This window comes from Vulcaniibacterium tengchongense (assembly GCF_003814555.1).
Taxonomy (GTDB): domain Bacteria; phylum Pseudomonadota; class Gammaproteobacteria; order Xanthomonadales; family Xanthomonadaceae; genus Vulcaniibacterium; species Vulcaniibacterium tengchongense.
This window is the reverse complement of record NZ_RKQN01000002.1, coordinates 503,530-557,161: the sequence shown is the minus strand read 5'-3', so window position 1 is coordinate 557,161 and position 53,632 is coordinate 503,530. Positions and strand designations below refer to the sequence as shown.

Here is a 53,632-nt window from a genome sequence, read left to right as displayed (position 1 = left end):
CGTCGGCGACGCGCGGCGCATAGACGCGGGTGCCGCCCTCGCGCCGCGCCACCCGCAGCAGGCCGCGGTAGTGCATGCCGTCGAGCAGTTGCGTACTCGCGTTGGACGAGCCGCCGAACCAGTTGGTGGCCTTGCCGTGGCCGAAGTGGGCGTCCACCTCGCGCGGATGCGCCTCGCCGCGCTCGGCGACGAAGGCCAGCACCGCACGCGCCCGCTTCCATTGCGCCTTCGACCACGCGATCCGCGGCGTGCGCGGATGCATCAGCCGGTGCAGCGGCCGCGGCACGAAGCCGTAGTTGACGAAGAAGTCCTCCTCCAGCGGCAGCCGCGGATAGCGGCGTTCCAGGTCGCCCGCGCGATAGCCGGCCACGCGGTGGCGCAGGGTCAGGTCCTGCGCCCGCGCCGGCGCGCGGATCGGATCGGCCTGGACGAAGCCGAGGCGCTCGACGGCGCGCGGCAGCGTGGTGGGCTTGAACAGCGAGCGCGCGACGGCGTAGCGGCGCAGGTGGTCGAGGGCGAGGGGCATCGCCCCATGATGGCGGGCAGGCGCGCCGATCCGCCAGCGCCGGGCGGCCGCATCGCCGCGCCGCGCGCACGCACCGCGCCCGTGGGCCGGCGCCGGGCGTTCCGCTTGCGGCGCGGCGACGGCGCGCGCATGCACGCTTCCCTGACCTCCGGGTCACGCCCGCATGACGCCTTGCGCGGCAAGCTGCGCGTTCGACAGCACGAGGAGAACGGCAATGCGCATCCTGAGGACCGTGGCCGTGGCCGCCATCGGCTATGCCGCCTATCGCGCCTGGCAGCGGCGCCCGGGCGCTCCGCGCAGGCCGTCGGCACCCCTCGACGAAGGCGAGACCACCTCGCCGCATGGCGACCCGGTGCTGGCCGGCGAGCCCCGGGCGAGCATCGGCCTCGCTTCCCAGGCGGCGGGCCAGGCCAGCCACGGCATCGGCAGCGGCGACACCCCCAATCCCGGCCGGGCGCAGGACGGCCTCTGAGGCGTCCGTCCGCCGGCGCAGGGGCAAGGCGCCGCGCCGCCGGCATGCACCGCCCTCTGCCCTTGCCGCGGGAGCACCCCGCACGGGCCGGAGCCGCCGTCCCGCCCGATCCGCGACCGGCGCGAGCCAGCCCGGGGGCGCCTTCCTGGCGCCGCCGACGAGGCGTCGGCGACCTCAACGACAAGGTCCCGGACGCCACCGACGCGGTCACGAACGTCATCTTTGAGGTCATCGACGTCATCGTTGAGGTTCCGGACGTCGCCGTTGCGGCGGTCGACGTCATCGGCGAGGCGCCAGGCCTCGTCGCTGCCGTGGGCGACGCCTTCCATGAGGCCGCCGGCCCCTTCGCCGAGGTCGGCTTCGCTTCCACCGAGATCCGCGACGTCAACGGCGAGGTGAGCGGCCTGGCCGCCGCCGGCCGCGCCGGGTCGTTGCGGTCCGACGCGCGGCGCGGCCGCGGCTCAGTGGTGCAGCAGGATGTCGGCGATGATGCCCGTCGCCACCGCGATCAGCAGGTACTTGCCGTCGTCGGTGCGGATCCAGCGGTGGCCCGGCGGCGGCGGGGCGAGATGATGGTGGTGGTAGTCGACGACGTACTTCGGCTCCAGGTAGACCACGGGCACCTTTTCGCCGCGCTTCCAGTCCTTGTGGCCCGAGTGCCAGCCCTTGTGGTGGCCCGGCGGGTGGCCGCCGTGCGGCGGGCCCTTGGCGAGAGCGGCGGACGAGGCCAGCAGCAGGCCGGCAAGCGAGACGGCGCACAACAGACGTTTCATGGTTTCCCCCTCGGGAGTGGCGCGATGCCGAGGCATGTTACGTCGGCGCCGCCGGCGCGCCAGCGGGAAACCATGACGGCGGTCGCCGTTCCCGCGCACCGCGCATCCGCGCGACGGTTCCGGTTCACGGAAACCGTCCCGGCGGACGGCGTGCGTCGCGGCGCGCCGGTCAGTGCAGGCGGTGCCCGCCGGGCTCGTCGCGGCGCAGCACGGAGTCCTGCCCGGCCTGCTTGGCCGCGTGGCCTTGCTTGGACGCCGCCTTGGGCGGGCGGCGGTTCTCCAGGTCCTTGCGTGCGCGCTTGGCGCCTTCCTTGTGCTGCGCATTCAGTTTCTGCTTGTCCGGGCGCATCGGGTGCCTCTGCGGGGTGGGTGGGTCAATGGCGCTTGTCGCTGCCGCTGCGGTGGTCGTCGCGACCCTCGGGCCGGGTCGGCGCCTCGCGCTCGGGCGCGCTCTTGCGCTGGGTCGGCCCGTTCTTGCCGGCGCGCAGCGCGTGGCTGCGGTCGGTCGTCTCGTCGTGGCCGCTGGGTGGCGTGGTGCGGCCGGATTCGACCCGGTCGCGCGCGTGCTTGTTGGTGCCCATTTGCTGCTCCACTGCGTTGCCGAGTCCATGCACGCTACGCGCCTGCGCGTTAGCCGCGGCGCAGGAAACCGTGAGGCCGCGCTAACACGGTTCATGCGCGTGAACGGACGCGTCCCGCAGCGGTTTCGCGATGCAGCAATTGACGGCGGCCTCACCGCGCGCGGCGCAGTCTGCGCCCGCCGGGGAGAACGCAGCAATGCGCAGTCGAGGAGCACAGCAATGAAACGCAGCACCACTTTCCGCACCACCACGATCGCCGCGGCGCTGTTCGCGCTGGCCGGCACCGCCTGGGCCGGCGACAAGGGCGACAAGCTCAAGAGCATGGACAGCAACGGCGACGGCTCCGTGTCCGCGACCGAACATGCGGCCGCGGCGCAGGCCAAGTTCGGGCAGATGGACGCCAACGGCGACGGCAACCTCACCGCCGCGGAACTGGACGCGCGCAAGGACCGCGACGACAAGGGCGGCATGAGCGCGGCGCAGAAGCTCGCCGAGCTCGACGGCAACGGCGACGGCACCCTGACCGCGTCCGAGTACGACGCCGGCATGCAGCGCAAGTTCGCGCAGATGGACGGCAACGGCGACGGCAGCCTGTCGCAGCAGGAGCTGGCCGCCGCCCATGCGATGAAGGGCAAGCAACGCAGCGCGCAGCAGGACGACCGCTGAGCGATCACGCCGGCCGCAGGCCCGGGGCCCGCGGCTGGACGCCCTTCCTCCCGCCGGACACGAACGCGATGAACACCCGAGACGACGACATCCCCCGCGACCTGGTGCGCCCGCCCGAGCCGGGCGGCGAGATCAGCGGCCAGCACCACGGCCTGCGCCGGCCCGGCGACGAGCAGCGGCTGGACCAGGCCTTGCGCGAAGCCGACCTGGAAGACCGCGGCGAGTCGGTCGAGGACCGGTTGCGCGACCGGCGCAGCAGCGGCGTGCCGGCCGAGGACGGCGGCGAGGACGCCGCCGCCGAGTGAGGCGCGGGACCGCCCGGGCGCTCGCCCGAGCGCGCCTCGCCGGAACCGCCTGCGACGTCAAAACGCCGAAGCGGCGCACGGGCCCAGTCCGCGCGCCGCTCCGGCGCTCTCCCTGACGAGGAGGGCGCCAGTGTCGCGCGCGCGTCGCAGGCGCCGAGACTCAGGCGCCGACGCGGCGCCGTTCGGCGTCCATGTCGCGCACCGGCCGCACTTCGATGCAGCCGGTGCGCGCCCAGGGGAACTGCGCGGCGATGCGCGCGGCCTCTTCGATGCTGCCGGCTTCGATCAGGTTGAAGCCGGCCAGCACTTCCTTGGTCTCCGCGAACGGCCCATCGACCACGGTGGTGCGGCCGTTGCGGATGCGCACGGCCTTCGCGCTCGCCGGCGCCTCGAGCTGCTGCGAGGCCAGCAGCCTGCCTTCGCCGCGCATCTCGTCGGCATGGGCCAGGCAGGCGCGCATCATCGTGTCGTATTCGCCCTCGGGCAGGGCCTCGAGCAGGGATTCGTCGGTGTAGACCAGGAGCAGGAACTGCATGGCGGCCTCCGCGGGAACGGTGCGCCGCCGTTCGCTGCGCGCGAACGGCGGACGGGCCGCCTATTAGGCCGCAACGCCGGCGGCGCTTCCAGCGCGGCTGGATTGCCCCGTCGGCGGGACGATCCTTCCCCGCGGGCACGGCTTATCGCTCCCGGGAGGCGCCCTTACCCTGGGTTCCCGCCCAAGGAGACGACAACATGCTGGCGAACCTCCGCCGTTTCCTGCGCCGCCTCGCCCGACAGCTGGAAGGACGCTGGCGCGATTGCGACGCGTCCGGCCGCAGCATCGGCGAGCTCGGCTGAGCGCCGGGCCCGTGTCCGTTACGATGCGCGCTCCCGATCCCGCGACCCTCCGCCGCATGCAGCCGATCATCTCCATCCGCGGCCTGACCAAGACCTACGCCTCCGGCTTCCAGGCGCTCAAGGGCATCGACCTGGACATCCGCCGCGGCGAGATCTTCGCCCTGCTCGGGCCCAACGGCGCCGGCAAGACCACGCTGATCAGCATCGTCTGCGGCATCGTCAACCCCAGCGCCGGCACCGTGCTCGCCGACGGCCACGACATCGTGCGCGACTACCGCGCCGCGCGCGGCCTGATCGGCCTGGTGCCGCAGGAGCTGTCCACCGACGCGTTCGAAAGCGTGTGGGCGACGGTGCGCTTCTCGCGCGGGCTGTTCGGCAAGCCGCCCGACCCGGCGCACCTGGAACGGGTGCTGCGCGACCTGTCGTTGTGGGAGAAGAGGGACGCCAAGATCATGACGCTCTCCGGCGGCATGAAGCGGCGCGTGCTGATCGCCAAGGCGCTGGCCCACGAGCCGTCGATCCTGTTCCTCGACGAGCCCACCGCGGGCGTGGACGTCGAGCTGCGCCACGACATGTGGCAGATGGTGCGGCGCCTGCGCGAGAGCGGCACCACCATCATCCTGACCACCCACTACATCGAGGAAGCCGAGGAGATGGCCGACCGGGTCGGCGTGATCAACAAGGGCGAGCTGGTCGTGGTCGAGGACAAGGCGACGCTGATGCGCAAGCTCGGCAAGAAGCAGCTGACCCTGCACCTGCAGGCGCCGCTGCAGCGCCTGCCCGAGGGCCTGGCCGGCTACCCGCTGGAGCTGAGCGAGGACGGCCAGTCGCTGACCTACACCTTCGACGTGCAGGCCGAGGACACCGGCATCGGCGCGCTGCTGCGCCGGCTCAACGAGCACGGCGTGGACTTCAAGGACCTGCATTCCAGCGAGAGCTCGCTGGAGGACATCTTCGTCAGCCTGGTCCGCGGCGGCCGCACGGAGGCGCGCGCATGAACCTGCATGCCGTCGGCGCCATCTACCGCTTCGAGATGGCCCGCACCTTCCGCACCCTGATGGAGAGCATCGTCTCGCCGGTGCTGTCCACCTCGCTGTACTTCATCGTGTTCGGCGCGGCGATCGGCGCGCGCATGGGCGAGGTGGACGGAGTCAGCTACGGCGCCTTCATCATCCCCGGCCTGGTCATGCTGTCGCTGCTGAGCGAGAGCATCTCGAACGCATCCTTCGGCATCTACCTGCCGAAGTGGTCGGGCACGATCTACGAGCTGCTGTCGGCGCCGGTCTCGACGCTGGAGATCGTGGTCGGCTACGTCGGCGCGGCGGCCACCAAGTCGCTGATGCTGGGCACGCTGATCCTGCTCACCGCGCGCTTCTTCGTCGACTACGAGATCGCGCACCCGGGCTGGATGCTGGCGTTCCTGGTGCTGACCGCGCTGACGTTCTGCCTGTTCGGCTTCATCATCGGCCTGTGGGCGGACAGCTTCCAGCGCCTGCAGCTGATCCCGCTGATGATCGTGACCCCGCTGACCTTCCTCGGCGGCGCGTTCTATTCGATCTCGATGCTGCCGCCGCTGTGGCAGAAGATCGCGCTGTTCAACCCGGTGGTGTACCTGATCAGCGGATTCCGCTGGAGCTTCTACGGCCAGGCCGACGTCGACGTCGGCATCAGCCTGGCGGCGATCGTCGGCTTCCTGCTCGCCTGCCTGGCGGCGGTGTACTGGATCTTCCGCACCGGCTGGCGCCTGAAGGCCTGAGCGTTCCGCCCGCGGGGCGGATGCGCTGACGGATCCGGAAGGGGCGGCGCCGCTCAGCGCGCCGCCGCGCAGTCGGCCAGCCGCCGCTGCAGATAGCGATGCATCAAGGCGCCGTGCAGGTTGTGCGGCGCCAGTTCGGTGCGGAACGGCGTGCGCGGGTTGCGGTCGAGCAGGCGCACGACGTGGTACGCCAGCGGCCGCACGCCGCGCGGATGGACGTAGATGCGGAAGCCGCGCAGCACCGGGTCGTCGAGCAGGGCGTCGAGGCGGGCGACGAGCGCGCGCTGGCGCGGGTCCAGGCGCCGCCGCAACACCGGGTCGCGCTCGTACAGCAACCGCTCGTGCAGGCGGTGGCCGCGCAGGCCGAGTTCGCGCGCCAGGCGCCAGATCTCGCGGCTGCGGGCGTTGGTGGCCGCCAGCCCGCCCCGCGCGCGCAGCGCCTCGGCGGCCTCGCGGCTCACGTCGTAGACCACGAAGTTCTCGGCCTGGTTGTTCAGGTCGTCGAGGTGGCGGCGGTCGAACACGTGCACCACGTAGCCGGGGCGGCCGGCGAAGGCCTGCCGGCCCAGCGCCGCGGCGGCGACGCCGAGCGGGTCCTCCGCCAGTTCGCCGGCGGCGTCGCCGAGCAGGATGCTGCGGGTGTCGTGCAACCGGACGAAGGTGCCGATCGCGAGCTCGTCGGCGGCGAACTCGCGGTCGAACGCGTCCGCCCCGTACAGCTCGTACTGCGCCGCGTACTGCGCGACCTGGCGGCCGACGCCGCATTCGCTGCGCACGCGGCCGCGGTAGAACGCCTCGATCGCGGTGGAGTTGCGCCCGGACGGCACGAAGCCGCGGCCGAAGCCGAAGATCGGGCGCCAGCCGTCGGCCCGCGCGCCGCCGCGGCCGAAGCCGATCCAGCCCAGCTGCAGCCCACTGAAGCGGTAGCCCGGATTGGCCGCGAGCCGGTCGGCCGCGCGGCGGGTGGCGGCGCCGAGCCGGTACGCGTAGGCGCAGCGCGTGGCCGGGTGCTCGAGCAGGGCGGCGATCGCATCGCCCTGCGCGGCGGCGCGCTGCGGATCGCGCGGCAGCGCCACCCGCAGGTCGCCGGCGGCGTGCGCTTCGGCCAGGTCGGCGCGCGTGCAGGGCGCCCCGGCATGCACCTGCAGCGCGGGAACGTCGGCCGGCTCGAAGCGCCAGCCGAGCTCGGCCAGGACCCGCTGCTCGCACGGGGCCGCCGGCGCCCGCACCGCGGCGGCGGCGCAGGGAAGCAGCAGGCTCAGCAGCAGGGCGCGGCGCATGCGTCGTCCTCTCTCCGCGCCGGAGCCGCGGACGCGTGTCCGGCGCGCGTGCATTCCGGCGGTGGCCCAGTATCCCGCCATCCCGCGCCTGGATCGGGCATGGGCCGCGCGTCGCCGACGTGCCGGCCGGGCTCAGCTGCGGAAGTACGCCTCGACCTTGCCCTTGACCTTCATCGTCATCGGGTTGCCGCGCCGGTCCAGCGCCTTGCCGACCGGGAACCGCACCCAGCCCTCGCTGACGCAGTATTCCTCGACGTTGTGGCGCTCCACGCCGTTGAAGCGGATGCCGACCCCGCGTTCGAGCGCGGCCTCGTCGTAGTACGGGCTGCTCGGGTCGTTGGACAGGCGGTCGGGCGGGGTCTCGGACATGGCGTGCTCCATGAGGCGTTGCGTCGGCGCCGCGCATTGTAGGCGCGGGCGCCGGGCGCCGGAATCGCGCGGCGGCGCGGCGCGGCATGCGCCTCGCCGCGGCACGGCGGGCATTCGCGCGGGCTCGGCGCGTCGCGTGTCCGTGGCGGCCCCGCCTTTCCCGAGGCCCGGCGGCGCGTCGGCTCCGCGGGCTACGGCGCCTCGCCGCGCCCCTGCGCCTTGGCCCGGGCGATCACCGCCCGCACCTGCGCGCGGTCGCGATGACGGGAGATCGGCACCGCGCCGAGCGCGATCGCGCGCGCGCGCAGCTCGGCGGTGACGTCGTAGTGCGCGCCGCTGGTCTTGTTCTGGAACGCCCGGCGCGGAATGCCGAGGCGGTCGGCCATCGCATGCAGCTCCCCGAGCGTGTCCGCCATCAGGTGCGCCCAGCGCTGGCCGCGCCAGAGATGAACGGCGTCGTCGACGTAGACCGGCATGGGCGGGAGCCTCCTGGGCGGGGTTCGGCTGAACGGGGAGCACGCGCGCGGCACGCGGCATTTGCGTTTTGCGGCGTTTGCCACTACCGTGTGCCGTGCTGAGTTAGTCAAGGGTCACTGTCGATCGTGGCCCGATGAAGATCTACGTTTCACTCCATCGTTGCACCTCGCTACTCCTTGCGACCAGCTCCCCCGCCGCGTTCCCAGCGGCATTTCCGTTCAACTGTTCCAAGGAGCAAGCAATGTCCCGTGAAAACGGCACCGTAAAGTGGTTCAACGACGCCAAGGGTTTCGGCTTCATCAGCCGCGAGAATGGCGAGGACGTGTTCGTGCACTTCCGTTCGATCCAGGGCTCGGGTTTCAAGAGCCTGCAGGAAGGCCAGAAGGTCAGCTTCACCGTCGTCCAGGGCCAGAAGGGCCTGCAGGCCGACGCCGTGCAGCCGCTCTGAGCGTCGAACCCATGCGGCCGCTCCGGCGGCCGTATCGAAAGCCCGGCTTCGGCCGGGCTTTTTCGTTTCCGCGCGCCCGCGATAGTCAGGCGCGCGGCGGCCGCACCATCCGCGCGAGCAAGTGCTCGAGCGCGGCATCCGGGTCCCGGCAACGGCCCAGGTGCACCGCCGAGGTCTGGAGCACCGAGCTGCGCCGCGCGGTCAGCCAGTGGAAGCGGGCGCGCGGCGGCAGCCGGCCGATCGGCCCGCTGCCGGGCCCGCCGGCGCAGATCGCCTCGAGCGCGCGCAGGTGCCGCCGCACCGCTTCCAGATCGACCGCGGGATCGAGCGCGCGCAGCCGCGCCTCGTCCAGTTCCACCCGCGCGCGCAGGTAGCGGGCCGCCGGGCACGACAGGATCACGCCCGCGTTGACGAACTCCTCGCGCTCCACCCGCGGCACCACGCGGATCACGGCGTAGTCGTAGACGTCAGGCGCGCGCACGTTCGGCCTCCTCGACGAAACGCTGGCGCCGCTGCAGCCGCGCGAGGAGGTGCGCGCGGTAGGCCGCGCGCAGCGCCGCCGGTTGCGCGCCGCCGCCACCCAACCAGCCGTCCGGCACCCGCGCCAGCACCGCGTCGAAGACGTCGGCGTGCAGGCGCGGCGCCAGGCGGGCGTCGGCGTCGGCCACGCTGCCGGCCTGCTCCAGCAGCACGTGCTCGCGGATCAGCGGGAACGGGTTGGCGGCGGCGCCGTCGCCGTCGTCCGGGGCGCCGTCCCAGCCGTGGTGGAAGTACAGCGCCGCGCCGTGGTCGATCAGCCACAGCGCGCGATGCCACACCAGGAGGTTCGGGTTGCGGAAGCTGCGGTCGACGTTGCTGACGAAAGCGTCGAACCAGACCACGTCCGCGGCCAGCTCGGGCGCCACCTGTTCGGCGACCGGGTCGAAGTTGATCGCGCCGGGCAGGTAGTCCAGCGCCAGGTTGAGCCCGGCGCTGGCGCGGATCAGGTCCTGGATCTCGGGGTCCGGCTCGGTGCGCGCCAGTTCCGGGTCGAGCTCGACCAGCACGACCTCCGGCACCGGCAGGCCGAGCGCGCGCGCCAGTTCGCCGCAGACCAGTTCGGCCACCAGCGCCTTTGCGCCCTGGCCGGCGCCGCGGAACTTGAGCACATACAGCCCGTCGTCGTCCCCCTCGATCACCGCCGGCAGCGAGCCGCCCTCGCGCAGCGGGGTGACGTAGCGGGCGGCGGCGACGGTGCGCAGGGGCATGGGCGGCGGGTCGGCGAAGGCCCGCCAGATTACCCGCTGCGCGCGCCGCGCGCCTCAGTGCGGTTCGGGCTTGCGCGGCGGCGGATCGGTCGGCGCGTCGCGCTGCTCGCCGCCCTCGTAGCGCGGCCAGTCGTCGCGCGGGTGGCGCTTGGTGTTGCGGTCGCCCGAGCTGTGCGCGTACTCGCGCGGCGAGCGCTGTGGCTCGTCCGGTTGCGGCCGCTCGGCATCGCGCGGCGGCGCGTGCTCGGGGGTGGGCTTGCCGGCAGGGCGGGGATCGCGCGGCTTCATGGCGGGGCTCCGGTGGGGTCCGGCCCCCACCGTGCCGCAGCGGGCATGAACACCCGGTGCCCGCGGCGTTGCGCAGGCGTGAAGGCGTCTACCAGGTGTCCTCGAGCAGCCGCGGCCGGCACGCCATGCGCCCGCCCACCGTCAGCGCGACCAGGCACAGCAGCAGGAACGCGAACGGCCAGCCCCAGCCGCCGCTGCGCTCGTGCAGCCAGCCGAACAGCAGCGGCCCCAGGCAGCTCAGCGCGTAGCCCGCGCCCTGGACGAAGCCCGACAGCCGCGACGAACCGGCCTGGGTGCGCGTGCGCAGGTTGATCAGCGTCAGCGACAGCGGGAACGTGCTCGGCCCCAGGCCGAGCAGCGCCACCCACAGCATCGGCGCGTCCATCGGCGCCCACAGCAGGCCGGCGAACGCGACCAGGTACGCGGCCACGCAGCCGAGCACGATCGGGAACGGATTGGCGATGCGCACCGCCAGCGCCGGCAGCAGCAGCGCGCTGACCAGGCCGAGCGTGGAGAACAGCGCGACCATCGCCCCGCCGAGCGCGGCGCTGCCGCCGGCCTCGATCAGCAGCTTCGGCAGCCAGGTGAACATCGAGTAGGTGACCAGCGAGGTGTTGCCGAACATCAGCATCAGGCCCCACGCCACCGGCGAGCGCCACACCTTGCCAGGCGTCTCCGCGCGCGCCAGCTCCGGCGCCTCGTCGTGCGGCGCCACCGCGGCGTCGTGCAGCCGCGCCAGCGTGCGCGCCTGCCGCGAGCGGCCGCGCCGCTCCATCCACAGCACGCCGAGCCAGGGCAGCGCCGCGGCCGCGGCGACCAGCGACCAGGCGCCGAGCGACGTGCGCCAGCCCGCGGCGTGCGCCAGGGGTACCGCGAACAGCGCCGGCAGGATCGTGCCCACCTGCAGCACGGCGATGTAGAGCGTGCTGACCGTGCCCACGCGGTCGGCGAAGTAGCGCTTCACCAGCGGCGGCAGCACCACGTTGCCCATGCCCATGCCGGACAGCGCCAGCGCCGACGCGGCGAGCAGCGCATGGGCGTCGCCCGCGAACGCGCGCGCGAGCAGGCCGGCCGCGGCCAGCGCCATCGCCAGCAGCGCGGTGCGCTCCAGCCCGAGGCGATGGGCGATGCCGGGCGTGGCCACGCCGAACAGCGCGAACGCCGCGGTCGGCGCCATGCCGAACACCCCGGTCATGGTCGGGCCGAAGCCGAACTCGCGCCCGAGCTGGTCCAGCAGCGGCGTCAGCGAGGTCACCGCGGTGCGCAGGTTGAATGCGGACAGGACGATGCCGGCCAGTACCAGCGCGCGCTCGCGCCAGCGCGGGCGTACGGCGACGGCGGCGGGGGAGACGTCCATGCGGCTTTCCGATAAAAACGGCCGCCGCGACGGACGCGGGTCCGCGCGGCGGCGAGGGGAGGGAAGCGCTCGGCGTCGCGCCGGAGCCGCGCCAGTGTGCGGCAGGCGCAGGCGCAGGGCCACCCCCGCGCGGGAACGCAGCGTTGCGCGCGCCGGTTCGGGCCGCAACCGGCAAAACCGCAAGGGAGGAAACGCAAACAGCCGCCGCGGTCGCATGGCCGCCGGCGCGTGCCGGCGGATCGGCAGGCCGCGGGCCGCGGGTCCCTCGCGCCCCGGTGAAGGGGCCGTAAAGAGCGATCGTCCTGCCGCTGAACGCAGGCCGCGCCGACCGTGGCCTTTCACCACCGGTTCGCCATCGCCGCCCAACACTCCGGCTACCCGATCCGCATGGATCAGACACGAAGGAGGACGCGATGAAGACCCTGCTCACCTGCAGTCTGGCCCTGCTGCTCGGCGGCGCCGGCGCCGCGTTCGCGCAGGACGCCGCGCAGCAGAGCGCGCAGGCGCCGTTGACCGAGCACCAGGTGCGCGAGCGCCTCGCCGCGCAGGGCTACACCAAGGTCAACGACGTCAAGTTCGACGGCGTGTGGAAGGCCGACGCGCGCAGCGCCAATGGCAACCGCGTGGACGTGCGCATCGACCCGCAGTCCGGCAATGTCTACCCCGACGAGCAGGTCGCCAACCTCACCGAGCGCGACGTGCGCGCGCGCCTGGCCGCGGCCGGCTACACCAACATCCACGATGTCGACTACGAGGACGGCATCTGGAACGCCGAGGCCGACGACCCGTCGGGCCGCGACGTCGAACTCAAGATCGACCCGGCGACCGGCAAGGTGATCGGCAAGGAAAAGGACTGAGCCCTGCGCCCTGCGCGCTCCCTCTCCTGAAGACGGGAGGGGGAGCGGCGCGCCGCGGGCGCCGCATCGGCCCGGGGGCCTAGGCCGCCGCCCGCGCCAGCCACGCCAGCACCTCGTCCGTATCCGCCACCTGCCCGAACTCCGCCCGCAGCGTCGCCAGGTGCGCGCGGTGCACCTCGTCCGCCGGGATCACGCCGCCGGCGCCATCGTCCAGATCGAAGCAGCAGCAGGCGTCGCCGACCACGGTGACGCGATAGCCGAGATTGGCCGCGACCCGCGCGGTCGTCGACACGCACATGTCGGTGCTGATGCCGAACAGCACGACGTGCTCGACGCCGAGCCGGCGCAAGCGCAGGTCCAGGTCGGTGCCGATGAACGCCGCGTTGACCGACTTGCGCACCAGCGCCTCGCCGGGCCGTGGTTCGAAGCCGGCGCGGAAGGCGTTGCCGGGCAGCCCGGGTGCGAGCGTGGAGCCCGGCTGCACCGAGTCGTGGCAGACGTGGATCAGCGGCCATCCGGCCGCGCGCCAGGCCGCCAGCAGCCGCAGCCCGTTGCGCTCCATGGCCGGGTTGTTGCGGCGCGGCCAAGGGGCGTGATCGAACGCCCGTTGCACGTCGATCGGAATGAGCGCGGTGCGCGCGTCGAGAATCATGCCTTCTCCTCCATTGGTGTTGGTCCCCGGATCCGGGGAATCGGCGCGGCGCGGCGACCGTTCGCTGCGTTCCGCTGCTTTCACAGGGGCGCTCCACCCGCGCGATACGCAACTCGTAGCGCGCGTACCGAGGCCGCCGCCCGTGCCCGCGCACCGCGGCGGCCGAGCGCGCGCCAGGCGGCGATCGCCGCCTCGCTGCCGAAATACGCCACGGTGATGCCGAAGCCATCCGCGCGAGGAAGGCCACCGCATGAAGCGGCGGCGGGGAGGCGGGCGGAACCGGTCCCGTGCGACATCGGGGCGAGGGCGGGCGGTGGCGACCGTGGCACTGTGCGCGCTCGCGCGCGCCGGTCTCAACCCGGCAGAATGCCGGCACCGCCGCCGCTCCGCCGCCGATGAAGCGCCTGGACGAGACCGACCGCCGCCTGATCGCGCTGCTGCAGGACAACGCCCGCCTGCCGGCCGTGGCGCTGGCCAAGGCCGTGGGCCTGTCGCGCAGCGCCGTGCAGGAGCGCATCCAGCGGCTCGAGCGCGCCGGCGTGATCGCCCAGTACACGGTGCGCCTCGCCGCCGGCGACCCGCTGCAGGCCTGGCTGCTGCTGCGCCACGCCGAGGGCTTCAGCTGCGACGACGTGCTGCCCCTGCTGCGCGACCAGCCGCAGGTGCGGCTGTGCCAGAGCGTGGCCGGGGAGACCGACCTGATGGTCCTGGTGCAGGTGGACACCCCGGGCGAACTGGCCGACTTGCGCGAACGTATCGCCGCCTTCAAGGGCGTGGACGACGTCACCACCGTGCCGGTGCTGCGGACGGTGCTGGATCGCCGCTAGCCTCGCCGGTCCGCCTCGGGGCCGTCCGGGCGCGGTTCCGCTGCGCGCCGCCGAGTCCCGGCATGGCCGCCCGCGCCCCCGATCGCGAGAGGCGGGCTGGCGCCGAGCCGCGGCCCGCGCAATCGCGTCGGCCGCAAAAGCGGCTTTCCGGGTTGACGGCCTGGCCTGCGGATATCGAACATCGGGGCCGCGCTCCCGGATCGGGGCTATTCATGGTTTGGACGCCCAAGCGGCCACCCGGCGCGTCCGGCATGCCGCCTTCGAACCGCCCCCGCCTGGCCCGGCGGGCTGGCTCGGCCATCGTGTTGCTCGTCCTCGGGGCGAGCGGCATCCATGTCTTGCTGGCGGTCCACGGCATGTTCGGGGCGCGGCGCGATTGGCCGTGGCTCCAGCTTGCCGGCGGGGCGCCGGCCCTCGTTCTCGGGTTGGGCCAGCTTCCGGCCCGGTGGCCGCGGGCCCATCCCCGCCTGCACCGCTGGACCGGCCGGACGTACATCACCGGCATGCTCATCGCCTGTGTGGGCGCTACCGGCTTGATCGTCACGTCGGCGTCGCCATTCGGGATCCGTGCGGCGTTCGCCGTCACTGCGCTGGCGTGGTTGACGGCAGCCTTGGCGGGGCGGACCGCCGTCCGCGGCGGTCGGGTGCGCGCGCACCGTCGCCGGATGGTGCGCAGCCACCTCGCGACGCGCCCTCCCGTCACTTTTCGGATGCTGATCAAGCTTCCGGGCACGATGGAGCTCGCGCCGCCGTCCGTGACGATCCCGAGGCTGCTCCGGCTGGGTTGGCTGCCCCCGGGGCCGGTCTGCCAGGGAATCTATTGGCCCGTCGGCCGCACGGGATTGCGCCCGGGCGCTTCGTCCGAGCCGAAGCCGCTTCGCGGCGCGACGAGCCGGAGCGCCTTTGCGGCGGTTCCAGGCACGGGACCTCGAACATGACGATACCGGATCTCGAACCATGTCCAGGCTGCGGGGCCGGATTCCCCAGGCGCGAAGGGCCGGTTCACCCTTACATGGCGTCGTCGCCCGCCTGCTGGGCGGCCTTCGGCGAGGTCCTGGCGCGCGAGTACAGCGACCCTGCGCTGCTGGCCACGCACCGTTTGGGCGTGGATGCCTATGCCGTGCAGCATCCCGGCTCTCCATCCCGGCAAAGCAACCAGTCCGTCGGGGTTCATCTGATCCGCTTGTGCCTGTTCCTCGAGCGTGGCCTGACGCCGCAACGGGCGAACGACGCCATGCTCAAGGCGGGAAGGCTCAAGCACGGCTTCGTCTGGCTCGAGCCCCCGGCATCGCTCGGCTCCGTCACCGTGCGCGATGTGCTGCAGGCCGATGGGGCCGCCGCACATGCGGCGATGGTCAGACGCTGGGCGCAATCGGCCTGGGAGGCCTGGGCGCCGCATCACGAGACGGTCAGGGCGTGGGCGGCGCGGGCCCAAGAGGGCTCCAACTCCGACCGGCTCCGGGGGCCGATCCGCTCCCGGCGTTAGCCCGGCCACCGGAGCGTCCGGACGCCGCGCGTGCGGCACCGGTTCGCACGGAGGGCGAACCTGCGCCCGGCGGGCATTCAAGCCGCACGGGCCGCCCTCGATGCGGCGCGGAAGCAGGCGATGCGGCCTGCGAGCCGCGGCGGTGCGCTCCGCGCTGCGTGGGCGCGGAGCGGAGCGTCGTTGCGGCAAAGTGATACGGATCCCGCTCCCGGCACGACCGAAGCGCCCACCGTGCGAGCCGCAGCGGCCGGACCAGCTTGAATCCGCCCAACGGATGACCGTCGCCGGCCACGGCGATCGGCTGTTCGTCACCGAGCGCGACGGCATCGGCTCGACCCGGGAGGAGGGAACGGTTCACGGCGACACTCGCGCGGCGCCGGCGGTTCGCGGCCGGCATGGCGATGCCGTGCGGGCGTGGCCGCCGGCGGTCGCGTGGCCTCGCCCCTGCCAGGGTTTATCAACGAGGCGACCATCGCGGCTCCTGACGTGAGATCGGAAGCGTTGCTCCCGGCCGCCGGGGGAACCCGGCGGCGGCGAACACGCCTTTGGCCGTCACGCCGGGCTTGCGCCCGTCATTCCTGGCCAGCAGACGCAAGCTGCCGGACCGCAGTCGCGCGCGCCTGCGGGCCCCGGCCCAGCCGCCAGGTGTCCGGCGAGGTCGGCCGGCCACGCCGCGGAAGGGCGACCGCCGCGCTCGCACAGCGGTATCCCGGGCCGGCGGACCTGGGCCGCCAGGGGCAGCACGGGCGCCGGACGGCCACGATCACGCCCCCGGCCCGCGCCGACCGGCCCGGTCGCCGCCCCGGCCGTGGCCGCGGCCACGGCGCCGCCCCCGCCGCGGTCCTCCTCCCGCGACGTACACTCGGCCCGTTCGGAGGAGGCGCGAGCGGGTGATCCCCGGCTGGATACTGCTGCTGGTGTCGGCGGGCTACGTCGGCGTGCTGTTCGCGGTCGCCTACTACGGCGACCAGCGCGAGCCGTCCGCGCGCCAGCGCTGGCTGCGTCCGATGGTGTACTCGCTGGCGCTGGCGGTGTACTGCTCGTCGTGGACGTTCTACGGCGCGGTCGGCACCGCCTCGCGCACCGGGCTGGGGTTCCTGCCGATCTACCTCGGGCCGTTGCTGCTGCTGGTGTTCGGCTGGCGCATCCTCGAACGGCTGGTGCTGATCTCCGGCCAGCACCGCATCGTCTCCATCGCCGACTTCCTGTCCTCGCGCTACGGCCGCGCGCCGGGGCTGGCGGCGCTGGTCGCGGCGCTGGCGCTGATCGCCGCGGTGCCGTACGTGGCGCTGCAGTTCAAGGCGGTGGCGATGAGCATCCAGGTGCTGTCGGGCGTGCCCGGCGACGCCGGCCTGTTCGCCGACCCGGCGTTCTACGTGGCCCTGCTGCTGGCGGCGTTCGCGATCCTGTTCGGCACGCGCGAGATCGACGCGACCGAGCACCACCGCGGCATGGTGCTGGCGGTGGCGCTGGAATCGCTGGTCAAGCTGGTCGCGTTCGTCGCGGTGGGCGTGTTCGCGCTGCTGCACCTGCCCGGCACCGGCGCGCTGCCGCAGCGCATCGTGCAGGCCGCGGACGTGGTGTTCGCGCCGGGGCTGCCGACCGGCTTCGTCGCGCAGACGCTGCTCGCGTTCGCCGCCATCGTGTGCCTGCCGCGCCAGTTCCACGTCGCCGTGGTCGAATGCCAGGACCCCGCCGACCTGCGCCCGGCGCGCTGGCTGTTCGGCGGCTACCTGGCGCTGATCTCGCTGCTGGTGGTGCCGATCACCCTGGCCGGGCAGGCGCTGCTGACCGGCACCGGCGTGTCGCCGGACACCTACGTGCTGGCGCTGCCGCTGACCCAGCAGCGCGAGGCGTTGGCGCTGTTCGTCTACATCGGCGGCTTCTCCGCCGCGACCGGCATGGTGATCGTCGCCAGCGTGGCGTTGGCGACGATGGTGAGCAACGACCTGGTGGTGCCGTTGCTGCTGCGCAGCGGCGCGCTGCGCGAGGGCCAGGGCATCGACCGCCAGGTGCTGTGGGTGCGCCGCACCAACATCCTGCTGCTGGCGATGCTGGCCTACGCCTATCACCGCGGCTCCGCCTACTTCGACGCAAGCGGCCAGGACACGCTGGCGCAGCACGGCCTGCTCGCCTTCGCCGCGGTGGCGCAGTTCGCGCCGGCGTTGATCGGCGGACTGTACTGGCGCGGCGCCAGCCGCGCCGGCGCGTTCGCGGGGCTGCTGGCCGGCGGGTTGGCGTGGCTGTACACGCTGCTGCTGCCGGCGCTGGCGCGCGGCTGGTTCGACAGCGAATGGATCGACCGCGGCCCGCTCGGCATCGCCTGGCTGCGGCCGGAGCAGCTGTTCGGCCTGCAGGGCTGGGATCCGCTGACCCACGGCGTGTTCTGGTCGCTGCTGTTCAACGTCGGCGCGTTCGTGATGGTGTCGGTGCGGCAGCGCCCGCGCCTGCAGGACCAGCTGCTGGCGGCGCCGTTCCTCGACCCGTACGCGCAGCGCCCGGCGCTGGGCCCGGGCGGCTGGGCCGGCAACGTGCGCAGCGGCGAGCTGCTGGCGCTGGCCGAGCGCATCGTCGGCGAGCGCCACGCGCGCCGCGCGTTCGAGGACTACGCGCAGGCGCAGGGCCGCCCCTGGCAGCCGGAGCAGCCGGCCGACCGCGCGCTGGCGCAATTCACCGAGCGCCTGCTCGCCTCGGCGATCGGCGCCGCTTCGGCGCGCCTGACCCTGACCTCGGCGCTGCGCGGCTCGGGCATGGAGCTGGGCGAGGTGGTCGCGCTGCTCGACGAGGCCAACCAGGAGCTGCGCTTCAACCGGCAGATCCTCTCCACCACGCTGGAGAACATCAGCCAGGGCGTCAGCGTGGTCGACGCCGAGCTGCGCCTGGTGGCGTGGAACCGCCGCTACCAGGAGCTGTTCGAGTATCCCGACGGCATGCTCTACGTCGGCCGCCCGGTCAGCGACCTGATCCGCTGGAACGCCGAGCGCGGCGAGATGGGCCCGGGCGACATCGACGAGCAGGTGCGGCGGCGCCTGGCGCACCTGCGCGCGGGCAGCCCGCACGTGTTCGAGCGCGTGCGCGCCAACGGCCAGGTGATCGAGATGCGCGGCCAGCCGCTCCCGGGCGGCGGCTACGTCACCACCTACAGCGACGTCACCGACTACAAGCGCGCCGAGCAGAGCCTACGCGAGATCAACGAGACGCTGGAGCAGCGCGTCGAGCAGCGCACCCGCGAGGCCGAGGCCGCGCAGCAGTCCAAGACCCGCTTCCTCGCCGCGATCAGCCACGACGTGCTGCAGCCGCTCAACGCCGCGCGCCTGTTCGCCACCGCGTTGCGCGAGACCGCCGATCCCGACGAGCGCGCGCGCCTGGCCGAGCGCGTCGACGCCTCGCTGCGCGCCGCCGAGGACCTGCTCGACGGGTTGCTCGACATCTCGCGCCTGGACGCCGGCGCGCTGCGCATCCAGCTGTCGGACTTCGACGCGCACGAGCTGCTGCGCGAGCTGGCGGTGCAGTACGCGCCGGTCGCGGCCGGCCGCGGCCTGCAGCTGCACGTGCGCGCGCCGCAGGCGCCGTGCCCGGTGCGCAGCGACCGCCGCCTGCTGCGTCGCGCGCTGCAGAACTTCCTCGCCAACGCGCTGCGCTACACCCGCGAGGGCGGCGTGCTGATCGCCGCCCGGCCGCGCGGCGGCCTGGTCGAGCTGCAGGTCTGGGACACCGGTCCGGGCATCTCCGAGCACCACCTGACCCAGATCTTCGACGAGTTCCGCCGCTTCGACCAGGCCGGCGGCGGCGAACGCGGGCTCGGCCTGGGCCTGTCGATCTGCCAGCGCATCGCGCGCATGCTCGACCACCCGCTGCGGGTCCGCTCGCGGGTCGGCGCCGGCAGCATGTTCTCGATCACGGTGCCGCTCGGGCGTGCGCTGCCGGCGGTGCCGGCGGCGCCGGTGCGCGTGGCGGCCGGCGGCGACGCTCTGGCCGGCCTGCGCGTGCTGTGCGTGGACAACGACCGCGAGATCCTCGACGGCATGCGCGCGCTGCTGCAGCGCTGGGGCGCGGTGCCGCTGCTCGCCGCCAGCGCCGACGACGCGCTGGCGCTGCTCGACGATCCCGAGCGCGGCGCGCCGGACGTGGCCCTGGTCGACTACCACCTGCACGACCGGCTCGACGGCCTGGGCGTGATCGACGCGCTGCGCGAACGCTGCGGCCGCGCGCTGCCGGCGGCGCTGCTCACCGGCGACGGCAGCGATGCGCTCAAGCACGCCGCGCGCGAACGCGATTGCCGGGTGTTGACCAAGCCGGTCAAGCCGGCGTCGCTGCGCGCCTTCCTCGCCGCGCAGCGGCAGGCGGTGCAGGCCTAGACGAGGCCGCGGGCCGGCCCGAACCGCTCGCGGGCATCGGACGCATGGCGGCGCCGGTGCGCGCTGCCGGCGGCCGGGGTGCTGCTGTTCGCTCTGGCCGCATGCACGCCGGCCGAAGCCCCGGGCGATGCCGATGCCGCCAGGCGGCCGTCGGCCGGGAGTGCGCAGGTCGCGTCCGACGCGAAGACGGCAGGCAAAAGTTCGAGGACCGCTTCACCTGGAACGAAGTCTTCTCCTGCTCGATGGGCGCGGAGTCGTTGAACATCGGGATGGGCGGGATTTCCGGCAGCGATGCCCGGCGCCTGGGCTGGCCGCGCAGCAACAGCGCCGTGCGCTCGACGTGGACGTTTTCCGGGCAACCGGGGGAGAGAGCCGGCGGTGGTTCCGCTCCTGGGGCGAAGCGATTTTCGACCCGGACGCGGAAGGCCGGTTCGCTTCGGCGAGGCTGGCCAACGGCAAGACGGTGAGTTCGTCCGCTTCGGCCCCTTGCCCGATCCGGACGCAGGCGCAGCGACGCTCGACCGCAGGCCGTTCTTCACCATGGCCGTGGATGGAAAGAAGTATCGATGCGGCCTGGAGCTCAACCCCGGATAGCGCCCGGAAGGCGCGGGGCCGGCTTTTCCCCTGCGCCTTCGCGGCGGGAGGATGGAGGCCGTGGCCGCGTTCGGCCGCCGGAAACACGACAGCCCGCCGGGCGGCGGGCTGTCGTGCGGATCCCCGCTTCCGCGGGGATGATGCGGCGACGAAGGCTGCGCTTGGCGCGCAGGCGTCACTGCATCACTTGATCTTGCCTTCCTTGTAGATCACGTGCTTGCGAACGACGGGATCGAACTTCTTGATCTCCATCTTGTTCGGCGTGTTCTTCTTGTTCTTGTCGGTGGTGTAGAAGTGACCGGTGCCGGCCGAGGAGATCAGGCGGATTTTGTCGCGCTTGGAAGCCATGGTTCGTTGCTCCTCAGACTCAGATCTTTTCGCCGCGGGCGCGCAGCTCGGCCAGGACGGCGTCGATGCCGTTCTTGTCGATGGTGCGCAGGGCCTGCGCGGAAACGCGCAGCTTCACCCAACGGTTTTCGGAAGCGACCCAGAAGCGGCGCTCGTGCAGGTTCGGCAGGAAGCGGCGGCGGGTCTTGTTGTTGGCGTGCGAGACGTTGTTGCCGGTCTGCACGCGCTTGCCGGTGACTTGGCATACGCGGGACATACGCACCTCGGTTGTTCTTGCGGAGGGATCCGCAAAAGGAGCTTCCCTTGGCCAGGGAGGCGGCGGCCCCGCCGTCGCAGGGACGGCGCACGATGCGGGAGGACGGGTCCGCTGCCGGCGGCGGACCGGAACCGTGCTTCCGGGCCGCCCGGTCCCGGCCTTTCGGCCGACCGGACGCAGCGAGCCGGGCATTATGCCTGGCCGCGGGCGCCTGGGCAAGCACTTATCCACAAGCCGGGCGATTGGCCACAGGGCCCGCAGCCCGGGACAGCGCTCAGTGGAGCTCCCGGATCTGCTGGGCTTTGCCGTCCTTGACCGTGATCAGCAGCGACTTGCCGTCGCGGCGGTATTCCCAGGTTTCGGCTACCTGGGCGCCGAATTCGTTCTCGACGACCTCCTTGTGGACCGGCGGGCCGGCCAGCTCCGCCAAGCGGCCGACCGGATCGCCCACGGCCAGTGCGCGGTTGCCGAAGGCGTACGAGTCGGCGGCCGGGCTGGCCGGCGCGGCGACGAGGCTGGCGGGCGGAACGGCAGTGGTGACGGTCGTGCGCAGGGACTTCCTCCCTGGGAATGAACAGGCCGCGGCGCCGGCGGCGGCGCGCCGACATTGGCGCCGACCGGGCTCGTCGGCAAGCGATCCTGCGCGCCCGGCCTGGGGCACGGCGATCAACCGGCCTTGGCCGGCGCCGACTTGGCGATGTAGTCGCGCACCTGCTGCTCCAGCACCGGCAGCGGCACCGAGCCCTGGCCCAGGACCACGTCGTGGAAGGCCTTGAGGTCGAACTTCGGGCCCAGCGCCTGCTCGGCCTCGCGGCGCAGGCGGACGATCGCGAGCTCGCCGAGCTTGTAGCTCAGCGCCTGGCCCGGCCAGGAGATGTAGCGGTCGACTTCGGTCACCACCTCGTGCTCGCTGAGCGCGGTGCGCTCGCGCAGGTAGGCCTGGGCCTGTTCGCGGCTCCAGCCCTTGTGGTGGATGCCGGTGTCGATCACCAGCCGGCAGGCGCGCCACATCTCGTAGGTCAGGCGGCCGAACTCCTCGTAGGGCGTCTCGTAGATGCCCATCTCCTGGCCCAGCTTCTCGCTGTACAGGCCCCAGCCCTCGCCGTAGGCGGAGATATAGCTGCGCCGGCGGAACTCCGGCTGCGCCGCGTGCTCCTTGGCCAGCGAGCCCTGCAGCGCATGGCCGGGCGCGGCCTCGTGCAGGGTCAGCGCCGGCAGGTTGTACAGCGGGCGCGAGCGCAGGTCGTAGGTGTTGACCCAGTAGGTGCCGGCGCCGCCGCGGCCGCTGGTCCAGAACGGCGCGATGTCGTCCGGCACCGGCACGATGGTGAAGCGCTCGCGCGGCAACGTGCCGATGAACTTGCCGAGCTCGCCGTCGACGCGCTTGGCGATCCACGCCGCGCGCTCGAGCAGCTGCTGCGGCGTGGCGGCGTAGAACTGCGGGTCGGTGCGCAGGAACGCCAGGAACGCGGCGAAGTCGCCCTTGAAGCCGACCCGGCGGATGATCGCGTCCATCTCCGCCTGGATCCGCGCCACCTCCTCCAGGCCGATGCGGTGGATCTGCTCGGGGTCGAGGTCGAGCGTGGTGTACTCGCGGATCTGCTGGCGGTAGTACGCCGCGCCGTCCGGCATCGCCTCGGCGGCCAGGGTGGTGCGCGCCTGCGGCAGGTATTCCTCGCGGAAGAACGCCAGCAGGCGGGCGTAGGCCGGGATCAGCCGGTCGCGGATCGCCGCGCGCGCGGCCTCGCGCAGGCGCTGCTGCTCCTCGGCCGGGATCGAGGCCGGCATCTTCTTCAGCGGCTCGAAGAACTTGGACTGCTCCGGGTCCTTCAGCTGCGCGACCGCGGCGATCGAGGCGTCGCGCCCGTCCAGCACCGCGCGCGGCACGCTGAAGCCGCGCGCCAGGCCCGCGCGCATGTTGGCGATGTGCTCGTCGAAGTAGCGAGGCACGTCGGCGAGGCGATCGATGTAGGCGCGGTACTGCTCGGCGCTGCGCAGCGGCCGGCGGGTCATGAAGCCGAGGTTCGACCAGAACGAGGAGTCCGAATTGAACGGCATCTCGTAGGCGCGGAAGCGCACGTCGGCGGCGAGGTTCTCGACCTGGGCGCGGTAGATGGCGAGGTTCACCCGGTTCCCGGCGCTGAGCTGGGCCGGGTCGATCGCGTCGAGCTGGCGCAGCACGTCCTGCCACACCCGCAGCCGCGCGGCCTGACTGGCCGGGTCGACCGCGGGCAGGCGGTGGCGGTCGCCGCTGCCGTCGCCGTCCTCGTCGGCGATGCCGAGCTGCTCCTGGCGCCAGGCCCATTCGCGGGTGTGGATCGCCTCGAAGCGGGCGTCGGCGGAGGTCGCCGGCGCGACCGCGGGCGGCGCCGCGGCCACGGCGCAGGCGCCGGGCAGGGCCAACAGGACGGCGAGCGCGAGTCGTTTCATGCGGTATCTCCCCGGGAGCGAGGCGCCGATCTTCGCATCCCGCCGGCCGCCGCGGTTGGCCGAACCGGGCGCTCCGCGCCGCCTCAGTGGCCGGCGCGGTCGCGGTTCCAGCCGCGGTGCTTGATGTCCAGGTACAGGCTGTAGGCGGCGGTGAAGGCCGGGAACAGGTTCTGCACCACGCCGACCGCGTCCTGCTTCTGCGAGAACAGGAAGTAGGCCAGGGTCATCACCGAGCCGACCAGGCTCATGTACCAGAACAGCCGCGGGATCACCGGCTTGCCGTGCTTGCGCGAGGCCAGGAACTGCACCAGCCAGCGGCCGCCGAACATCAGCGCGCCGGTCAGGCCGATGATCTTCCACGGCGACATGTGCAGCCCGGTCCATTCCAGCCAGGCGATCGGGGTGTTCATGAAGTCGGCGAGCATGGGGTTTTCCGAGAGGGCCGGGCGGCGCGCCCGGGAGGTCGTTGTCGCGCGCGCGCCGTTCGTCGGGGCGTCGCCGGCCTCCGCTTCCGGCGCGCCGCGCAGGCGCGGGCGGCTAGTCGATCTCCCGCACCGGCGTGAGCCGGCTGCGCGCGATCAGCCAGGCCACGCCGCGCAGGTCGCGGATGCCGACCAGCGCGCGCTGCAGGTTGTTGTACTTGGACACGCCGGCGCCGCGCGGGCGGTGGTTGACCGGCACGCTGACCGTCTTCCAGCCGGCGCGCTGCATCAGCGCCGGCAGGAAGCGGTGCATGTGGTCGAAGTAGGGCAGGTCGAGGAAGGCCTCGCGCTCGAACAGCTTGATGCCGCATCCGGTGTCGGGCGTGTCGTCGCGCAACATCCGCGCGCGGATCGCGTTGGCCCACTTCGACGCCCAGCGCTTGCTGCCGCTGTCGCGGCGCTGCACGCGCCAGCCGGCGAACAGCTTGACCTCCGGCGCGGCGCGCTCGCGCTCGGCCAGCAGCCTGGGGATGTCGGCCGGGTCGTTCTGGCCGTCGCCGTCGAGGGTGGCGATCCATTCGCCGCGCGCGGCCTTGACCCCGGTGCGGATCGCGGTGCTCTGCCCGCTCTGGCGGACGTGGTGCAGCACGCGCAGCTCCGGCACCTCGCGCTTGAGCTCGCGCAGCGCCGCGAGGGTGTCGTCGCGCGAGCAATCGTCGACGTAGACGATCTCGAACGCGACCCGGCCGCGCAGTGCGGCGAGGATCTCGCGCACCAGCGGGGCGACGTTGTCGCGCTCGTTGAACACCGGAACGACGACGGACAGGCGGGGGGCGGCAGGGCTCATGGGGGCTCGCGGGAACCGGCGCCGGGCGGCGGGCGCGGCGGTGTGGGGAGGGTACGGCGAACCGCGCGGCGGCGCATCCGCGCCGGCGCGGCCAGGCGGGCTCGCGTTCAGCGACTCAGGCGCGGGCGCCGAAGTAGTCGCGGCACCAGGCCACGACCTGCGGCAGCCCGGCGTCGATCGAGGTCGCCGGGTCGAAGCCGAACGCGGCGTGCGCGCGCGAGGTGTCGGCCATGGTCTCGATCATGTCGCCGGGCTGCATCGGCTTGTACACCTTCTGCGCCGGCCTGCCGGCGGCGGCCTCGATCACCGCGATGAAGCGCTCCAGCTCCACCGGCGTGTGGTTGCCGAGGTTGAACACCCGGTGCGGCGGCGCGTCCGCCGGCGGGTGCCCGAGCGCGCCCAGCACCCCGGCGACGATGTCGTCGATGAAGGTGAAGTCGCGGCGCATCTTGCCGTGGTTGAACACCTCGATCGGCCGCCCGGCCAGCACCGCGCGCGAGAACAGCAACGGCGCCATGTCCGGCCGACCCCACGGGCCGTACACGGTGAAGAAGCGCAGGCCGGTGGCGCGCAGCCCGTAGAGCTGGGCGTAGGTGTAGGCCATCAGCTCGTTCGCGGCCTTGGTCGCCGCGTACAGCGAGCGCGGCCGGTCGACCCGCTGGTCCTCGGAGAACGGCGGCACCGCCGAATCGCCGTACACCGACGAGGAGCTGGCGTAGACCAGGTGGGCGATGCCGCGGTGCCGGCACAGTTCGAGCAGGTTGACGAAGCCGACCAGGTTGCTGTCGACGTAGGCGTGCGGATTGGTCAGCGAATAGCGCACGCCGGCCTGCGCCGCCAGGTGGATCACCCGGGTGGGCGCGACCTCGTCGAACAGCGCGGCCAGGCCGGCGCGGTCGCCGAGGTCGAGCGCGCGGATGTCCACGTCCGGGCACAGCGCGGCGACGCGGTCGCGCTTGAGCTGCGGGTCGTAGTAGTCGTTGTAGTTGTCCAGGCCGACCACGTGGGCGCCGCGGCCGCGCAGTTCGCGGCAGACGTAGGCGCCGATGAAGCCGGCCGCGCCGGTGACGAGGATGGGTTCAGTCATCGGGACCAGGGTAGACGTCGATGGCGAAAGATAGCTTCAGGCGTGTGAGGGCTTCGCACACCGCCGCGCTCACGGCGAAGCCGAAGCGCGCGCCGCCGGACAGCTCCAGCGCCAGTTCGCCGCGGCCGCCGCCGGCGGCCAGGCGCTCGAACGCGGGCCGGTGCGGTTCCAGTCTGGCGAGCGTGCGTTGCAGGAAGTCTTCCAGCGGCTCCACGCTCCAGGCGCGCGCCTCGCCGCCGGTCAGCGCGGCGGCGGCGTAGCTGTCGCGGTAGCGCGCCTCGCCGCCGCCCGCGCCCGGCCGCGGCTGGCCGGCGGTCCACAGGCGGGTGGGCCGCAGCTGCAGGGCGTCGAACAGCGGCGCCAGGTCGGCGTGCGGGTGGGTGGCGCGCAGGGCGGCGCGGTAGCGATAGGGGTTCATGGCGCGCGTCGCGTAGCCGGGCCGCGAGGCCGCAGCGACCCGCCAGCCGGGGCGAACGCGGCGCGCGCGGGCATCGCGCCCGCTCCCCGCTCCCCGCCGCTCGCTCCCGGACCGCGGGGTTCCGCCCGCGGCCCGATCCCGCCCGCCCAGGCGCCGGTGCGGCTCATTCGGCCCTGCTGCGCAGCCGTTCCAGCACGCCCTCGAGCGAGTCGAGGTCGCTGTAGTGGATCACCAGCCGGCCCCGGCCGCCGCGGCCGTGCAGCACGTTGACCTTGGTGCCGAGCGATTCGGACAGCTCGCGCTCGAGCGAGACGATGTCCGCGGCCGGCTTGGCCTTGGCCGGCCTGGGCCTGGCGCCGCCGGGGATGGCGCCGGCGCTGAGCTGCTGCACCCGGTGCTCGACCTCGCGCACCGACCAGCCGTGCTCGGCCGCCTGGCGCGCCAGCGCGATCGCCGCCTGCGGGGTCAGCGCGAGCAGCGCGCGGGCGTGGCCCATCTCGATCGCGCGGGTCTCCACCAGCACCCGGATCTCGGCCGGCAGCTCGAGCAGGCGCAGCAGGTTCGACACCGCCGCGCGCGAGCGGCCCACCGCCTCGGCGGCCTGGGCGTGGGTCAGGTCGAACTCGTCGATCAGCCGCTGCAGCGCGTTGGCTTCTTCCAGCGGGTTGAGGTCCTCGCGCTGGATGTTCTCGATCAGCGCCATCGCCACCACGGTGCGGTCGTCGACCTCGCGCACCACCGCCGGGATCTCGGCCAGCCCGGCCAGCTTGCTGGCGCGCCAGCGGCGTTCGCCGGCGATGATCTCGTAGGTCTTGCCGCCGAGGTCGCGGACCACGATGGGCTGGATCACGCCCTGGGCCTTGATCGACTCGGCCAGCTCGTCGAGCTTCTCCTGGTCCCAGTGCTTGCGCGGCTGGTACTTGCCGGCGACCAGGGCGTCGATCGGCAGCGTGCGCAGCACGTCGCCCTCGACCGGCCCCTCCAGCGCGGTGGCCTCCGCCGCGGCCTTGGGGCCGAGCAGCGCCTCCAGCCCGCGGCCGAGGCCGCGCTTCTTCGCCGCGCTCATGCCGCGGCCTCCGGCGCGGCGGCGCCCTGCGCCTGGCGCGCGGCCTGCTCGCGCTCGCGCTGGCGGCGCAGCACCTCGCCGGCCAGGCCGAGGTAGGCGATGCCGCCGCGGCTGGCGCGGTCGTAGCCGACGATGCTCTGGCCGTGGCTCGGCGCCTCGGCCAGGCGCACGTTGCGCGGCACGATGGTGCGGAACACGCGGTCGCCGAAGTGCTTGATCAGCTCGGCCGAGACCGCGTTGGCGAGGTTGTTGCGCACGTCGAACATGGTGCGCAGCACGCCCTCGATCTCCAGCTTCGGGTTGAGCCGGCCCTTGATCGCCTCGATCGTCTCCAGCAGCGCGCTGATGCCTTCCAGCGCGTAGTACTCGCACTGCATCGGCACGACGATCGAGTCGGCCGCGGTCAGCGCGTTGAGGGTCAGCAGCGACAGCGCCGGCGGGCAGTCGATCAGGATGAAGTCGTACTCGCCGCGCAGCGGCTCCAGCGCGTTGCGCAGGCGCTGCTCGCGGCCGGGCTCGGCCATCAGCTGCACTTCGACCGCGGTCAGGTCGATGTTGCCGGGCAGCAGGTCGAACTGCTCGGCGGTGCGCACGATCGCGCCGCGCACGCCGGCCTCGCCGAGCAGCACCTCGCACACCGAGGCCTCCAGCTCGCGCTTGTCCACGCCGCTGCCCATGGTGGCGTTGCCCTGCGGGTCGAGATCGACCAGCAGCACCCGCTTGGGCGCGTTCGCGAGCGCGGCGGCCAGATTGACCGCGGTGGTGGTCTTGCCGACCCCGCCTTTCTGGTTGGCGACGGCGATGATGCGGGCCATGCGGCTCGTCCTGACGAAGTGACGGAAAGGAGCCGGCGCGGAGCCGGACCGGGGATTATGCCCGGATGGCGGCGGCAGCGGGGCGGGCGCGGCCGGCCCGCGCCTGAACCGCCCGGGTCGGCGCGGCGCGCCCGGGCGGCGACGCGCGCGCCCGGGCGCGGCGACCGACGGCGCCGGGCGGCCGACGCGAGGCGCGCGCCGCCGCCCCCGGTCCGCTCAGCCGGCGTCGCGGCCGACCTCGACCAGGTGGCGTTCGGCGGCCAGCCCGGGCACCGCCAGCCGGTGCGCGCGCAGCACCCGCCAGCCCGGCGGCAGCGCGGCGATCTCCTCGTCCGGATGGGCGCCCTTCATCGCCAGCAGGCGGCCGTGCGGCGCCAGCAGGTGCCCGCCCAGCTGCAGGATCTGCGCCAGGGTCGCCAGCGCGCGCGCGGTGATCGCCGCGTACGCGCCGGGCTCGTCCAGCGCCTCGATCCGCGACTCGGCCACGCGCGCCTGCGCCAGGCCGAGCGCGCGCGTCGCCTCGCGCAGGAAGCGCGCCTTCTTGCCGTTGCTCTCGACCAGGGTCACGCGCAGGCCCGGCTTGACGATCGCCAGCGGGATCCCGGGCAGGCCGGGGCCGGTGCCGAGATCGGCCAGCGCGCCGCCCTGCGCGAGCAGCGCGTCGACGAACGGGTGCATGGCGAGCGAGTCGAGCAGGTGCTTGGCGACCATCTCGCGCGGGTCGCGCACCGCGGTGAGGTTGTAGGTGCGGTTCCAGCGCGCGAGCAGGGCGAGGTAGTCGAGCAGCGGCGCAGCGTGCGCGCGATCGAGCGCGAGCGCGTCGAGGCCGTCCTCGAGCTGGCGGCGCAACGCGGGGTCGGGGGCGGGCGTGTTCATGCGCCGCGCAGTGTAAGCGGCGCGCGGCCGCGTCCGCGCGCCGCCGGGCGAACGCGGCCGTTCCCCGCCCGCTTGCGGCCCGGCCGCCGAACGGCACCGGATCGGCGCCGCGACGATCCGGATGCGGCGCGCACGTTCCGCACGGCGCGCCGCTAGACGCCGGCGCGCGCGCGCCATGCCAGCGCGCCGAGGTACTCCGGCGCCGGGCGCAGTTCCACCAGCCGCCAGTCCGCGGGCCGGCCCAGCGCCGGATCGCAGGCGACCAGGCGCAGTGCGCCGCCGCCGTCGGCGAAGCGCAGCCGGTGCAGCCCGAACGCCAGGCCGTGGCCGTGCGCCTTCAGCACCGCCTCCTTCGCGCACCACAGGCGCAGGAAGGCGTGGTCGCGCACCGCGGCCGACGGCGCCTGGTGCAGCCAGGCCACCTCCTCGGCGGCGAAGAAGCGCGCGGCCAGCTCCAGCGCGCGCGCGCGCGGCCGCAGCCGCTCCAGGTCGATGCCGACCTCGACATCGCGGCCGAGCGCGACCGCCAGCGCCTCGCCGCTGTGGCTCCAGTTGCAGTCCCAGTCCGCCCACGGCGGTTGCAGCCGCGGGCGCCCGCGGCCGTCGCGCTGCAGCGGCAGGCGCTCGGCGCTGGCGCCGAGCTGCGCCGCCAGCCAGGCCCGCGCCAGCGGCTCGGCCGGTTGCCGCGGCGGCAGCGGCTGCCAGGCCCAACGCACCGGCGAGGCCGGCGCCGCATCGGAAGCGGAGGAAACGGACATGATCGGCGGGCGAACGGAGGCGAACGGCGCGTAAAGAACCGACTCAGGGTAAGCCATCGCCGCCGCCGCGTCCGGGCTGCGGGTGCTCGCAGCGGCGCGGTTCTTGCTCTGACGCCTCCGTCACGCCTGTACAGCCAGACTTCGCCTCGCCCCACCGCCTTTCTGGGCGTTCCCACGTCAACGGATCAGAGGAGACTGCATATGGGCATCATCATTTGGCTGATCGTCGGCGGCATCATCGGTTGGCTGGCGAGCCTGATCATGAGGACCGATGCGCAGCAGGGCATCATCCTCAACATCATCGTCGGCATCATCGGTGCGTTCATCGGCGGCTGGCTGGGCAGCGTGCTCGGCATCGGCGGGGGCGACATCAACAGCGGCGACTTCAGCATCAGCGGACTGCTGCTGTCCCTGGTCGGCGCGATCGTGCTGCTGGCCATCGTCAACCTGTTCCGCCGCGGCCGCGTGCGCTGACATCGAAGCGCATGCCGCCTACGCGAAGGCCCGGTTCGCGCCGGGCCTTTTTGCTGCGCGCGCGCCGTGCCCTCACCCCGGCCCTCTCCCGCGAGCGCGAGAGGGCGCCGGGCCCGCGCAGCGACATCCGCACCGGCATCGCCCCGCGCTCCCGCGCCACGGGCAAGGGAGGGAACGCGGGCCCGCACACGGCCGGGCGTCCGCGACGCTCGGTCCCCATCCGCGTCCGGGTCGCGGCGGATGGGGCACCAAGGCCCCTCTCCCGCGGGCGTGAGCGGGCCGCGGTAGGGGATCGGGGAATCGAGCCAGCCCGGCCGGCCAGGCGCGCGCAAGCGGGAGCAAGCGTGCAGGGTGCGGAGGAAGGCGCAACTCCTCCCGCCTGCGGGAGCGGGAGGCCGGGGATCAGGGGATCAGGCCAGCTCGACCCATGCGGGCGCGTGGTCGCTGGGCCGCTCCCAGGTGCGCGGCTCGCGGTCGATGCCGGAGGCGCCGCAATGCGGGCGCAGCGCCTCCGAGACCAGGGTGAGGTCGATGCGCAGGCCGAGGTTGCGGCGGAAGCCGGCCTGGCGGTAGTCCCACCAGCTGAACTCGCGCGCCTCCGGGTTGAGCGCGCGGTAGGCGTCGTGCAGGCCGAGCGCGCACAGCCGCTGCAGCGCGGCGCGTTCGGCGGCCGAGGACAGGATGTGGCCGTCGTGCCAGAGCGCCGGGTCGTGCACGTCGCGCTCGTCGGGGGCGATGTTGAAGTCGCCCAGCACGATCGCGCGCGGATGCGCGCGCAGCTCCTCCTGCAGCCAGTCGTGCACCGCCTGCAGCCAGCGCAGCTTGTACTCGTACTTCTCGCTGCCGACGGCCTGGCCGTTGACCACGTACAGGTTGACGATGCGCAGGTCGCCGACCGTGGCGGCGATGACCCGCTTCTGCGTGTCCTCGAACCCGGGGATGCCGTACTGCACCTCGCGCGCCGGCTCGCGCGACAGGATCGCCACGCCGTTGTAGGTCTTCTGCCCGCAGAACACGCTGCGGTAGCCCAGCGCGGCGAGCGCGTCGTCGGGGAAGCGCGCGTCCTCGAGCTTGGTCTCCTGCAGCGCGACCACGTCCGGCGCGGCCTGGCCCAGCCATTGCTGCAGATGCGGCAGGCGCACGTTGAGCGAATTGACGTTCCAGCTGGCGATCTTCATGGCGCGCAGTGTAGCGCCGGGGCGGTACGGTTCACCCGGCCGGCGCGCCGCCTTCGCGGCACAGCAGCGCATCGGACAGGCGCGCCACCCAGCTCGCCGTGGCCGCGCAGCGGCGGGGACGGGGCTAGTCGGCCAGCGGACCGAAGCAGCCTGGGCGCGGCCCGGACTGCGCGGAGCGGCGTCGCCGCGCCGGCCTCGCGCAGGCGTGCGGCCGGGGCGAACGGTCCCTCGAGCGGCCTGCGGGCAGCGCGCCCATGCGCGGCAGCGTCGGCGCGCAGAAGCGGCATCCCGGGAGCGTCGCGACCGCATGGGCAGGTCGGTCGAGGTCGGCGCGATACACTGCCCGCATGAGCCTGCGCCCCTATCTCGATGCCTTCCCGACCTGCGGCGAGCGCGTCTACGTCGACCCGGCCGCGACCGTGATCGGCGCGGTCGAGCTCGGCGACGACGTCTCGGTGTGGCCCGGCTGCGTGATCCGCGGCGACGTCAACTTCATCCGCATCGGCGCGCGCAGCAACGTGCAGGACGGCGCGGTCGTGCACGTCACCCACGAGGGGCCGTTCACCCGCCCGGGCGGGTTGCCGACGCTGATCGGCAGCGACGTCACCGTCGGCCACGGCGCCATCGTCCACGCGTGCACCATCGAGGACCTGTGCCTGATCGGCATGGGCGCCAAGGTGCTGGACGGCGCGCGCGTGCGCCGCTACGGGTTCGTCGGCGCCGGCGCGGTGGTGGCGCCGGGCAAGACCGTGGGCGAGGCCGAGCTGTGGCTGGGCAACCCGGCGCGTTGCGTGCGCCGGCTGAGCGAGCGCGAGATCGAGCAACTGCACTACAGCGCCCGGCACTATGTACGATTGAAGGACCGTTACCTGGGCATGCCCGGGTGACCGGCGGGCGGCGGCAGGGGGCCGCCGCCACCATGCGCCAGGAAAGGAAAGGGGGAAACGCCATGGACGAGTTCGAGTTCCGCAACCCGTACGCCGCGCCGGCGGCGCCGGTGCAGGCGCCGCCGCGCCCGCGCGCCGAGGCCGCCACCGCCGCGGACGCCGCCGAGGCCGGGGAGGTGCCGGTCAGGGCCGGCCGGTTGCCGCGGCTGCTGGCGCAGCTGGCGGATGGCGCGATCGCGCTGGCGGCGCTGGCGCCGGCGCTGCTGCTGCTCACCCTGCTGGCGCTGGTCGCGCTGGCGATCTGGCAGCTGGTGCTGCTGGCCCGCGAGGGCCAGACCCTGGGCAAGCGCTGGGTCGGCATCCGCATCGTGCGCAGCGACTACAGCCGCGCCCGGCTCGCCCGGATCTTCTGGCTGCGCGGCGTGGTGCCCGGCGTCATCGGGCAGATCCCGTACCTCGGCCCGGCGTTCGGCCTCGCCAACGTGCTGTGGATCTTCGGCGTGGAGCGGCGCTGCCTGCACGACTACATCGCCGACACCCTCGTCGTGAACGCCTGAGCCGCGACGGATGCTCCTGGACACCTACCGCGAGGTGGTCACGCCCGAGGGCGTGGCCCTGCACCTGCCCGCGGCCGGGCCGGTGCCGCGCGCGCTGGCCTGGGCGATCGACTTCGCGATCCGCTTCGCCGCGCTGGCGGTCGCCGGCATGGCGTTCGGCGCGCTGGGCCGCGGCGGCATGGGGTTCTACGCGGTCACGATGTTCCTGCTGTACTGGTTCTACCCGGTGCTGTTCGAGGCGCTGTGGAAGGGGCGCACGCCGGGCAAGCGCGCGCTCGGCCTGCGCGTGGTCGCCGCCAATGGCGCGCCGGTCGGCTGGCTCGCGGCGTTCGTGCGCAACCTGCTGCGCGCGGTCGACATGTTGCCGCTGGCCTACGCCACCGGCCTGACCGCGAGCCTGCTCGACCCCTGGAGCCGGCGCCTGGGCGACCTGGTCGCCGGCACCCTGGTGGTGCACGAGCCGCGCGACCAGCCGCCGCCGGCGCCGGCCGTGCCGGGGGCGCTGGCGCCGCCGCTCGCGCTGCGGCCGCACGAGCAGGCCGCGCTGCTCGCCTTCGCCGAACGCGGCCCGCGCCTGACCCCGGCCCGGCAGGAGGAACTGGCCGACCTGGCCGAACCGCTGACCGGCATGCGCGGCGCGCCGGGCGTGACGCGCCTGTACGCGATCGCCAATTGGCTGCTCGGACGGCGCTAGGGAGCGGCGATGCGCCAGGAACGGTTCGTCCGCAAGCACGAGGCCGAGTGGCAGGCGCTGGAGCGCTGGCTGGACGCGCGCGCCGGCAGCGCGCGGCGCGCCCGCGCCAGCCGCCGCGAATGGCACGGCCTGGCCGACCACGAGATGCCCGCACGCTACCGGCGCCTGTGCCAGCAGCTCGCGCTGGCGCGGCGGCGCGGCTACAGCCCCGCGGTGGTCGCGCGCCTGCAGCGGCTGATGCAGCGCGGCCACGAGGTGCTGTACCGCGCGCCGGCGCCGCGCTGGCGGCGCGCGCTGGAGTTCCTGCTGGCCGACTTCCCGCGCCTGGTGCGCGCCGAGCGCGCCTGCATGCTGGCGGCGGCGGCGCTGTTCTGGCTGCCGCTGCTGGCGATCTTCGTCGCGATCCAGCTGCAGCCGGAGCTGTCCGCCTCGCTGTTCGACCCGGCGCAGCTGCTGCGCTTCGAATCGATGTACGACCCGGCCGATCCCTCGCGCAAGCTCGGCCGCGACAGCGGCACCGACCTGGGCATGTTCGGCTACTACATCTGGAACAACGTCAGCATCGGCTTCCGCACCTTCGCCGGCGGCCTGCTCGCGGGCGTCGGCGCGATGGCGGTGCTGGTGGCCAACGGCGTCACCATCGGCGGTATCGCCGGGCACCTGCAGGCGGTGGGGCATGGCGATCCGTTCTGGCGCTTCGTCGCCGGGCATTCGGCGCCGGAACTGACGGCGATCGTGATCGCCGGCGGCGCCGGCCTGCGCCTGGGGCTGGCGCTGGTCGCGCCCGGCCGGCTGCCGCGCGGCGAGGCGCTGCGGGTCGGCGGCCGGCGCGGCGCGCGGCTGTGCCTGGGCGTGCTGGCGATGCTGGTGTTCGCCGCGTTCGTCGAGGCGTTCTGGTCGTCCATCGGCTGGATGCCCGCGGGGATCAAGTACGCGGCCGGCGCGGCGCTGTGGGGGCTGACCGGCGTGTGGCTGTGGCGCGGCGGGCGCGACCGCGACGACGAGGACGAGGACGCCGCGCCGTGAAGATCGAAGCGCTCACCGTGGCCTTGCGCCCGCGCACCGCGTGGGAGGCGTTCGAGCTCGGCGCCGCGCTGGTGCGGCGCCACGCCGGCGCGATCTGGCGGCCGTGGCTGTGGGCGAGCCTGCCGGCGCTGCTGCTGTGCAACGCGCTGGCCTGGGCCGCGGACGCGCTGTGGGCGGCGGGGCTGGCGATGTGGTGGCTGAAGCCGGCGTTCGACCGCATTCCGCTGTACGTGCTCTCGCGCGCGGTGTTCGGCGAGGTGCCGGACGCGCGCGCCACCCTGCGCGCGCAGCTGCGCTGGGGCCTGCGCTGGCTGCCGGCCTATCTCACCTGGCGCCGGCTGGGCCCGCTGCGCGCGCTGTACCTGCCGGTGGACCTGCTCGAGGGCGCGGCCGGCGCCGACGCGCGCGCGCGCCGGCGCGCGCTGGGCACGCCGGTGTACGGCGTCGCCGGCCTGCTCACCCTGGTCTGCGTGCATTTCGAGATCGCGCTGTACTTGGGCCTTTCGGTGCTGGCGTTGCTGTTCGTGCCGAACGAGTACCTGCCGCAGGTGGCGCAACGCGCCTGGGCGCTGCTGGCCGAATCGCCCGACGGCTTGGTGCTGGGCTTCAACCTGGCGACCTGGGCGGCGACCAGCCTGGTCGAACCGTTCTACGTCGGCGCAGGTTTCGGCCTGTATCTCAATCGCCGGACCGAGATCGAGGCCTGGGACATCGAGCTGAGCCTGCGCCGCCTGCGCGCGCGCCTGAGCACCGCCGCGGCCGCGCTGGCGCTGGTCGCGGCGGGCGCGCTGGCCGTGGCGCCGCGCGCCGCGGCGCAGGAACGCGCGCCGGCGCCCGCGCCGCGTGCCGCGCCGGCCGCCGATGCGGGCGCGGACGCCCGGCACACGCCGCTGGCGACGGTGTTCGGCGGCCGGCTCGCCGACGACCGCAGCCTGCGCGAGGCGGTGCGACGCGCCTACGCCGATCCCAGCGTCAGCCCCAAGCGCACGGTCCACGTCTGGAAGAAGAAGCATCCGGACGCGCCGAAGGCGCACAAGCCGGCGTCGGCGCCGCTGCGCGCGCTCGGTGCGCTGGTTGCGGCGGTCGGCGAATACGGCCTGTGGCTGCTGTTCGCGGCGCTGGTCCTGGCCCTGCTGCTGACCGCCAAGCGCTGGCTGCCGTGGCTGCGCGACGGCGTCGCGCGCGAGCGGCGCGAACCGGGCGAGATCCGGCACCAGGCGCTGGACGCGGCGGCGCCGCTGCCGGACGACGTCGCCGGCGCGGCGCGCCGCTTGTGGCGCGAAGGGCGCGAACGCGAGGCGCTGGCGCTGGCCTACCGCGCCAGCGTCGCGGCGATGGCCCGGCGCGCGCAGTGGGTGCCGGTGCCGGGCGCGACCGAGGCCGAGTGCCTGCGCGCCGCGCGCAGGCTGCCGCAGGCCGAGGACCGCGACCTGTTCGCGCGCGCGGTGCGCGTGTGGCAGTACGCCGCGTACGCGCAGCGGTTGCCGGGCGCGGAGGAATTCGAGGCGCTGCTGGCCGCGCTGGCGCGGCGGTTCTGGCAGGCGCCCGCTGCCGACGCGGCGGAGCGGCCGGCATGAGGCCGACGCGCGCGCACCTGGGGGCGGTGGCGCTGGCGCTGCTGCTCGGCGCGGGCGCGGCGGCGTTCGCCGCCTGGTGGCTGCGCACCTACGAGCGGGTCGAGGAAACCGTCGACCTGCCGCCCGGGCCGGAGCTGCGCCGCAACCCGCTGCACGTGCTGCTGCTGGCGCTGCGCGCCGACGGGGTGCGCGCGCAGGCGCGGCCGCGGCTGCAGCTGGAGCGGCATCCGCCGGCGCCGGGCGACACCGTGCTGCTGTACGGCGACCCGCGCAGCCTGCGCGCGCGCGAAGCGGCGGCGCTGCTGGCCTGGGTCGAGCGCGGCGGGCACCTGCTGCTGCGCACGCCGCCGCCGGGGCCGCTGGACCCGGAAGCGCCGGTGCCGGTGCTGGACGCGCTCGGCCTGGCGCCGATGCTCGCGCCGCCGGCCTGCACCGGCCTGCGGGTGCGCGGCGAAGGCGGCCACGTCGAGTTCTGCCGCGGCCGCCGCTTCACCGCGCCGGATGCGGGCGCGCCGCGCCTGGCCTGGGCCAGCCCCGAAGGCGGTTACGTCTACATGCGCCTGGCCCACGGCGCCGGCACGGTGGACGTGCTCGCCGATTTCGACTACCTCGGCAACGCCGCGCTCAAGGAGCCGACGCACATCGCCCTGGCCCGGCAGCTGCTGGCGCCGAACTACCGCGGGGGCACCGTGCACCTGATCTACGACGCGCGCATGCCCTCGTTCTGGGCGACCCTGCTGCGCCAGCACTGGATGGCCTGGGCGCCGCTGCTGCTGGCGCTGCTCGGCGCGCTCTGGGCCCGCGCGCAGCGCTTCGGCCCGCTGCTGGAACCGGCCCCGCGCGAGCGCCGCTCGCTGCTGGAGCACGTCGAAGCCGCCGGCGCGCACGCCTACCGCTACGGCTACGGCCACCTGCTGCACGCGGCGGCGCGCGAGGCCTTCCTCGCCCGCCTGCGCCGGCGCGACCCGCGGGCCGCGGCCCTGGCCGGCGAGACGCAGGCGGCGCTGCTGGCCGAGCGCTTCGGCCTGCCGCCGGCGCAGATCCGCGACGCCCTGGCCACGCCGTTCCCGCACGACCACGCCGGCTTCCGCCAGCGCGTCGCCACCCTGGTCCGCCTGCGCAATTCCCTCTGACGACGATCCCGAGACCGCCATGAACGCCGACACCGCCACGCCCCTCGCCCCGATCACCGGCGCCGCGCTCGCCGAACGCGCCGCCGCGGTGCGCGCCGAAGTCGGCAAGGCCTTCATCGGCCAGGAGGCGGTGCTGGACCAGGTGCTGATCGCCCTGCTCGCCGGCGGCCACGTGCTGATCGAGGGCGTGCCGGGCCTGGGCAAGACCCTGCTGGTGCGGGCGCTGTCGCGGGCGCTGGACTGCAGCTTCGCGCGCGTGCAGTTCACCCCGGACCTGATGCCCAGCGACATCAGCGGCCACGCGGTGTGGAACCCGAAGACCGAGACCTTCAACATCCGCCGCGGCCCGGTGTTCACCCACCTGCTGCTGGCCGACGAGATCAACCGCGCCCCCGCCAAGACCCAGTCCGCGCTGCTGGAGGCGATGGCCGAGCTGCAGGTGACGGTGGAAGGGCACAGCTTCCCGCTGGCGCCGCCGTTCCTGACCCTGGCCACGCAGAACCCGGTCGAGCAGGAAGGCACCTACCCGTTGCCGGAGGCGCAGCTCGACCGCTTCCTGCTGAAGATCCTGATCGGCTATCCCTCGCGCGCGGACGAGAAGCGCATGGTCGCGGCGGTGAGCCAGGGCCGCAGCGCCGCCGACTTCGACCTCTCGCAGGTGCGGCGCGTGCTCGGCCCGCAGGAGGTGGTGGCGATGCAGGCCGGCACCGCGCAGGTGACGGTGGACGAGGCGGTGCTGGACTACGCGGTGCGGATCGCCGCCGCCACCCGCGACTGGGCCGGGATCGCGCTCGGCGCCGGGCCGCGCGGCAGCCTGGCGCTGGTGCGCGCGGCGCGCGCGCAGGCGGTGCTGGACGGGCGCGACTTCGTCACCCCGGACGACGTGCGCGAGATCGCCAAGCCGGCGCTGCGCCACCGCATCGCGCTGGCGCCGGAGCTGCAGATCGAAGGCCAGAGCGCGGACGACGTGCTGCACGCACTGCTGGCCAAGGTCGAGGCGCCGCGCGAATAGGCCCGTCGTCGCAGAAGGAACCAAGCATGGACCCGTCGTACAACCCCTACGAAGTGGCGCCGACCGCGCGCGCCGCCGCGCCGCCGCGCCCGGCAGCCGACGCCATCGACGCGCTTCCCGTGTCCGCGGCCTGGAAGCGGCGCTTCCGGCTGATCGAGAAGGCCGGCGGCCCGCAACTGGGCTCCTTCCGGGACCTGCCGTTCGGCGAACGCCTGGCCATCGGCTTCAACGTGCTCGGCTTGCTGTTCGGCCCGCTCTACTGCCTGGCCAAGGGGCTGTGGCGCCCGGCGATCGCCTGCTTCGCGATCGCCTTCGCCGCCGCCTTCGTCGGCGCGGCGGCGGGCATCGAGCTCCCCGCCAGGGCGGCCGGCTACGGCGTGGCGTTCGCCTGCGCCCATCGCGCCAACGTGCTGTATTACCGCAAGGTGGTGCTCGGGGAACGGCCGTGGCTGTGAGCCTGCCGCGCCCGGCGCCGCCGCTGCTGGCGGCGCTCGCGGCATGGGCCGCGCTCGGCGCCGCGGCCGGCTTCGGCCTGGCCGCGGCGGCGACCTGGTATGCCGCCGGGGCGCTGTTGCTCGCGCTGGCCCTGCTCGACGCGGCGCGGGTGCTGCGCGCGCCGACGCCGCAGGTGGAGCGGACGGTGCCCGACACCTGGCCGATCGGCATCGAGCGGCCGGTGAGCCTGCACCTGCAGGGCGCGGCGCGGGCGCAGCGGCTGGACGTGTTCGACCTGTATCCGGGAGGCTGGCGCATGCACGGCCTGCCGCGCCGGCTCGAGCTGCGCCGCGACCAACGCAGCAGCCTGGACTACCGCCTGTGCGCGCAGGCGCGCGGCGATTTCGCGTTCGCGGGCGTGCAGTTGCGGCTGCATTCGCCGTGGCGGTTGTGGCGGCATTCGCGGGTCGCGCCGCCGGCGCAGCGGGTGCGGGTGTTTCCGAACTTCGCGCCGCTGGCGCGGTTCGCGCTGTTCGGCGCCGATCAGGCCTCGCGCCTGGTCGGCGCGCACCTGCGCCGGCGCCGCGGCGAGGGCACCGACTTCCACCAGATGCGCGAGTACCGCCGCGGCGACAGCCTGCGCCAGATCGACTGGAAGGCCACCGCGCGCGCGCGCCGGCTGATCTCGCGCGAGTACCAGGACGAGCGCAACCAGCAGCTGGTGCTGCTGCTCGACACCGGCCGCCGCCTGCTCGCCCGCGACGGCGCGCTGGCGCACTTCGACCACGTGCTCGATGCGGCGCTGGTGGTCGCCTACCTGGCGCTGCGGCAGGGCGACGCGGTCGGCCTGCTCGCCGCCGGCGGCGACCGCGCCTGGGTGCCGCCGCGGCGCGGCGTCGGCGCGATCGACGAACTGCTGCGCGCCAGCTACGCGCTGCAACCGCAACCGGTCGCGACCGACTTCCTCGCCGCCGCCACCGAGCTGGCGCTGCGCCAGAACCGCCGCGCGCTGGTGCTGCTGGTGACCAACCTGCGCGACGAGGACCTGGACGACCTGCTCGCCGCGGTGCACCTGCTGCGCAAGCGCCACGTGGTGTGCGTGGCCAGCCTGCGCGAGAGCGCGCTCGACACCGCCCTGGGCGAGGAGGTGCACGACCTGCCCGGCGCGATCCGCGCCGGCGCCGCCGCGCAGTACCTGCAGCAGCGCAGCGCGGCGCACGAGGCCCTGCGCGAGCACGGGGTGATGGTGCTCGACGTCACCTGCGACCAGCTTGCCGCGTCGCTGGTGGAGAAGTACCTGGCGGTGAAGCGCGACGGACTGCTGTAACAGCGGGGAGCCAGGAGCGGGGAACCAGAACGGGGAGCCGGAAACGGGGAACGAGTGCGGCGTCCGCGCGCTCGTTTTTCGTTCCCCGGCCTCGCGGTTGCTCGCCGCCGCGTAGAATCGCGCCCTTTCGCAAGGGGGCTGGATGGAACCGGGACTCGAGGCCGTCGCGGCGCTGATGGCGGTGGCGTTCGTCGCCGGCACGATCGACGCGCTGGCCGGCGGCGGCGGCCTGCTCACCATCCCGGCGCTGATGGCGGCCGGCCTGCCGCCGGTGGCGGCGATCGCCACCAATAAGCTGCAGAGCAGCTTCGGCACCGCCAGCGCGGTGGTCGCGTTCGCGCGCCAGCGGCGGATCGACTTCCGCCGCTTCGCCGTGCCGGCGCTGGCGGCGTTCCTCGGCTCGGTGCTCGGCGCCTGCGTGCTGCAGGCGGTCGACCCCTCGTTCCTGGCCGGCTTCGTGCCCCTGCTGCTGATCGCGATGGCGCTGTACTTCCTGCTCGCGCCCAAGGCCAGCGAGGAAGACCGGCACGGCCGCTTCGGCCGCGGCGCGATGGCGGCGGTGGCGTTCGCGATCGGCGCCTACGACGGCTTCTTCGGCCCCGGCACCGGCTCGTTCCTGACCACCGCGCTGGTCGCGCTGTTCGGCCTCGGCCTGGTGTCCGCCACCGCCCACACCAAGCTGCTGAACCTGGCCAGCAACCTGGCGGCGCTGGCGGTGCTGGTCGCAGGCGGGCACGTGCTGTGGCTGGCCGGGCTGGCGATGGCGGTGGCCAGCATCCTCGGCGGCCAGCTCGGCGCGCACCTGGCGATGCGCTGGGGCGGGCGCGCGGTGCGGCCGCTGCTGGTGACCATGTCGCTGGCGCTGACCGCGAAGCTGCTGGCGGAGCCGGGCAACCCGCTGCTGCGGGCGTGGGCGCGGTGGTTCTGACCCGCCGCGCCGGCGCAGCCCATCGCTTCGCCATCCGCGTGCGGCCGCCACGCGCGATCGCTCCGGGCGTGGCGTGGCGCGCGGCGCAGCGTGGGCTGGCGAAGGCGGTGGCCCGCGGGAACGGCCCGGCGCCGGCAGGAGCGGAACGTCCCTATCCGGCAACGTTCCCGGCGCGCGGATCGGTCATCCGCTCCAGCCACCGCAGATGCGCGAGCGCGGCCTCCCGGTCGGCGCCGCACATGTCCTGCGACGGCCGCAGCGAGGCGCAGAACGCCGGCCGCTCCGGGCGCCCGAACAGCCGGCAGCGGTGCTCGTCGTCGAGCTGCACGCAGGGCAGGCCCGCCGGTTTGCCGTGCGGCATGCCCGGGATCGGCGCGGCGATCGACGGCGCGATGCAGCACGCGCCGCAGCCGGCGCGGCAGTCCACGGCTCAGTCGCCGGTGGCCAGGGCGGCGTGCTGCTCGCGCAGCATCGCGTAGACCGGGTCGGTCTCCGGCCGCACCCGGTGCCAGCGCAGGAAGCTCTCGGCGGCCTGCTCGACCAGCATGCCCAGGCCGTCGATCGCGTCGTGCACCCGCGCCGCGCGCGCCCAGGCCAGGAACGGGATCGCCGCCTCGCCGTAGCTCAGGTCCACCGCCGCCGCGCGCGGCGCCGCCAGCGCGGTGGGCAGCGCCGGCAGCGGTTCGCCCTCGCGCGCCGCGGAGGTCGCGTTGACGATCAGGTCGAAGTTGCCGAGCGCGGCGATGTCGCGCAGGTAGCGCGGATGCACGCGCCCGGGCTGGGCCAGCGCGTCGGCCAGCGCGTCGGCGCGTTCGGGCGTGCGGTTCACGACGAACAGGTCGCCGATGCCGGCGTCGAGCAGCGCCGGCGCCACGCCGCGCGCGGCGCCGCCGGCGCCGAGCAGCAGGGTGCGGCGGCCGCGCAGGTCGAGGCCGTGGCGCTCGGTGAGGTCGCGCACCAGGCCGATGCCGTCGGTGTTGTCGCCTTCCCAGCCGGTCGCGGTGCGGACCAGCACGTTGACCGCGCCGGCGCGGCGCGCGCGCTCGCTCAGATGGGCGCACAGCGCGGCGGCGCGGGTCTTGTGCGGCAGGGTGACGTTGAGGCCCAGGCCGCCCTCGGCGGCGAACTCGGCCAGCGCCGCGTCGAACTGCGCCGGCGCCGCGTCGATCGCCGTGTACTGCAGCGCGATCCCGGTCTGGCGCGAGAACGCGGCATGGATGCGCGGCGAGAGCGAATGCGCGACCGGATGGCCGATCACCGCAAAGCGCTTGACGACGGTCGAGGTGGCGACGGGGGCGAAGTCGGACACGGAAGCCTCGCTTAGACTGGGGGGAACGAAGCGGACGATGCAGGAGAACGCGCGATGCGGCGATCGGCCTGGCGGGGGCTCAGTCTACTCCCGGCGCTGGCGGCGGGCGGGTGGCTGGCCGGCGGCCCCGCGGCGGCGTTCCTGGCCGAGTTCGGCATCGAGGGCATGGGCACGGTCTCGACCGCGGCCGCCGAGGTCCGCGCCAGCGTGTCGCCGGACGGCCGCCGCATCGTCTGGGGCAGCACCGATCGTGCCGGCGGTGCCGGCGGCTGGGACCTGTGGCAGGCGACGCTGCGCGACGGCCGCTGGCAGGACGCGCGGCCGCTGCCGGTGAACTCCGCGGCCAACGACTTCGACCCGATGTTCAGCGCCGACGGCCGCTGGCTGTACTTCTTCTCCAACCGCGCGGGCGGCCACGGCGGCGGCGACCTGTACCGCGCCGAGGTCCGCGCCGACGGCGGCTTCGGCCCGGCCGAAAACCTCGGCCCCGCGGTCAACGGCCGCGGCGACGAATGGGCGCCCACCCCGAGCCGCGACGGCCGGCGGCTGCTGTTCGCCAGCGACGGCCACGGCGGCGCCGGCGGCCACGACCTGTTCGTCGCGCGCTGGGACGGCCGCGCCTTCGTCGACCCGCGCCCGCTGCCGGGCGTGAACACCGCCGCCGACGAGTTCGACGCGGCCTGGCTCGGCGACGGCGCGAGCGTGGTGTTCGCGCGCTCGCACGACGTCGAGGCGGAACCGGTCCGGCTGTACCTGGCCCATTGCGACGGGGCGCGCTATCGCGACGCGCAACCGCTGCGGTTGTCGTTCAACGGCGAGGACGGCACCACGCTCGGCCCGGCGCTGGACTGGAGCAAGCCGGGCGAGCTGCTGGTCAGCGGCACGGCCCGGGCGCCGCGCGCGGGCAAGCTCGACATCTACCGGATGAAAGCGCCCGCGGTCGCCGGCCGCGCCGGCTGCGTGCACTGAGCGATTGCGGTCCGCGCCGTATGGCGCGGCAAAACGCCGTGCGCCCGCCCTGTTCCGCAAGGTGATGCCGCCCTACACGGGCGGGCTGCTAGGTTTCGCCGCGCACCCCAGGCACAGGAGGGCCGGGTCATGGGCACCGCGCCGCAACCGCAGCGCCGTCCGGCCGCAGCCGGACTGCTGGCACTGACGGGCTTGATCGCCCTTTGCGTCCATGCCGCCACCAGCGGCGTTCGGCCGAACGCCGCAGGGCGCACCGCCGGCGCGATGCCGGCGCCTTCGGCGGCCGCCGCGCCGCTTTCCGCCGATACCGGCACCGCGCACGCCGCGGCGATGGCTGCACCGGCGCCGGGCACGCGCGACACCGTGCTCGCCGGTCCGCACGTGCCGCGGCCGTCGGGCACGCCGTGCACGGTGGAACTGTTCCGCGACGTCGAGATCCCCATCGCCCACTTCACCTCGTGGGACGGCCACGGCCGCTTCGCGTACGCGCCGCCGCCGGCCTGCCCGGGGCCCTGGGCCAAGGTGATCCTGAAGGTCGCGCTGCGCAATGCCGACCCCGACAGCTATCTCGACGGCGTCGAGTTCGCGTACGTCTCCATCGGCGACGTGCCGCTGTACAGCGGCGCGGCGGCGGACAACGACGTGCCCACGCACTGGCGCGTCGAGCGCGACGTCACCGACTATGCCGCGGTGCTGCGCACGCCCAACGAGGGTGCGATGGAGATCCAGGCGTTGCCGCGCTTCGGCGGCGTGTTCCAAGCGCCCTATTACATGTCGGCGACCCTGCTGTTCTACCCGGCCAACACCGCGAACCGGGCGCCGCGCGTGCCCGATGCGGCCTACCCGTTGGCGCCGGACCACGGCTGGCGCGAGGTGGGCGGGCGGGCCGGCACCCTCGCGGCGACGCTGAGCCTGCCGCGCAACGTCGAGCGCGCCTACCTCGACGTGATGGCGCACCCGCGTGCCCACGACGTACTGTGGTTCACCTGCATGCCGAACGCGGCGATCGCGGCCTTTCCCGAATTGAGGAGCCCGCTGGCCATCGGCACCGGCCAGTTCGGTCTGGAGGGCGAGCCGCCCCCGCAGGGCTGCGGCGAAGGCGGCTTCCGCGAGGTGCAGGTCAGCATCGACGGCCAGCCGGCAGGCGTGGTGCCGGTGTTCCCGCGCTTCCCTCCCAAGTTCAACGCACTGTGGAACACGCCGGCGCTGCTGCAGCCGGCACCGCCGCCGCAGGCGCTGAACTTCATGCCCTACCGCGTCGACCTCGCGCCGTTCGCCGGACTGTTGAGCGACGGCGCCCCGCACGTGGTGGCGCTGTCGGTCGCAGGCCGGGAGAGCGAGGCCCGCTTCTCCGATTTCCAGTTGTCCGGCACGTTGCTGGTCTACCGCGACCGCGGCGGCGCCCGGGTCACCGGGCAGGTGACGCGCAACACCCTGGCCGGCCAGCCGCCCGCGCCGAACGTGTCCAGCACGCTCGCGCGCGACGCCGCCGGCGTGGTGAGCGGCAGCGTGGTCACCCGGTCCACGCGCAGCTACGCGATCGAGGGCTACGTCGACACCTCGCGCGGGCGCATCCGCAGCACGGTCGAGCGCTCCGTCCGCTTCGAGAACGTGCTCGTGCCCGAAGCCTACGACGGCCCGGGCGACGCCGCCGACCGCTACAGCCTGGGCGTGGGCCTGGCCAGTTCGGTGAGCGGCACCAGCCGGCGCTACCTGGCGGGCAAGCTCATCGCCGAGGACCGCGAGTACATCGCCTATCCGCTGACCCTCGCCTACCGCTACCGCGGCGCGCGGCTGCAACAGGCCTACGTGCAGCGCACCGAACGCTGGCGCCCCGGCGTGACCCGCTACTACACCCACCTGCTCCACGAGGTCGACCTCGCCTACGTGCCCGGCGACGCCGGCGCGCCGGCGCTCGAATGGCGCGGCGACCAGCGTTACCTGTTCCGCGATTCGTACGCCAGTTGCTATCGCACCGACGTGCGCACGCAAGGCGGCGCATTGGCCGAGTTCCGGGAAGGCACGGATTGCCCGGGCGGCGTCAACCGGCTGTTCTGGGCGGCGCATCCGGACGGCTCGCCCGACGGACTGGGCTGGGCCAAGTGAGCGGCAGCGGCCGTCGCATCCGGCGGCGCGTCGCCGCGGGCGCGCGCCGCCGTCGGGCGGGAACGTTTGAGCATCGCAGGGGACCGCACGCATCGCATTGCGCCTGTTCGGCAAGATGATGCGGCCCTACACAACGGAACTGCTACGGTCGCGCGACCGCGCCAAGGGAGGGCCGGAGCATGAAAAGCGCCTCGCGCACCCAGCGCTTCGCCAGGGCGGGGACGTTCGCCCTGGCGGCCGTGATCCTGGTTTGCGTCCATGCCGCGACTCGCGGCGACGTGCGCGTCGGCGCCGCGGCTTCCGCTGCGGTGGCCGCGGCCGCGCCCGGCGCACCGCCGATTCCGTACCGCACCCACGAAAGCGCGCCCGCGGCGGCCGCCCTGCCGGCGCCGGGTGGCCGCGACACGGCGCTCGCAACGCCCCCGGTGCCGCGGCCGGCGAGCACGCCGTGCACCGTCGAGTTGTTCCGCGGCGTGGAGATGATCACCGCGTTCCTGGCCTTCTTCGGCGACGACACGCGGTTCCCCTATGCGCCGCCGCCGGCCTGTCCCGGGCCTTGGGCCAAGGTGGTGCTGAAGGTCGCGCTGCGCAACGCCGATCCGTCCAGCTACCTCGACGGGGTGGCGCTCGCGCAGCTGTCCATCGGCGGCGTCCCGCTGTACGCCGGCGGCGCCCAGGACAACGACGTGCCGACGCACTGGCGCGCCGAGCGCGACGTCACCGACTACGCCGCGGTGTTGCGCGCGCCGGGCGAGGGCGTGCTGGAGATCGCCGGGCAGCCGCGCTACACCCTGTTCAACGCGCCGTATTACGTCTCGGCGACGCTGCTGTTCTATCCGGCCGGGCCGGACCATCCGGCGCCGCGGGTGCCGGACGCGGCGTACTCGCTCGCGCCCGAACTCGGCTGGCGCGCGGTGCGCACGCCGGAGGGCGCGCTCGCGGCGCGGCTGGACCTGCCGCGCAACATCGAGCGCGCCTACCTCGACGTGATGGCGCAGGCGCGCTACGACGACCTGTTCTGGTTCACCTGCCTGCCCGACGCGCAACGGGCGGCGTTCCCCGAGCTGCGCAGCCGCCTGGCGATCGGCACGGGCCGGCTCGGCCTGGAGGGCGACGCGCCGCCGCAGGGCTGCGGCGGCGGCAGCTTCCGCGAGTTGCAGGTCCATGTCGATGGCCAGCCCGCGGGCGTGGCGCCGGTGTTCCCGCGCGTGCATCCGCAGTTCAACGCACTCTGGACGGCGGCGCCGCTGCTGCAGCCGGCGCCGCCGCCGCAGGCGCTGAACTTCATGCCGTACCGGATCGACCTGACGCCGTTCGCCGGGCTGCTCAGCGACGGCGCGCCGCACGAGGTGCGGCTGTCGGTGGCCGGCCGCGAGAGCGCGGCCGAGTACCCGGACTTCCAGCTGGCCGGCACGCTGCTGGTGTACCGCGACCGCGGCCGCGCGCAGGTCACCGGACGGGTGACCCGCAACACCCTGGCCCCACGGCCGCCCGCGCCGCGCGTGACCAGCACGCTGGCGCGCGACCCGGCCGGCGTGGTGAGCGGCGGCGTGCACACCCGGGCCGCGCGCAGCTACGCGATCGAAGGCTACGTCGACACCTCGCGTGGCCGCATCCGCAGCACGGTCGAGCGCCGCGCGCGCTTCGACAACCTGATCGCGCCGCGCGCGCGGGGCGGCGCCGGCGGCAGCGAGACCTACGACGTGGGCATCGACCTGGAAAGCCGCATCGAAGGCGTCAGCCGGCGCCGTCTCGGCGCGACGCTGCTCGCCGAGGACCGCGAGTTCGTCGCCTACCCGCTGACCCTGGCCTACCGCCCACGCGGCGTCTGGCTGCGGCAGGCCTTCGTGCAGCGCAGCGAGCGCTGGCGGCCGGGCCGCACCCGCCACTACACCCGGCTCGAGCACGAGGCCGACCTGGGCTACGTGGCGGGGCCCGCCGGCGCGCCGGCAGCGGTGTGGCGCGGTACCCAGCGTTACCTGTTCCGCGATTCGTACGCCAGCTGCTACCGCGTCGATCTGGTCGCGGCCGGCGGCGCGCTGCAGGACTACCGCGCGGGCGCGGGCTGCCCCGACGGCGTCAATCGCCTGTACTGGGCGGCGCATCCGGACGGATCGCCGGACGGGCTGGACTGGGCGGAGCGGTGAGGCGGCCCGGCTACAGGCCGCCGGCGACGTCGACGATGCTGCCGGTCAGGTACGAGGCCTCGTCCGACAGCAGCCAGAGGATCGCCCGCGCGATCTCCTCCGGTTGGCCGCCGCGCTGCATCGGGATGCGCGCCTTCACGCGTTCGACCCGGTCCGGCTCGCCGCCGCTGGCGTGGATCCCGGTGTGGATCGTGCCCGGGCGCACCGCGTTGACGCGGATGCCCTCGGTCGCGACTTCCCGGGCCAGGCCCACGGTCATCGTGTCGACCGCGGCCTTGGAGGCGGCGTAGTCGACGTACTCGCCCGGCGAGCCGAGCCGCGCCGCCACCGAGGAGACGTTGACGATCGCGCCGCCGCGGCCGCCGTGGCGCGTCGACATCCGCCGCACCGCCTCGCGCGCGCACAGGAAACTGCCGACCACGTTGGCGTCGAACACGCGGCGCAGGCGCGCGGCGTCCATCTGCTCCAGCCGCATCTGCCGCTCGAGCATGCCGGCGTTGTTGACCAGCGCGTCGGGCCGGCCGAGGCGGCGGTCGGTGTCCTCGAACAGGCGCAGCACGTCGGCCTCGATGCCGAGGTCGGCCTGCACCGCGATGGCCTCGCCGCCGGCGCGGGCGATCGCCGCGACCACGGCTTCGGCGTCCTCGCGGCGGTTGCGGTAGGTCAGGCACACCCGGTAGCCGGCGCCCGCGGCGAGCCTGGCGGTCGCCGCGCCGATGCCGCGGCTGCCGCCGGTGACGATCGCGATCCGCGCCATGCGTCCTCCTCGCTGCGGTGCCGGCTATGCCGGCTTGCGGTACACGTGCTGGGTCTTGGCGCGGCGGAAGCCCACGCCCTGGTAGAACGGGTGCGATTCGGCGCGGGCGACGTTCGAGCGGACCACCAGCTCGGCGATGCCGATGCGGCGCGCCCAGTCCTCGGCCGCGGCCAGCAGCGCCCGTGCGATGCCGCGCCGGCGCGCCTGCGCGTCGACCGCCAGGGCCGCGATCTCGACCACCTCGCCGGACTCCAGCAGCAGCCGCCGTTCCAGCGCGACGAAGCCGAGCAGCGCGCGGTCGTCGTGGGTGGCCACCAGCACCGGATGGTCGGGCGAGGCCAGCACCCGGCGCAGGCGCGCCTCGAATTCCGCGGCCGCCTGCGGATAGCCGAGCTGCGCGCACAGGCGCGCCAGCTCCGCGGCGTCGTCCATGCGGGCCGGGCGCAGCGACGCCGCCGCCACCGCTCAGCCCGCCTCGCGCAGCCAGCGCGCCGCGTCCAGCGCGTAGTAGGTCAGCACGCCGTCGGCGCCGGCGCGCTTGCACGCCAGCAGCGCCTCCATCGCGACGAGGCGCTCGTCGAGCCAGCCGTTCTGCGCCGCGGCCTTGAGCATCGCGTACTCGCCGCTGACCTGGTAGACGTAGGTCGGCACGCGGAATTCGTCCTTCACCCGGCGGACGATGTCCAGGTAAGGCAGGCCCGGCTTGACCATCACCATGTCGGCGCCCTCGTCGAGGTCGAGCGCGACCTCGTGCAGCGCTTCGTCGGCGTTGGCCGGATCCATCTGGTAGGTGTACTTGTTGCCCTTGCCCAGCGCCGCGGCCGAGCCGACCGCGCTGCGGAACGGGCCGTAGAAGCCGCTGGCGTACTTGGCGCTGTAGGCGAGGATGCGGACGTTCACCAGTCCCTCCTCCTCCAGCGCTTCGCGGATGGCGCCGATGCGCCCGTCCATCATGTCGCTGGGCGCGACCACGTCGGCGCCGGCCTGCGCGTGCGACAGCGCCTGCTTCACCAGCGCCTCGACCGTGGCGTCGTTGAGGATGTAGCCGCCGTCGTCGAGCAGGCCGTCCTGGCCGTGGGTGGTGTACGGATCGAGGGCGACGTCGGTGATCACGCCGAGCTCCGGGAAGCGCTGCTTCAGCGCCCGCACCGCGCGCTGGACGATGCCGTCCTCGGCCCAGGCGACCGCGCCGTCGGCGGTCTTCTTCGCCGCGTCCGGGACGCCGAACAGGGTCAGCGCGGGGATGCGCAGCTCGCTGCAGGCCTCGGCGACGCGCAGCAGTTCGTCGATCGACAGCCGCTCCACGCCGGGCATCGACGCGACCGGCTCGCGGCCGTCGCGCTCGTGCACGAACACCGGGTAGATCAGGTCGTCGGTGGTCAGGACCGACTCGCGCATCAGGCGGCGCGAGAACTCGTCGCGGCGCATCCGCCGCGGGCGTGCGTAGGGGTAGCGGCTCATGGCGGCATTCTACGCTCCGCCGCGGAACCGCGGTTTGCGGCGCGGGGCGGCGAAGCGCGGCGCAGGCCCCTCAGCGCGGGTACACCCGGTAGCGCAGCAGCCGCAGGCCCACCGCGCTGCCCGGCGCCGGCGGGCGCGTATCGGGCGTGGCGACCAGATCGAGTTCGAACGGCCGCGCCTGGCCCTCGACCTGCAACTCCACGGTGATGCGCTCGGCCAGCCGGTGCAGCGCGAGCACGCGCGCCGGCAGGCCGTCGCCGGGCTCGGCCAGCGCGGCGTCGTGCGGACGCGCGTACAGCTGCGCCGGGCCGTCCGGCAGCGCGTGCGGCAACGGCAGGGCGCGCTCGCCGAGCAGCAACCGGCCGCGCTCGACGCGGCCTTCGAACGCATTGGCGCGGCCGATGAAGTCGAACACGTAGGCCGACACGGGCGCGCCGTAGATCTCCTGCGGCGGGCCGACCTGCTCGATGCGGCCGTCGCGCAGCACCACCACGCGGTCGGCCAGCTCCAGCGCCTCCTCCTGGTCGTGGGTGACGAACAGCGTGGTCAGCCCGGTCTGCTCGTGCAGGCGGCGCAGCCAGCGGCGCAGCTCGACCCGGACCTTGGCGTCGAGCGCGCCGAACGGCTCGTCCAGCAGCAGCACGGTCGGGTCGATCGCCAGCGCCCGCGCCAGGGCGACGCGCTGCTTCTGCCCGCCCGACAGCTGCTCGGGATAGCGCGCGCCGTACCCGGGCAGCTGGATCAGCTGCAGCAGTTCCGCGACGCGGCGCGCGATCGCGGCCGGGTCCGGGCGGCTGCGGCGCGGCCGGCTGCGCAGCCCGAAGGCGATGTTCTCGGCCACGGTCATGTGCCGGAACAGCGCGTAGTGCTGGAACACGAAGCCGACGTTGCGCTCGCGCAGGCTGAGCCGGGTGGCGTCGGTGCCGCCGAACAGCACCTGGCCGCTGTCGGCGTGCAGCAGGCCGGCGATCACCCGCAGCAGCGTGGTCTTGCCCGAGCCGGACGGACCGAGCAGCGCCACCAGCTCGCCGGCGCGCACGTCGAGGTCGATGCGGTCGAGCGCGGCCACGCCGGGGTAGCGCTTGCTGAGTTGGCGGATGCGCAGATCCATGCCGGTGCGGCGGTGGGGGCCGGGCCCCGGCAGGATGACGGATTCCGCCGTCGCGGGCGCGTGCACCGCGGCGCCGGCGCGCTGCGGCGGCGCCGGATCGCGGCCGCCGGCGGGGTCAGTGGCGTCGATGCGTCGGAGCGAGGGCGTCGCCATGGCGTGCCTCCAGCCAGAACTTGAGGATCAGGGTGACCAGCGCCAGGCCGGTCAGCAGCGACGCCGCGGCGAACGCGGCGGTGCCGTCGAATTCGTTGTAGAGGATCTCGATGTGCAGCGGCAGGGTGTTGGTCAGGCCGCGGATGTGCCCGGACACCACCGACACCGCGCCGAACTCGCCCATCGCCCGCGCCGAGCACAGCAGCACGCCGTACAGCAGGCCCCATTTGATGTTCGGCAGGGTGACGCGGCGGAACAGCGTCCACGCGCCGGCGCCGAGCGAGCGCGCCGCCAGCTCCTCGTCCGCGCCCTGCTGCTGCATCAGCGGGATCAGCTCGCGCACCACGAACGGGAAGGTGACGAACAGCGTCGCCAGGACGATGCCCGGGCGCGCGAACAGGATCTTGGCGCCCGCCTCGCGCAGCAGCTCGCCGAACCAGCCCTGCGAACCGAACAGCAGCACCAGGCACAGCCCGGCGACCACCGGCGAGACCGCGAACGGCAGGTCGATCAGCGCCAGCAGCGCGCGCTTGCCGCGGAACTCGAAGCGGGTCAGGGCCCAGGCCGCGAGCAGGCCGAACACCGCGTTGACCGGCACCACGATCGCCACGGTGAACAGGGTCAGCGCCACGGCGGCGCGCGCGTCGGGCGTGCGCAGCGCCGCCCACCACACGTCCACGCCCTCGGCGAAGGCCGCGCCGAGCACCATCAGCAGCGGCATCAGCACCAGCGCGCCCATCACCACCGCCGCCAGCGCGATCAGCGTGCGGCGCAGCCAGGCCGGTTCCTGCAGGGCGTCATGCACGGGCGCGCTCCTTGCGCTCGTGCGCGAACAGCGACGGGATCGCGTTGATCGCCAGCAGGCACAGGAACGAAGCCGCCAGCAGCAGCGCGGCGATCGCGATCGCGCCGTCGTAGTCGTATTCCTCCAGGCGGATGGTGATCAGCAGCGGCGCGATCTCGGTCCTGTACGGCAGGTTGCCGGCGATGAAGATCACCGAGCCGTATTCGCCCAGCGCGCGCGCGAACGCCAGCGAGAAGCCGGTCAGCAGCGCCGGCAGCAGCTCCGGCAGGATCACCCGGCGCAGCGTGGTCAGGCGCGAGGCGCCGAGCGAGGCCGCGGCCTCCTCCTGCTCGCGGCCCAGCGCCTCCAGCACCGGCTGCACCGTGCGCACCGCGAACGGCAGGCCGATGAACACCAGCGCGATCACGATGCCGAGCGGGGTGTAGGCGATCTTGATCCCGTGCGGCTCCAGCCAGCGCCCGACCCAGCCGTTGCTCGAATAGATCGCGGTCAGGGCGATGCCGGCCACGGCGGTCGGCAGCGCGAACGGCAGGTCGACCAGCGCGTCGAGCAGGCGCCGCCCCGGGAAGCGGTAGCGCACCACCACCCAGGCGACCAGCGCGCCGGCGAGCAGCGCCAGCGAGGCGGCCACGAACGAGGCGCCGAAGCTGAGTTCGAGCGCGGCCTGCACGCGCTCGTCCCGGATCGCGCGCAGCCAGCCCTGCGCGCCGAGGCCGGCGGCGTGGACGGTCAGCGCCGCCAGCGGCAGCAGTACGACCAGGCCCAGCCAGGCCAGGCCGAGGCCGAGGCTGAGGCCGAAGCCGGGCAGCGGGTGGCGCGCACGGCGCGGGACGGGCAGGGCGACGGCGCTCATCGGGGGACGACCTGCCGCATGCGCGCTTCCCGTCCCGCAACCGCCATGGCGGCGGAATACGGCGGGCCCGCGTTCCACCGGCGCGCCGCCGCGCGCCGGCGGCCGGAGCTGGCACGCCCCGGTTTCATCGCGGCCGGTAGATCTTGTCGAAGAACCCGCCGTCGGCGAAATGCGCGGCCTGCGCCTGCTTCCAGCCGCCGAACGCGGCGTCGACGGTGACCTGCGCGACCTTCGGAAAGCGCGCCAGCTCCGCCGCCGGCACCTTGTCGGGTTCGGCCGGGCGATAGCCGTGCCTGGCGGCGAGGCGCTGGCCCTCCGGCGAGTACAGGAAGCGCAGGTAGGCCTCGGCGGCCTGGCGCGTGCCGTGCCGGTCCACGTTCTTGTCGACCCAGGCCACCGGCGGCTCGGCCTTGATGCTCAGGCTCGGCACCACGATCTCGAACTTGTCGCGCGTGCCCGGCTCCCGCAGGGTCAGCAGGGCTTCGTTTTCCCAGGCGATCAGCACGTCGCCGATGCCGCGCTCGACGAAGGTGGTGGTGGCGCCGCGCGCGCCGGTGTCGAGCACCGGCACGTTGCGGAACAGCCGGGTCAGGTAGTCCACCACCTTGCCGCCATCGCGGTACTGGCGCGCGGCCCAGGCCCAGGCCGCCAGGTAGTTCCAGCGCGCGCCGCCGGAGGTCTTCGGGTTCGGCGTGATCACCGCCACGCCCGGGCGGACCAGGTCGGCCCAGTCCCGGATGCCTTTCGGGTTGCCCTTGCGCACCAGGAACACGATGGTCGAGGTGTACGGCGCGCTGTTGTGTGGCAGGCGCTTCTGCCAGTCGGCCGGCAGCAGCCGCGCCTGCTCGGCGATCGCGTCGATGTCGGCGGCCAGCGCCAGCGTGACCACGTCGGCTTCGAGCCCGTCGATCACCGCGCGCGCCTGCTTGCCCGAGCCGCCGTGCGAGGTGCGCAGGTCCAGCGCCTGGCCGGTCTGGCGCCGCCACTGCGCGGCGAAGACGCGGTTGACCTCGGCGTAGAACTCGCGGGTCGGATCGTAGGAAACGTTGAGCAGCTCCAGGTCCTTGGCCTGGGCCGCCGCGGCGGCGCCGAGCACCAGGGCCAGGCCGAGCAGCAGGTGACGGAACAGCGGTTTCATCGCGTTCTCCTGTGGGGATTCAGAACGAGAACTGGGCGCGGGCGAGGAAGGCCTTTTCGTCCTCGCGGTCGGCGCCGTCGGCGGCGCCGCCGTCGAACCGGGTCTGGCTGTAGTTG

At 74.1% G+C, this 53,632-nt stretch carries 60 protein-coding genes and 1 pseudogene (2 of these 61 running past the window's edge); 25 read left to right on the top strand and 36 right to left on the bottom strand.

Annotated features, from left to right (window positions below):
• A protein-coding gene (locus EDC50_RS08905; RefSeq protein WP_123770127.1) for a DNA glycosylase AlkZ-like family protein crosses the window boundary here: on the bottom strand, positions 1–526 show its beginning. 569 nt of this gene lie to the left of the window's left edge; the window shows 526 of its 1,095 coding nt (coding positions 1–526); it begins with the start codon at positions 524–526; its stop codon lies off the left edge, out of view.
• A gap of 214 nt (positions 527–740) precedes the next feature.
• On the opposite strand from EDC50_RS08905, the gene EDC50_RS08900 reads away from it, so the two are divergent.
• Positions 741–998, top strand: coding sequence for a hypothetical protein (locus tag EDC50_RS08900; protein WP_123770126.1), 258 nt, complete (start codon positions 741–743; stop codon positions 996–998).
• A 461-nt stretch (positions 999–1,459) separates the two neighbouring features.
• Here EDC50_RS08900 and EDC50_RS08895 read toward each other — a convergent pair whose 3' ends face one another.
• From EDC50_RS08895 to EDC50_RS08885, 3 genes are all read right to left on the bottom strand, one after another.
• Complete coding sequence (locus tag EDC50_RS08895; RefSeq protein ID WP_123770125.1) at positions 1,460–1,771, bottom strand: RcnB family protein; 312 nt, start codon at positions 1,769–1,771, stop codon at positions 1,460–1,462.
• A 169-nt stretch (positions 1,772–1,940) separates the two neighbouring features.
• Complete coding sequence (locus tag EDC50_RS08890; protein WP_123770124.1) at positions 1,941–2,120, bottom strand: hypothetical protein; 180 nt, start codon at positions 2,118–2,120, stop codon at positions 1,941–1,943.
• A 25-nt stretch (positions 2,121–2,145) separates the two neighbouring features.
• On the bottom strand, positions 2,146–2,352 hold the full coding sequence (locus EDC50_RS08885; RefSeq protein ID WP_123770123.1) for a hypothetical protein: 207 nt from the start codon (positions 2,350–2,352) through the stop codon (positions 2,146–2,148).
• Between the two features lie 219 nt (positions 2,353–2,571).
• Between EDC50_RS08885 and EDC50_RS08880 the strand changes: the two genes are divergently transcribed.
• Complete coding sequence (locus EDC50_RS08880) at positions 2,572–3,018, top strand: CREC-EF hand family protein (protein ID WP_123770122.1); 447 nt, start codon at positions 2,572–2,574, stop codon at positions 3,016–3,018.
• Between the two features lie 68 nt (positions 3,019–3,086).
• Positions 3,087–3,323: a hypothetical protein gene (locus EDC50_RS08875; protein ID WP_123770121.1), complete on the top strand. Its 237-nt coding sequence runs from the start codon at positions 3,087–3,089 to the stop codon at positions 3,321–3,323.
• A gap of 160 nt (positions 3,324–3,483) precedes the next feature.
• On the opposite strand, the gene EDC50_RS08870 is transcribed toward EDC50_RS08875, so the two are convergent.
• Entirely contained in the window at positions 3,484–3,858 is a 375-nt protein-coding gene (locus tag EDC50_RS08870) for a YciI family protein (RefSeq protein WP_123770120.1), read from the bottom strand.
• Between the two features lie 358 nt (positions 3,859–4,216).
• Here EDC50_RS08870 and EDC50_RS08865 point away from each other — a divergent pair, with 358 nt between their 5' ends.
• On the top strand, positions 4,217–5,158 hold the full coding sequence (locus tag EDC50_RS08865) for an ABC transporter ATP-binding protein (protein ID WP_123770119.1): 942 nt from the start codon (positions 4,217–4,219) through the stop codon (positions 5,156–5,158).
• Positions 5,155–5,916 carry an ABC transporter permease gene (locus tag EDC50_RS08860; protein ID WP_123770118.1) on the top strand — a complete coding sequence of 254 codons (762 nt, stop codon included), beginning with the start codon at positions 5,155–5,157 and terminating at the stop codon, positions 5,914–5,916. The genes EDC50_RS08865 and EDC50_RS08860 overlap by 4 nt, the downstream gene beginning before the upstream one ends.
• 53 nt (positions 5,917–5,969) lie before the next feature.
• On the opposite strand, the gene EDC50_RS08855 is transcribed toward EDC50_RS08860, so the two are convergent.
• The 3 genes from EDC50_RS08855 to EDC50_RS08845 form a co-directional block, all read right to left on the bottom strand.
• A complete protein-coding gene (locus EDC50_RS08855) occupies positions 5,970–7,196 on the bottom strand; it encodes a hypothetical protein (RefSeq protein WP_123770117.1) in 1,227 nt (408 codons plus the stop codon).
• A 132-nt stretch (positions 7,197–7,328) separates the two neighbouring features.
• Positions 7,329–7,565, bottom strand: coding sequence for a DUF3297 family protein (locus tag EDC50_RS08850; protein WP_123770116.1), 237 nt, complete (start codon positions 7,563–7,565; stop codon positions 7,329–7,331).
• Between the two features lie 191 nt (positions 7,566–7,756).
• Positions 7,757–8,041 carry a DUF4031 domain-containing protein gene (locus EDC50_RS08845; RefSeq protein ID WP_123770115.1) on the bottom strand — a complete coding sequence of 95 codons (285 nt, stop codon included), beginning with the start codon at positions 8,039–8,041 and terminating at the stop codon, positions 7,757–7,759.
• Positions 8,042–8,283: 242 nt separating this feature from the next.
• Between EDC50_RS08845 and EDC50_RS08840 the strand changes: the two genes are divergently transcribed.
• A complete protein-coding gene (locus tag EDC50_RS08840) occupies positions 8,284–8,490 on the top strand; it encodes a cold-shock protein (protein ID WP_123770114.1) in 207 nt (68 codons plus the stop codon).
• An 85-nt stretch (positions 8,491–8,575) separates the two neighbouring features.
• Here EDC50_RS08840 and EDC50_RS08835 read toward each other — a convergent pair whose 3' ends face one another.
• The 4 genes from EDC50_RS08835 to EDC50_RS08820 form a co-directional block, all read right to left on the bottom strand.
• The gene (locus EDC50_RS08835; RefSeq protein WP_123770113.1) at positions 8,576–8,971 is read right to left on the bottom strand and encodes a DUF3037 domain-containing protein; all 396 of its coding nucleotides are present in this window, start codon (positions 8,969–8,971) and stop codon (positions 8,576–8,578) included.
• Positions 8,958–9,731, bottom strand: coding sequence for a HipA family kinase (locus tag EDC50_RS08830; protein ID WP_170167614.1), 774 nt, complete (start codon positions 9,729–9,731; stop codon positions 8,958–8,960). Before EDC50_RS08830 ends, EDC50_RS08835 begins: the two co-directional genes overlap by 14 nt.
• 60 nt (positions 9,732–9,791) lie before the next feature.
• Entirely contained in the window at positions 9,792–10,025 is a 234-nt protein-coding gene (locus EDC50_RS08825) for a hypothetical protein (protein ID WP_123770111.1), read from the bottom strand.
• Positions 10,026–10,113: 88 nt separating this feature from the next.
• Positions 10,114–11,382 (bottom strand): MFS transporter, encoded by a 1,269-nt coding sequence (locus tag EDC50_RS08820; RefSeq protein ID WP_123770110.1) that lies wholly within the window; start codon positions 11,380–11,382, stop codon positions 10,114–10,116.
• Between the two features lie 413 nt (positions 11,383–11,795).
• On the opposite strand from EDC50_RS08820, the gene EDC50_RS08815 reads away from it, so the two are divergent.
• Entirely contained in the window at positions 11,796–12,239 is a 444-nt protein-coding gene (locus tag EDC50_RS08815) for a PepSY domain-containing protein (RefSeq protein WP_123770109.1), read from the top strand.
• A gap of 79 nt (positions 12,240–12,318) precedes the next feature.
• On the opposite strand, the gene EDC50_RS08810 is transcribed toward EDC50_RS08815, so the two are convergent.
• A complete protein-coding gene (locus EDC50_RS08810) occupies positions 12,319–12,891 on the bottom strand; it encodes a cysteine hydrolase family protein (RefSeq protein WP_123770108.1) in 573 nt (190 codons plus the stop codon).
• 395 nt (positions 12,892–13,286) lie between these two features.
• Here EDC50_RS08810 and EDC50_RS08805 point away from each other — a divergent pair, with 395 nt between their 5' ends.
• The 4 genes from EDC50_RS08805 (at position 13,287) to EDC50_RS08790 (ending at position 19,562) form a co-directional block, all read left to right on the top strand.
• Positions 13,287–13,718 carry an Lrp/AsnC family transcriptional regulator gene (locus tag EDC50_RS08805; RefSeq protein WP_123770107.1) on the top strand — a complete coding sequence of 144 codons (432 nt, stop codon included), beginning with the start codon at positions 13,287–13,289 and terminating at the stop codon, positions 13,716–13,718.
• A 62-nt stretch (positions 13,719–13,780) separates the two neighbouring features.
• Complete coding sequence (locus tag EDC50_RS08800; RefSeq protein WP_123770106.1) at positions 13,781–14,656, top strand: DUF2306 domain-containing protein; 876 nt, start codon at positions 13,781–13,783, stop codon at positions 14,654–14,656.
• Positions 14,653–15,204, top strand: coding sequence for a DUF5946 family protein (locus tag EDC50_RS08795; RefSeq protein ID WP_277872350.1), 552 nt, complete (start codon positions 14,653–14,655; stop codon positions 15,202–15,204). Before EDC50_RS08800 ends, EDC50_RS08795 begins: the two co-directional genes overlap by 4 nt.
• 890 nt (positions 15,205–16,094) lie before the next feature.
• On the top strand, positions 16,095–19,562 hold the full coding sequence (locus EDC50_RS08790) for a hybrid sensor histidine kinase/response regulator (protein WP_123770104.1): 3,468 nt from the start codon (positions 16,095–16,097) through the stop codon (positions 19,560–19,562).
• A 777-nt stretch (positions 19,563–20,339) separates the two neighbouring features.
• Here the strand turns inward: EDC50_RS08790 and rpmG are convergent.
• The 12 genes and pseudogenes from rpmG to EDC50_RS08730 all read right to left on the bottom strand — a co-directional run bounded on the left by rpmG (position 20,340) and on the right by EDC50_RS08730 (position 29,479).
• On the bottom strand, positions 20,340–20,504 hold the full coding sequence (gene rpmG / locus EDC50_RS08785; protein ID WP_123770103.1) for a 50S ribosomal protein L33: 165 nt from the start codon (positions 20,502–20,504) through the stop codon (positions 20,340–20,342).
• Between the two features lie 19 nt (positions 20,505–20,523).
• Positions 20,524–20,760, bottom strand: a complete 237-nt coding sequence (rpmB, locus tag EDC50_RS08780) for a 50S ribosomal protein L28 (RefSeq protein WP_123770102.1) — start codon at positions 20,758–20,760, stop codon at positions 20,524–20,526.
• A 274-nt stretch (positions 20,761–21,034) separates the two neighbouring features.
• Positions 21,035–21,430 (bottom strand): hypothetical protein, encoded by a 396-nt coding sequence (locus EDC50_RS08775; protein ID WP_123770101.1) that lies wholly within the window; start codon positions 21,428–21,430, stop codon positions 21,035–21,037.
• Positions 21,405–23,190 (bottom strand): annotated as a pseudogene (locus EDC50_RS08770) (DUF885 domain-containing protein); the annotation flags it as partial. The pseudogene EDC50_RS08770 and the gene EDC50_RS08775, both read right to left, overlap by 26 nt.
• Positions 23,191–23,273: 83 nt before the next feature.
• Positions 23,274–23,615, bottom strand: coding sequence for a lipid-A-disaccharide synthase N-terminal domain-containing protein (locus EDC50_RS08765; RefSeq protein ID WP_123770099.1), 342 nt, complete (start codon positions 23,613–23,615; stop codon positions 23,274–23,276).
• 112 nt (positions 23,616–23,727) lie between these two features.
• Positions 23,728–24,459, bottom strand: a complete 732-nt coding sequence (locus EDC50_RS08760; RefSeq protein WP_123770098.1) for a glycosyltransferase family 2 protein — start codon at positions 24,457–24,459, stop codon at positions 23,728–23,730.
• Positions 24,460–24,574: 115 nt separating this feature from the next.
• Positions 24,575–25,546, bottom strand: coding sequence for an NAD-dependent epimerase/dehydratase family protein (locus EDC50_RS08755; protein WP_123770097.1), 972 nt, complete (start codon positions 25,544–25,546; stop codon positions 24,575–24,577).
• A complete protein-coding gene (locus tag EDC50_RS08750; RefSeq protein WP_123770096.1) occupies positions 25,539–25,964 on the bottom strand; it encodes a hypothetical protein in 426 nt (141 codons plus the stop codon). The genes EDC50_RS08755 and EDC50_RS08750 overlap by 8 nt, the downstream gene beginning before the upstream one ends.
• A gap of 163 nt (positions 25,965–26,127) precedes the next feature.
• Entirely contained in the window at positions 26,128–27,030 is a 903-nt protein-coding gene (locus EDC50_RS08745) for a ParB/RepB/Spo0J family partition protein (RefSeq protein WP_123770095.1), read from the bottom strand.
• A complete protein-coding gene (locus EDC50_RS08740; protein ID WP_123770094.1) occupies positions 27,027–27,845 on the bottom strand; it encodes a ParA family protein in 819 nt (272 codons plus the stop codon). The genes EDC50_RS08745 and EDC50_RS08740 overlap by 4 nt, the downstream gene beginning before the upstream one ends.
• A 216-nt stretch (positions 27,846–28,061) precedes the next feature.
• The gene (rsmG, locus tag EDC50_RS08735) at positions 28,062–28,721 is read right to left on the bottom strand and encodes a 16S rRNA (guanine(527)-N(7))-methyltransferase RsmG (RefSeq protein WP_123770093.1); all 660 of its coding nucleotides are present in this window, start codon (positions 28,719–28,721) and stop codon (positions 28,062–28,064) included.
• Between the two features lie 152 nt (positions 28,722–28,873).
• The gene (locus EDC50_RS08730; RefSeq protein WP_123770092.1) at positions 28,874–29,479 is read right to left on the bottom strand and encodes a 4'-phosphopantetheinyl transferase family protein; all 606 of its coding nucleotides are present in this window, start codon (positions 29,477–29,479) and stop codon (positions 28,874–28,876) included.
• A gap of 201 nt (positions 29,480–29,680) precedes the next feature.
• Here EDC50_RS08730 and EDC50_RS08725 point away from each other — a divergent pair, with 201 nt between their 5' ends.
• Positions 29,681–29,953 (top strand): GlsB/YeaQ/YmgE family stress response membrane protein, encoded by a 273-nt coding sequence (locus EDC50_RS08725; RefSeq protein WP_123770091.1) that lies wholly within the window; start codon positions 29,681–29,683, stop codon positions 29,951–29,953.
• A 410-nt stretch (positions 29,954–30,363) separates the two neighbouring features.
• Here EDC50_RS08725 and xth read toward each other — a convergent pair whose 3' ends face one another.
• A complete protein-coding gene (gene xth / locus EDC50_RS08720; protein ID WP_123770090.1) occupies positions 30,364–31,131 on the bottom strand; it encodes an exodeoxyribonuclease III in 768 nt (255 codons plus the stop codon).
• A gap of 347 nt (positions 31,132–31,478) precedes the next feature.
• Between xth and EDC50_RS08715 the strand changes: the two genes are divergently transcribed.
• The 10 genes from EDC50_RS08715 to EDC50_RS08670 all read left to right on the top strand — a co-directional run bounded on the left by EDC50_RS08715 (position 31,479) and on the right by EDC50_RS08670 (position 40,707).
• On the top strand, positions 31,479–32,018 hold the full coding sequence (locus EDC50_RS08715) for a gamma carbonic anhydrase family protein (RefSeq protein WP_123770089.1): 540 nt from the start codon (positions 31,479–31,481) through the stop codon (positions 32,016–32,018).
• A 62-nt stretch (positions 32,019–32,080) separates the two neighbouring features.
• A complete protein-coding gene (locus tag EDC50_RS08710; RefSeq protein WP_158635753.1) occupies positions 32,081–32,575 on the top strand; it encodes an RDD family protein in 495 nt (164 codons plus the stop codon).
• Between the two features lie 10 nt (positions 32,576–32,585).
• Positions 32,586–33,269 (top strand): RDD family protein, encoded by a 684-nt coding sequence (locus EDC50_RS08705; RefSeq protein WP_123770087.1) that lies wholly within the window; start codon positions 32,586–32,588, stop codon positions 33,267–33,269.
• 9 nt (positions 33,270–33,278) lie between these two features.
• Positions 33,279–34,295 (top strand): stage II sporulation protein M, encoded by a 1,017-nt coding sequence (locus EDC50_RS08700; RefSeq protein ID WP_123770086.1) that lies wholly within the window; start codon positions 33,279–33,281, stop codon positions 34,293–34,295.
• Complete coding sequence (locus EDC50_RS08695; RefSeq protein ID WP_123770085.1) at positions 34,292–35,872, top strand: DUF4129 domain-containing protein; 1,581 nt, start codon at positions 34,292–34,294, stop codon at positions 35,870–35,872. The genes EDC50_RS08700 and EDC50_RS08695 overlap by 4 nt, the downstream gene beginning before the upstream one ends.
• Positions 35,869–37,005, top strand: coding sequence for a DUF4350 domain-containing protein (locus EDC50_RS08690; protein ID WP_123770084.1), 1,137 nt, complete (start codon positions 35,869–35,871; stop codon positions 37,003–37,005). Before EDC50_RS08695 ends, EDC50_RS08690 begins: the two co-directional genes overlap by 4 nt.
• Positions 37,006–37,024: 19 nt before the next feature.
• The gene (locus EDC50_RS08685; RefSeq protein ID WP_123770083.1) at positions 37,025–38,017 is read left to right on the top strand and encodes an AAA family ATPase; all 993 of its coding nucleotides are present in this window, start codon (positions 37,025–37,027) and stop codon (positions 38,015–38,017) included.
• Between the two features lie 26 nt (positions 38,018–38,043).
• On the top strand, positions 38,044–38,472 hold the full coding sequence (locus tag EDC50_RS08680; RefSeq protein ID WP_123770082.1) for a DUF2628 domain-containing protein: 429 nt from the start codon (positions 38,044–38,046) through the stop codon (positions 38,470–38,472).
• Entirely contained in the window at positions 38,469–39,779 is a 1,311-nt protein-coding gene (locus EDC50_RS08675) for a DUF58 domain-containing protein (protein ID WP_244922524.1), read from the top strand. Before EDC50_RS08680 ends, EDC50_RS08675 begins: the two co-directional genes overlap by 4 nt.
• A gap of 142 nt (positions 39,780–39,921) precedes the next feature.
• Positions 39,922–40,707 carry a TSUP family transporter gene (locus tag EDC50_RS08670; protein WP_123770081.1) on the top strand — a complete coding sequence of 262 codons (786 nt, stop codon included), beginning with the start codon at positions 39,922–39,924 and terminating at the stop codon, positions 40,705–40,707.
• A 151-nt stretch (positions 40,708–40,858) separates the two neighbouring features.
• Here the strand turns inward: EDC50_RS08670 and EDC50_RS08665 are convergent, their stop codons facing one another.
• Both EDC50_RS08665 and aroE read right to left on the bottom strand, forming a co-directional pair.
• Positions 40,859–41,134 carry a YkgJ family cysteine cluster protein gene (locus EDC50_RS08665; protein WP_123770080.1) on the bottom strand — a complete coding sequence of 92 codons (276 nt, stop codon included), beginning with the start codon at positions 41,132–41,134 and terminating at the stop codon, positions 40,859–40,861.
• Positions 41,135–41,137: 3 nt separating this feature from the next.
• Complete coding sequence (gene aroE, locus EDC50_RS08660) at positions 41,138–42,016, bottom strand: shikimate dehydrogenase (RefSeq protein ID WP_242003002.1); 879 nt, start codon at positions 42,014–42,016, stop codon at positions 41,138–41,140.
• Between the two features lie 54 nt (positions 42,017–42,070).
• Between aroE and EDC50_RS08655 the strand changes: the two genes are divergently transcribed.
• The 3 genes from EDC50_RS08655 (at position 42,071) to EDC50_RS08645 (ending at position 47,238) form a co-directional block, all read left to right on the top strand.
• Positions 42,071–42,985, top strand: coding sequence for a TolB family protein (locus EDC50_RS08655; RefSeq protein WP_123770079.1), 915 nt, complete (start codon positions 42,071–42,073; stop codon positions 42,983–42,985).
• Positions 42,986–43,315: 330 nt separating this feature from the next.
• Positions 43,316–45,091: a peptide-N4-asparagine amidase gene (locus tag EDC50_RS08650; protein ID WP_158635688.1), complete on the top strand. Its 1,776-nt coding sequence runs from the start codon at positions 43,316–43,318 to the stop codon at positions 45,089–45,091.
• Between the two features lie 179 nt (positions 45,092–45,270).
• Positions 45,271–47,238, top strand: a complete 1,968-nt coding sequence (locus EDC50_RS08645) for a peptide-N4-asparagine amidase (RefSeq protein WP_123770077.1) — start codon at positions 45,271–45,273, stop codon at positions 47,236–47,238.
• Between the two features lie 10 nt (positions 47,239–47,248).
• On the opposite strand, the gene EDC50_RS08640 is transcribed toward EDC50_RS08645, so the two are convergent.
• The 8 genes from EDC50_RS08640 to EDC50_RS08605 all read right to left on the bottom strand — a co-directional run.
• A complete protein-coding gene (locus tag EDC50_RS08640) occupies positions 47,249–47,995 on the bottom strand; it encodes an SDR family oxidoreductase (protein WP_123770076.1) in 747 nt (248 codons plus the stop codon).
• Positions 47,996–48,019: 24 nt separating this feature from the next.
• A complete protein-coding gene (locus EDC50_RS08635) occupies positions 48,020–48,427 on the bottom strand; it encodes a GNAT family N-acetyltransferase (RefSeq protein WP_123770075.1) in 408 nt (135 codons plus the stop codon).
• A gap of 33 nt (positions 48,428–48,460) precedes the next feature.
• Complete coding sequence (gene hemB / locus EDC50_RS08630; protein ID WP_123770074.1) at positions 48,461–49,456, bottom strand: porphobilinogen synthase; 996 nt, start codon at positions 49,454–49,456, stop codon at positions 48,461–48,463.
• A 70-nt stretch (positions 49,457–49,526) separates the two neighbouring features.
• Positions 49,527–50,567: a sulfate/molybdate ABC transporter ATP-binding protein gene (locus EDC50_RS08625; RefSeq protein ID WP_123770073.1), complete on the bottom strand. Its 1,041-nt coding sequence runs from the start codon at positions 50,565–50,567 to the stop codon at positions 49,527–49,529.
• A 115-nt stretch (positions 50,568–50,682) separates the two neighbouring features.
• Positions 50,683–51,525, bottom strand: a complete 843-nt coding sequence (gene cysW / locus EDC50_RS08620) for a sulfate ABC transporter permease subunit CysW (protein ID WP_123770072.1) — start codon at positions 51,523–51,525, stop codon at positions 50,683–50,685.
• The gene (gene cysT / locus EDC50_RS08615; protein ID WP_123770071.1) at positions 51,518–52,378 is read right to left on the bottom strand and encodes a sulfate ABC transporter permease subunit CysT; all 861 of its coding nucleotides are present in this window, start codon (positions 52,376–52,378) and stop codon (positions 51,518–51,520) included. The genes cysW and cysT overlap by 8 nt, the downstream gene beginning before the upstream one ends.
• Positions 52,379–52,502: 124 nt before the next feature.
• Entirely contained in the window at positions 52,503–53,516 is a 1,014-nt protein-coding gene (locus EDC50_RS08610) for a sulfate ABC transporter substrate-binding protein (RefSeq protein WP_123770070.1), read from the bottom strand.
• Positions 53,517–53,535: 19 nt separating this feature from the next.
• Positions 53,536–53,632: the 3' portion of an OprO/OprP family phosphate-selective porin gene (locus EDC50_RS08605; RefSeq protein WP_123770069.1), read on the bottom strand. Its footprint extends 1,379 nt past the window's final position; 97 of the gene's 1,476 nt are visible here — the last part of the coding sequence; its start codon lies beyond the right edge, outside the window; it ends in the stop codon at positions 53,536–53,538.

Bases quoted from the DNA above. Each gene is read 5' to 3' on its own strand.
- EDC50_RS08900 (WP_123770126.1), top strand. From the start codon at position 741: ATGCGCATCCTGAGGACCGTGGCCGTGGCCGCCATCGGCTATGCCGCC.
- EDC50_RS08895 (WP_123770125.1), bottom strand. From the start codon at position 1,771: ATGAAACGTCTGTTGTGCGCCGTCTCGCTTGCCGGCCTGCTGCTGGCC.
- EDC50_RS08890 (WP_123770124.1), bottom strand. From the start codon at position 2,120: ATGCGCCCGGACAAGCAGAAACTGAATGCGCAGCACAAGGAAGGCGCC.
- EDC50_RS08885 (WP_123770123.1), bottom strand. From the start codon at position 2,352: ATGGGCACCAACAAGCACGCGCGCGACCGGGTCGAATCCGGCCGCACC.
- EDC50_RS08880 (WP_123770122.1), top strand. From the start codon at position 2,572: ATGAAACGCAGCACCACTTTCCGCACCACCACGATCGCCGCGGCGCTG.
- EDC50_RS08875 (WP_123770121.1), top strand. From the start codon at position 3,087: ATGAACACCCGAGACGACGACATCCCCCGCGACCTGGTGCGCCCGCCC.
- EDC50_RS08870 (WP_123770120.1), bottom strand. From the start codon at position 3,858: ATGCAGTTCCTGCTCCTGGTCTACACCGACGAATCCCTGCTCGAGGCC.
- EDC50_RS08865 (WP_123770119.1), top strand. From the start codon at position 4,217: ATGCAGCCGATCATCTCCATCCGCGGCCTGACCAAGACCTACGCCTCC.
- EDC50_RS08860 (WP_123770118.1), top strand. From the start codon at position 5,155: ATGAACCTGCATGCCGTCGGCGCCATCTACCGCTTCGAGATGGCCCGC.
- EDC50_RS08855 (WP_123770117.1), bottom strand. From the start codon at position 7,196: ATGCGCCGCGCCCTGCTGCTGAGCCTGCTGCTTCCCTGCGCCGCCGCC.
- EDC50_RS08850 (WP_123770116.1), bottom strand. From the start codon at position 7,565: ATGTCCGAGACCCCGCCCGACCGCCTGTCCAACGACCCGAGCAGCCCG.
- EDC50_RS08845 (WP_123770115.1), bottom strand. From the start codon at position 8,041: ATGCCGGTCTACGTCGACGACGCCGTTCATCTCTGGCGCGGCCAGCGC.
- EDC50_RS08840 (WP_123770114.1), top strand. From the start codon at position 8,284: ATGTCCCGTGAAAACGGCACCGTAAAGTGGTTCAACGACGCCAAGGGT.
- EDC50_RS08825 (WP_123770111.1), bottom strand. From the start codon at position 10,025: ATGAAGCCGCGCGATCCCCGCCCTGCCGGCAAGCCCACCCCCGAGCAC.
- EDC50_RS08820 (WP_123770110.1), bottom strand. From the start codon at position 11,382: ATGGACGTCTCCCCCGCCGCCGTCGCCGTACGCCCGCGCTGGCGCGAG.
- EDC50_RS08815 (WP_123770109.1), top strand. From the start codon at position 11,796: ATGAAGACCCTGCTCACCTGCAGTCTGGCCCTGCTGCTCGGCGGCGCC.
- EDC50_RS08810 (WP_123770108.1), bottom strand. From the start codon at position 12,891: ATGATTCTCGACGCGCGCACCGCGCTCATTCCGATCGACGTGCAACGG.
- EDC50_RS08805 (WP_123770107.1), top strand. From the start codon at position 13,287: ATGAAGCGCCTGGACGAGACCGACCGCCGCCTGATCGCGCTGCTGCAG.
- EDC50_RS08800 (WP_123770106.1), top strand. From the start codon at position 13,781: ATGGCCGCCCGCGCCCCCGATCGCGAGAGGCGGGCTGGCGCCGAGCCG.
- EDC50_RS08795 (WP_277872350.1), top strand. From the start codon at position 14,653: ATGACGATACCGGATCTCGAACCATGTCCAGGCTGCGGGGCCGGATTC.
- rpmG (WP_123770103.1), bottom strand. From the start codon at position 20,504: ATGGCTTCCAAGCGCGACAAAATCCGCCTGATCTCCTCGGCCGGCACC.
- rpmB (WP_123770102.1), bottom strand. From the start codon at position 20,760: ATGTCCCGCGTATGCCAAGTCACCGGCAAGCGCGTGCAGACCGGCAAC.
- EDC50_RS08765 (WP_123770099.1), bottom strand. From the start codon at position 23,615: ATGCTCGCCGACTTCATGAACACCCCGATCGCCTGGCTGGAATGGACC.
- EDC50_RS08760 (WP_123770098.1), bottom strand. From the start codon at position 24,459: ATGAGCCCTGCCGCCCCCCGCCTGTCCGTCGTCGTTCCGGTGTTCAAC.
- EDC50_RS08755 (WP_123770097.1), bottom strand. From the start codon at position 25,546: ATGACTGAACCCATCCTCGTCACCGGCGCGGCCGGCTTCATCGGCGCC.
- EDC50_RS08750 (WP_123770096.1), bottom strand. From the start codon at position 25,964: ATGAACCCCTATCGCTACCGCGCCGCCCTGCGCGCCACCCACCCGCAC.
- EDC50_RS08745 (WP_123770095.1), bottom strand. From the start codon at position 27,030: ATGAGCGCGGCGAAGAAGCGCGGCCTCGGCCGCGGGCTGGAGGCGCTG.
- EDC50_RS08740 (WP_123770094.1), bottom strand. From the start codon at position 27,845: ATGGCCCGCATCATCGCCGTCGCCAACCAGAAAGGCGGGGTCGGCAAG.
- rsmG (WP_123770093.1), bottom strand. From the start codon at position 28,721: ATGAACACGCCCGCCCCCGACCCCGCGTTGCGCCGCCAGCTCGAGGAC.
- EDC50_RS08730 (WP_123770092.1), bottom strand. From the start codon at position 29,479: ATGTCCGTTTCCTCCGCTTCCGATGCGGCGCCGGCCTCGCCGGTGCGT.
- EDC50_RS08725 (WP_123770091.1), top strand. From the start codon at position 29,681: ATGGGCATCATCATTTGGCTGATCGTCGGCGGCATCATCGGTTGGCTG.
- xth (WP_123770090.1), bottom strand. From the start codon at position 31,131: ATGAAGATCGCCAGCTGGAACGTCAATTCGCTCAACGTGCGCCTGCCG.
- EDC50_RS08715 (WP_123770089.1), top strand. From the start codon at position 31,479: ATGAGCCTGCGCCCCTATCTCGATGCCTTCCCGACCTGCGGCGAGCGC.
- EDC50_RS08710 (WP_158635753.1), top strand. From the start codon at position 32,081: ATGGACGAGTTCGAGTTCCGCAACCCGTACGCCGCGCCGGCGGCGCCG.
- EDC50_RS08705 (WP_123770087.1), top strand. From the start codon at position 32,586: ATGCTCCTGGACACCTACCGCGAGGTGGTCACGCCCGAGGGCGTGGCC.
- EDC50_RS08700 (WP_123770086.1), top strand. From the start codon at position 33,279: ATGCGCCAGGAACGGTTCGTCCGCAAGCACGAGGCCGAGTGGCAGGCG.
- EDC50_RS08690 (WP_123770084.1), top strand. From the start codon at position 35,869: ATGAGGCCGACGCGCGCGCACCTGGGGGCGGTGGCGCTGGCGCTGCTG.
- EDC50_RS08685 (WP_123770083.1), top strand. From the start codon at position 37,025: ATGAACGCCGACACCGCCACGCCCCTCGCCCCGATCACCGGCGCCGCG.
- EDC50_RS08680 (WP_123770082.1), top strand. From the start codon at position 38,044: ATGGACCCGTCGTACAACCCCTACGAAGTGGCGCCGACCGCGCGCGCC.
- EDC50_RS08670 (WP_123770081.1), top strand. From the start codon at position 39,922: ATGGAACCGGGACTCGAGGCCGTCGCGGCGCTGATGGCGGTGGCGTTC.
- EDC50_RS08655 (WP_123770079.1), top strand. From the start codon at position 42,071: ATGCGGCGATCGGCCTGGCGGGGGCTCAGTCTACTCCCGGCGCTGGCG.
- EDC50_RS08650 (WP_158635688.1), top strand. From the start codon at position 43,316: ATGGCTGCACCGGCGCCGGGCACGCGCGACACCGTGCTCGCCGGTCCG.
- EDC50_RS08645 (WP_123770077.1), top strand. From the start codon at position 45,271: ATGAAAAGCGCCTCGCGCACCCAGCGCTTCGCCAGGGCGGGGACGTTC.
- EDC50_RS08640 (WP_123770076.1), bottom strand. From the start codon at position 47,995: ATGGCGCGGATCGCGATCGTCACCGGCGGCAGCCGCGGCATCGGCGCG.
- EDC50_RS08635 (WP_123770075.1), bottom strand. From the start codon at position 48,427: ATGGACGACGCCGCGGAGCTGGCGCGCCTGTGCGCGCAGCTCGGCTAT.
- hemB (WP_123770074.1), bottom strand. From the start codon at position 49,456: ATGAGCCGCTACCCCTACGCACGCCCGCGGCGGATGCGCCGCGACGAG.
- EDC50_RS08625 (WP_123770073.1), bottom strand. From the start codon at position 50,567: ATGGATCTGCGCATCCGCCAACTCAGCAAGCGCTACCCCGGCGTGGCC.
- cysT (WP_123770071.1), bottom strand. From the start codon at position 52,378: ATGAGCGCCGTCGCCCTGCCCGTCCCGCGCCGTGCGCGCCACCCGCTG.
- EDC50_RS08610 (WP_123770070.1), bottom strand. From the start codon at position 53,516: ATGAAACCGCTGTTCCGTCACCTGCTGCTCGGCCTGGCCCTGGTGCTC.